We start from the raw sequence: 55543 nt of genomic DNA on the forward strand, positions 1-55543 counted from the left end.
TGGATCCACTCGAATTCCGCTTCATCAACGCCTATCGCGACGGCGACATGAAGGCGCATCGCCAGCCGACCGAGGGCGCGGCGCTCATCGAATGCATGCAGGAAGCCTCGCGCGCCGCCAACTGGCCAGTGGCGGAGAAATACATGGCGATGTCCTCCTACAAGAACGGAGCTTGAGATGGCGATCAGGCGTGGACGCGGCGTGGCCGCGATTAACTATCCCACCGGCATGAACCTTGGTGGCGACCCGACCCAGGCGCTGGTGCATTCGACACCGACCGGCAATTTCATGGTCACGCTTTCCAGCGTCGATCTCGGCCAGGGGATGAAGCAGATCATGGCTCAGATCTGCGCCGAGACGATCGGCGTGCCGACCGACCGCGTCGTCGTCGACACCGCCGACACCGACACCGGCCCGCACTGCATGGGCACCTTCGCCTCGCGCGGCACACACCGCGCCGGAAACGCGGTCATCCAGGCCGCCAGGGAAGCCCGTCAGGTGATGCTTGAAGTGGCGGCCGAGGAACTGGAAGTGAATGCCTCTGACCTCGAAACCGACGGACAGGGCAACATACTGGTCAAGGGCGCGCCGCAAAAGTCGATCTCGATCTTCGATGTCGCCCTGTCGGCGCATTTCAAGCGCGGCCGCTCGATTTCTGGCCGCGGCATGTTTTTGATCCCGCGCTCCTATCCGGAGAAGGAGACCGGCGCGATGAAGCCGTCGACCTGTTATGCGCATGCCTGCACGGTGGCAGAGGTGGAAGTCGACGACGAGACCGGCGAGGTCACGGTGCTGACGGTGAAGAACGTCTTCGAGATCGGCCGCGCGTTGAACCCCAAAATGGTCGAGCAGCAGCTGGTCGGCGGCTCCTGGATGGGCATCAGCCACGCGCTCTATGAGACGACCGAGCCCTACTACCCCAACCGCGACCATGGGGGCACCGACTTCAACCAGTATCTGATGCCCGGCCCCGGCGACCTCGCCGAAACCGAGATTATTGTGCTGGAGCGCCCTTCCGCCGACGGGCCGTATGGCGCCAAGGGGCCAGGTGAAATGTGCGCCAACCCGCAAATACCGGCGGTCGCCAACGCCGTCTTCGATGCCGTCGGTGTGCGCATCGACACGCTGCCGATCACGCCCGAACGCATTTTGCGCGCGCTCAAGGCGCAAGCCGCGAACTGAGGACCGACATGCCCGAGGTAAACGCCGAAACGGTCGCGACCTCGCCGGAGGCGGTGGCCGAGCGCCTCGCCGCCTCGCGCTATCTGGCCGACGACAGCCTCGCCACCGCCATATTCCTGGCGATCCGGCTCGGCAAGCCGCTGCTGCTCGAAGGCGCGCCGGGCGTCGGCAAGACGGAAGCCGCCAAGGCGATCGCAGAGCTGCTCGGCCGCGATCTGGTGCGCCTGCAATGTTACGAAGGCATCGACGCCGCGCACGCGCTTTATGAGTGGAACTACCAGCGCCAGTTGCTCGCCATCCGCCATGCGGGCGAGCAGGAGATCGACATCTATGACGACCGTTTCCTGATTGCCCGGCCGCTGCTGCAAGTGCTGAAGGCGCCACAGCAGCGCGTGCTGCTGGTCGACGAGATCGACCGTTCCGACCATGAGTTCGAGGCGCTGCTCCTGGAATTCCTGTCCGATTTCCAGATCAGCATTCCCGAGCGCGGCACCATCCGCGCCGCCGCACAGCCGATCGTCATCCTGACCTCGAACCGCACTCGGGAGCTTGCCGAGGCGCTGCGCCGCCGCTGCGTCTATCACTGGATCGGCTACCCCGACGCCGAACGCGAAGCCGCCATCATCATGCTGCGTGCTGGCGATGTCGCGGAGGCTACCGCGCGCGCGGTGGCGGCCGCGGTGCAGACCATTCGCGCCCGTCCGCTCGCCAAGCCGCCCGGCATCGCCGAAGCCGTCGAATGGGCCAATGCCGCGACGATCCTGGAAAAGGGCGGCAGCCCGTGGCCGGAAGCCTTCCGCCGCGCCATCGGCGTGTTGATCAAGGACGAGGAAGACCTCTCCTACATCGCGCCCGAGCTAGGCCGCATCGTCGAGGAGGCGCTGGCGTGAGCCGGGAGCTCGACAATCCCTTCGCTCCGTTCACGGGGAGAAGGTGCCCCGAAGGGGCGGATGAGGGGCGGCGCCATGAGGGGAAGAAGGTGGCGCCGCCCCTCACCTGCCTGCCGGCATCCTCTCTCCGTAAACGGGGCGAGGTGAGCGTACCTCCCGCCGCCGCGCCCTTGCTCGGCTTCGGCCGACTGCTGCGCCACTACGGCTTTATAATCGCCCCGGAGCAAATCTCCGGCTTCATGCAGGCGGTGACCTTGCTTGGCCCCCGCTCGATGGCCGATATCCGCGAGGCAGCGCTCGCCACCCTGGCGCCGCCACCTGACCGCCGCGACGAATTCGAGGCGCATTTCCAAAGCTATTTTTACGGCAACACATCAGCCGTGGCGGAAGGCGACAGCGACGAGGAAACCCGCGTCAAGGATGATGGGGGCGCCGACGACGAGCGGATCGAAGCCGAGCAGCGACAGGAAGGCGGCGAGCTATCCTCGACGATCGAACAGTTGAGCACCCGCGACTTCCAACGCGACGACGACAGGCTGACCGTCTTTCGTCGTCAGCTGTCGAGCGCCTTGCCCGCGCGCCGCTCCTTCCGCACGGTGCGCACCCATTCGCGCGGCAAGCTCGACCTGCGCCGATCGCTCCGGGAAATCGTCAGCGCCGATGGCGATGTCCCCTCGCCCTTGTTGCGCCGCCGTCAGGCTGTGCCGCGCAAACTGCTGATCCTGATCGACGTGTCCGGCTCGATGAAGCTCCACACGTCGGATTATTTGAAGCTCGCGCATGCCGCCGTGCAAGGCGCTGACCGGGCAGAAATCTTCACCTTCGGGACGCGTCTGACCCGCATCACGTCAGCGCTACGCATCCGCGACCGCGAGCAGGCGCTGGCGCGCGCGGCCGCCCAGGTTGACGACTGGGACGGCGGCACCCGCATGGGGCCAACACTGCTTGCCTTCCTCTCCGTGCCGCGTTTTTCCGCCTTCGCACGTGGTGCGGCAGTGATCATCCTGTCCGACGCGCTGGAGCGCGGCGACCATGCCGAACTGGAGACGGCGATGCGCCGGCTGAGCGCACGCGCTTTCCGGCTGTCGCTGGCGACACCTTTGGCCGGCGACCCGCGCTTCCAGCCGGCAACGGCGGCCCTTCGCGCCATTTTGCCTGACCTCGACGATCTCATCGACGGCTCGTCTGTGAACAGCCTCACCGATTTCATCCTGTCGCTCGCCCGCCCTGCCCCGCGGGCGGCGACAATCTGGAAAAGGGTACCGTGATGCAGAAAACCATCGACGCGCATTTCCACATCTGGCGCCAGCAGGACCAGCCCTGGCTGGTCGGGCCGATGGTGCCGCGCATCTTCGGCCCCTACGAGCCGATACGCCGCGACTACCCGATCGAGGAGTTTCTCGCCGACCAGCAGGGTTCCGGCGTCGAGAAAGCGGTCTACGTTCAGACCAACTGGGCGAAGGAGGATTTCGAGAAGGAAGTCGCCTTCCTGCAGAAAACGGCAGATGAAACCGGCTGGCCGCACGCCATCGTCGGCTACACCGACATGACGGTGGACGATATCAGACCCCAGATCGACCGCTTGAAAAAATATCCGCTGCTGCGCGGCGTCCGCATGCAGTTGCATTGGCACGAGACCCCGGCCTTCCGCTTCGCCACTGGCCCCGATCAGGTGATCGACCCCAGGGTACGGGCCAATGTGGCGCGGCTGAAGGATTATGGCCTGTCCTTCGACCTGCAGCTCTTTCCCGCCCAGATGACGGACGGGCTGACCCTGGTCGGCGAGAACCCCGAAACCAATTTCATCCTCACCCATGCCGGCATGCTGACCGGCATGGATCAGGAAACCACCGAAGCCTGGAAGGCCGGGCTGCGCACGCTGTCAGCGGCGCCGAACGGATACGCCAAGCTGTCTGGCCTTGGCACTTTCGTCCACCGCAACGACCCCGCGCTGATCGCCTACATCGTCGACAGCGCGATCGAGATATTGGGCGCGGATCACCTGATGTTCGGTTCCAACTTCCCCATCGAGAAGTTGTGGACGAGCCACGCCGAACTGATAAAGGCCCACCGCGCGGCTGTAGCGAAGCACGGTCCGGCGGCCGAGGCTGATATCTTCTGGAACACGGCGGAGCGAATCTACCGGCCGGCTTGACCGCAGGGAGTTCGCCGCGCCGTTGGCGCGGCGATGCCCTGGCAAGTCCTTACTGCGTCGGCAGCATGCCTTCGACGTCGCTTGCGGCGTCGCTGAGCGCTTCCTTGGGCGTGGCCGACTGGTCGACGATGCGCGACAGATTGTCGACGATCGACTGCGTCACCTTGACCCCATTGGTGCCCGGGAAGGCATACCACGGAACCATCAGCGGCATCTGGCTGAGCCCGGCCTGGAACAGCGGGTTCTTCTTGTAGAAGTCGCCGAGATAGTCGGAAGACTTTGCCGCGAGTTCATTGTTGGGAACATAGCCGGTGCCGGGCACGACGACAGATGCGCCATAAGGGCCGGCGGCGAATTTCGCGAATTTCCAGGCAGCGTCCTGCTTGGCGGCATCCTTGGTCAGGATGACCACGGCATTGCCGCCGGTTGGCAGATGGCCGTTGGCCGGATCGATCAGCGGGATCTTGGCCGTCCGCAGCGTGAACTTGTCGCCGACGTTCTTGATGGTGTTGACCAGCGCGCCGGTGGTCTGGAACTCGAAGCCAACCTTGCCGGCCGCGAAAGCCTGCTCGCCGGCCGGCTTGGTGAAGACCGGCATGCCGCCCTCCTTCACCATCCGCTGCAGGATCTCGACTGCCTTCCCGCCTTCCGGCCCGTTGAAAGCGACCTTGCTTTCGTCCTCGTCCAGCATCTTGCCGCCGGCGCCGAACAGCAGCGCCGAAAACATCCAGTCGTCACCCTGCCAGCGGAAGTCGATGCCGTCGACGCCATTGCCGAGCGCCTTGATCTTGCCGCCGAGCGCGATAACCTCGTCCCAGGTCTTGGGCGGATTGTCCGGATCACCGCCGGCGGCCTTCACCAGGTCGGCGTTGTAATACATGATCGGATTCGAGGTGGCGAAGGCGAGGCCGACCTGCTTGCCGTTGACCTGCGCCAGCTTCAGGATCGTGTCGGAGAAGCCGAGCTCAGCCATGTTGCCTTCCTTCTTGACCAGCGGGCCAAGATCGACGGCAACGTCGCGTTCGTTGAGCATGCGCAGACGGTTCAGCCCTATGAAGGTGATGTCGGGCATTTCGTCGGTGCCGGCCTGGCGAAGGATGGTCTGGATGCCTTCCTCATAGGTGGCGGACGGGCTGGCGAACTGGATCTTGATGTCGGGATTTTCTTCCATGAACTTCTTCGAGATCGTGTCCATCACGTTCTTGAAGAAGCCCGGCATCGGATAATGAACCGTCAGCGTCGTGTCGGCATAGGCCGGAAGGGCTGTCGTCAGCGAGATCGCCGCCGCTGCAAGAATCCTGGGAAGTTGCTTCATGTGCTCGTGCTCCTGGTTCGACCCGGTCAGCCTTTGAGACCGGTCATGGTGATGCCTTCGACGAAGCGCTTCTGTGCGAACAGGAAGGCAACGACGAGTGGAAGGGTGATGATCAACGTTGCGGCCATCAGCGCGCCGTAGTCGTCGCCCGCCTCGGCGGCGCGGAAATACATCAGGCCGAGCGGCGGCGTGGCGGAGGCCTGCTTGCTGACGACGATCAGCGGCCAGTAGAGATCGTTCCAGTGGGCGACCACCGAGAAGATCGCGAAGGCAGTAACCGCCGGCCAGGCGTTGGGGACGATGACGCGCGCGACGATCCCGAGCTCGGACATGCCGTCGAGCCTTGCTGCGTGGATGAGGTCGTCGGGCATGGCGCGGAAGAACTGCAGGAACATGAAGATCGCGAACACCGAGATGGTGAACGGCGCAACCAGCGAGGTGTAGCTGTTGATGAGCGACATCCGGTCGAAGGCGACATAGAGCGGCAGCGCCGTGGCATGGATCGGTACCAGCAGGCCGAGCATCACCAGCACCATCATCAGCCGCGCGGCACGGAACTTCAGCTTGGCCATGGCGTAGGCGCAGGGAATCGCGACCAGCACCTGGAAGAAGAAGATCAGGCCGCACACGACGACGCCGTTCCACAGCAGTGTTGCCATCGGCACCTTGCTCAGCGCCTTGGCGAAATTCTCGGCGAAATAGAAATGCTGGGGGATGAGCGACAGCGACGAGGTGAAGATGTCGCTCTGCGTCTTGCCCGCGGTCGAGATCATGAAAACGTAGGGCGCGAGGATCATCAGCGCGCCGAGCGAAAGCAGCGCGAAACGGATGATGCGGCCGGCGGGCAGGCTGGTCATGTGTAATGCACCCGCCGGTCGAGTACGCGGTATTGGAGAAGCATCAGCACGACCAGGATCGCAAGGAAGACCACGGTCATTGCCGAGGCATAGCCGACGCGCAAGTAGACGAAGCCTTCCTGGTAGATGGTGAACAGCAGCACTTCGGAGGCCTTGTTGGGTCCGCCATCGGTGAGCATCTTCACGGTTTCGAAGACCTTCACCGCATTGGTGATGCTGATGGTGACGACGAACAGCGTCGTCGGCCCGAGCATCGGCCAGGTGACCAGGAAAAACCGGTCGACCGCGGATTTCGCGCCATCGACGTGAGCAGCGGCGTAGAGCTCGCGCGGGATCGCCGTCAGACCCGCCAGGAACAGCACCATGTTGAAGCCGACCGACTGCCAGACGCCTATGATCGACAGGCTGTAGAGCACGGTGTTCGAGGCGCCGAGCCAGTTTGGGCCAGGAATGCCGACCAGAGCAAGCAGCGCGTTGAGTGGCCCGATGGTCGGGTGAAAGAGATATTGCCAGACTGTCGCCATGGCGACGATCAGCGATGCGACCGGCAGGAAATAGACGGTGCGGAAGAAACCGCGCGCACGAGGTTCGCCTTCGATCAGCAAGGCGACGCCAAGGCCAAGCACGATCGAGACCGGTGCGACGATCGCCGTATAGACCGACGTGTTCCACAATGATTTGCGGAAGGTGCGGTCGGTCAGGAGATGTGCGTAGTTCTCTAAGCCGACCAGGCGAAATTTACCATAGCCGAGCTCGAAATCGGTGAAGCCGAGAAAGATGACGGCGACCACCGGCAGCAGCACAAACAGCAGCAACAGCACGATCGCCGGGGCCGCCAGCAGCCAGGCGGTGCGGTCCTCGCTGCGCCTGTGGAGGGCCGCGGCGCTCGCGACATTGCCCGCCAGCGCGACGCTAGACATAGGCGGGCTCCTGGCGTGCGGGCGCGGCGCTCGCCATGCGCAGCCGCTTTCCCTCCGGCCCGAAGACCATGGCCTGCTCGGGTGGAAGGAGGATACCCACCGGCATTCCCGCGATCAGGTCCCTCGCCTCGTGCGGCGCCAGCTTGGCGATGACGGTGTCGCCGGTCGCGTCCAGCCGGCAATGGGCAACGACTTCCGAGCCGAGGAATTCCAGACGCTCGATCCTCCCGGCAAAGCCGCCCCGCCCGCTGCGAGACAGTTTGACGAATTCGGGCCGGATGCCGAGGCTCACCGGGCCGTTCGCCACTTTCTCCAGCAGCGCCAGCCCGATGCCCAGGAAATCGACGCGGCCGCTTTCGGCGAGCGCCGGGAGGATGTTTATCCTCGGCTGGCCGACGAAACGGGCGACCTCGATATGGGCGGGATCGTTGTAGATCGCCTCGGGGGCCGCAAGCTGCAGCAGGCTGCCGCCGATCATCACGGCCACGCGGTCGGCCATCGAAAGCGCCTCGGCCTGGTCATGCGTCACATAGAGCGTCGGCACGCCGGCGCGGCGGTGCAGTTCGACGATCTCGCCACGGGCGAGCACCCGCAGATTGGCGTCGAGGTTGGAAAGCGGCTCGTCCATAAGGAAGATCGAGGGGCGCCGCACCATGGCGCGCGCCAGGGCGACACGCTGCCGCTGGCCGCCCGACATCTGACCAGGCTTGCGGTCGAGCAGATGATCGATCTTGAGTACCGTCGCCATCTCGCGGACATCGCGCGAAATGCCAGCGCGGATTTCTTTCTGGCCCGGCAGTGCGGAGCCGACCAGCGGCAGCCGCTGCGTCCGGCTCAGCCGCTTCATGGCAAGCGGGACCGCAATGTTCTGGCCGGCCGTCAGATGCGGGTAGAGCGCGTAGGACTGGAACACCATGGCGATGTTGCGATCGGCCGCGGCGACCGCCGACATGTCCTTGCCAGCAACGAAGATCTCGCCGCTGTCGGCATGATCAAGCCCGGCAAGAATGCGCAGCAAGGTGCTCTTGCCGCAGCCCGAGGGGCCGACCAGGGCGATGAACTCGCCCGCTTCGACATCGAGGCTGACGCCGTTCAGAACGGCATTGCCGCCAAAGGATTTGTTCAAGCCGCGAAGGGAGAGCGCGCTCATGACGCGACCTTCCCGCGGACCTTGTGCGCCTCGTGCGGGTAGACTTCCTCGACCACGTCATCGAGGACATGGACGGTCATGCGGGGGATCGCGACGATCTCGCTGGTGACTGTATCGTCGAATTCATGCACGACCGCGCCGAGCAGCCGCTCGCCCGGCATGTCGCGCTCCATCTCGCCGACGACGAAGGCGGCTGACGGACCCCAGACCAGCGCGGTGTTTTCGTATTTGCCTTGCCATGCCCGGTGCAGGTGACCGCTGGCGAAAAGCGCCACATCATGGGCACCGATGAGATCGTAGAGACGCTGCCGTTGTGCCGGTCGGACGCTCCAGTAGCCGGTGTCACCTTCGCCGGGCTTGTCGATGAACAGCGGCTTGTGGGCGAAGACCGCGACGCGCCGGCCGCCACGGCTTTCCAGCGCCGCACGCAGCCATTCGAACTGGGCCTTTTCCTCGGCATCATCAAAACCCATCAGCAGGCTGTCGAGGCCGATAAATCGCCAGTTTCCGGCGTTCTCCATCCAATAATCGGGGCCAACCAGCCGGCGCCAGCGCTCGAGGCGTTCCGCGTTGACCGGCTGCAAGGAGCCGGGCAGATGACCGACATCGTGATTGCCGGGCACCAGCAGCATCGGGACCGAGATTTCCCGCATCAGCTCCATGCAGAAGCCGATGTCGGCATCCTTGTCGGCGCCGTCTACGCTGAGGTCACCGGTGTGAATGACAAGGTCGGCGCCGCTCTGTTCGATCCAGGCGGCGAGCGGCTGCCAATTGCCGTTGAAGTGCGGCTTTGTCGGGCTGAAATGGGTATCGGTGATCTGGACGATTTTCATGCCGGCTCCACTGCGAGAGCCGGCTGCCGGAAACCCACCGGCGCGACTTCGCGTGGGTCTCCTTAGTGCCGTTACATGTCACTTCCTTAACAGGTTGGGGACAAATGTTCCCTCCCCTGCCGATAGGCTGGCTGACGGCTAGCTTTTCACCTCGAATTGCGGATCGACCGGGATCTGCATGGCCGTGACCAGATGATTGGTCTGCCCGGCGAGCCCGATGATCGACACGAGTTCGCCATGCTGCGCGTCTGTCATGCCCTTGGCCCGCGCCGCCGCCGTGTGCGAATGGACGCAGTAGGAACAGCCATTGGCGGTCGACACCGCGATGTAGATCATCTCCTTGGTGAGCGGATCGATGGCGCTGTCGGCGACCATCACCACCTTCAACTGTTCCCAGATCCGCTTCAGCGCCGGCGGATCATTGGCCAGCCCGCGCCAGAAATTATTGACGAAATCCGATTTGCGCGTGGCCCTGATGTCGTCGAACACGGCCTTCGCCTTCGGGATTTTTTCCACCTCGGCATCGCTGAGGAGTTTTGTGGTGGCCATGGCGTTTTTCCTTCATTGGATCGTCGGGTGAATTGAATCAGGCGTTGAGCAAAGGGAAATAATCGGTTTGTCCGATTCATTTTTTTGGCGCGAGAAAACCGAGGAGTTGGCCGAAGCACCTCTCCTTCGTCATCCTAGGGCGAAGCAGGAGCGAAGCTCCGTCGCGGAGACCCTGGGATCCATTCCGTGACCTTGGCCATAGAGTGCAGCGCAGCAGAATTCTGCGCCGTGGCGGCGCTTCCGAGTCCCTGCATGGATCCTCGGGTCCGCCCCGCGTCGCTGCGCTCCTTGCTCCGCCCGTGGATGACGAAGGACTGAGGCTTTCGCCAATTGCCAACGCATGTGCGCCGAGCACCAGCCAACCCCCTAATGCACCGCCGCGTACATGATCTTCTCCTCCGTGGCCTCCGCCGGAGAAAACTCCTCGACGATGCGGCCTTGCCGGCAGACCAGTATCCGATCCGACAGGTTCATGATCTCCGGCAAATAGGACGAGATCACCACCACGGCCAATCCCTCGTCGGCCAGCCTGTTGATGATCTGGTGGATCTCCGCGATGGCGCCGACATCGACGCCGCGCGTCGGTTCGTCGAAAATGACGATGCGTGGCTGCTGCACCAGCCCCTTGCCGATCACCACCTTCTGTTGGTTGCCACCTGAGAGTTCGACCACGCGAGCATTGTCGTTGATCGCCTTGATGTTGAGCGTCTTCGTCCACTCGGCCGATAGCGCGTACATCTCCTGCTGGTTGATCACCCAGGCCTTTTCACGGCCGGCCGCCAGCAGGCCACCAAACAGGTTCTCGGCGATGCTCATCGTCTCGAAGATGCCTTCGCTCTTGCGGTCCTCGGTGACATAGACGATGCCGTCCGCCACCGCCTCGCTCGGCACGAGATAGCGCACCGGCCTGTCGTCGAGTTCGATTGTACCGCCGCGCAAAAAATCGCGCTTGTAGATGCCCGACACGATCTTGAAGGTCTCGGTGCGGCCGGAGCCGATCAGGCCGAACACGCCGGTGATCTGGCCCTCGAAGATCGAAAAGGAGTTGTTGCGCACGACATTGCTCATCGAGATGTCCTGCACCGACAGCACCTTCTTGCCCGCCTTGCGCAGTTTGGCTTCGTCGCGCTGGCGGTAGATCTGGCCCGACAGCGTACGCCCGACCATGGCGGCGACAATTCTGTCGCGATCGAAGGCAGCCGTGTGGTCGGTGATGACCAGTTCGCCATCGCGCAGGATGGTGATGCGGTCGGCAATCATCAATGCCTCTTCCAGCGCGTGGCTGATAAAGACGATCGAGACACCCCTCGCCTTCAGCCGCCGGATCAGCGCGAAGAAGTGGCGCTTTTCTTCCGGCGTCAGCGTCGCCGTCGGTTCGTCGAAGATGATGATCTCGGCATTGTGGTGCACGGCGCGCGCGATCTCGACCATCTGCCGCTTGGCCGCGCCCAGCGTCGCCACCATGGCGTTCGGATCGACGGGAAAATTCAGCGACTGCAGGAACTGCTGTGCTGAAATATACGTGCCGCGCAGCCGGTTGAGGAATTTTTCAGTACCGAGATAGAGGTTCTGCGCCACCGTCATCGACGGCACTAGGCTGGTCTCCTGGAACACCATGGCAATGCCGGCCTCAAGTGCGGCATGCGGCGAGGCGTAGGCGATCTCCCGGCCCTTGTGGAACGTCTTGCCGGATGTGGCATCGACTACACCGGCGATGATCTTGGTCAGTGTCGATTTACCCGCGCCGTTCTCGCCGAGCAGCGCGTGGATTTCGCCTTTGCGCAGTTCGAAGCTGACGTTCTTGACTGCCGGAACGCCGCGATAATTCTTGGTGACGTTTTCGAGACGAATAATCGGTTCCATCAGAAACCTCCCGAGGCGAGGTCGACGGCCAGCACGCAATCGCCACCCCTGGAAGCAATGAACAGCTGGCCATCCTTTTCCACCACGCTGCAAATGCCGTGGCGTGTGCCGTTGGCGCGGCTGTGCAGGCTGAATTGCGGCTGCATGTTTTGATCGAGCTTGACCACCAGCCCGTAGGAACGGGTCGGCGACCACGGCTTGTGGATCCCCATGGTTCTGATGCCGCCACATTGCAGCGGTTCGAGGAAGCTGCGGCTGGAGGCCAGCGCCGGCGCGATCCAGTAAGCCGGCGGCACCTGATCGATCATGTCCTGCCGGTAATGCCTCTCCTGCAGCACGAATTCGATCAATCGGTTGCGCGGCGCGAACAGGCTCAACCATGCCCCGCCATCACCGGAAGGCGAAAGCCGCGCGGGATAGCCAGGCAGATGCGTCAGCACTGTCGAGCGGTCTCCCCTCGCGCCGTCGAAGCGAACGAGTTGATGGCGCCAGCTTTCACTGACCAGCACATCCCCGCCAAGGGGATGGAGCCCATAGGGAAAGGCAATGTCGCCGGCCATCTTGCGGAACTCGCCACCCGCCGCGTCCCGTTTCCAAAGCGAACCGGACGCGCCCTTCTTCATCAGATCGGCGGCCCATTGCGACGGCGTATGCTCGGCCGACCCGTTGGCCAGCCACAGCGCACCGTCCTCGGCGTAGGCGAGAGCGGTGATGCAGCTGACACCGGCCGGCAGCGAAACATTCCTGCCGCCCACCAGCAGCTTGCCGCTTTCCAACCCGACCGTCAGTTCGCCCAATGGCGAGAGCGCCAGCGCGGTAATTGGGGACGCAAAGTTCTCGACCACCTTGGGTGCGGTTCCGGCGGCAAGCGAATAGATGGCGTTGCCGCTGGAGGCCAGCAGCCCGCCATCGGCAACCAGCAGATTGTCCGCTTCGGTCAATCCGACAAAAGCCGGCGCATCGTCGAGCAGCGTGTTGGGACGGAAGGCGCCGTCGAGCGGCGGGATGGTCACCGCTTTGCCGCGAAACATATCCAGGATTGGGTCGAGGATCATGGCTGCGCTCCCCAATACGAGGCGGGGCTGGTCCAGTTCGGGTCGGCGCCGGAAACCTTGTAGCGGCCGATCCGATTGTTGAGGATGCCGCCGACGAACAGATATCCCTTGTGCTCGCGCATCGAGGTGACCATCGGGTGCGCACCGCCCGTCAAATCGCCCATCGCCTCGACGATGCCGCCCTTCTCGTCGAATTTCACCACGCCGCCGGTGTTGATGTTGGGGAACAGCCATTCGTCCTGCGGCAGCCGGCGCGTCATGCGCTTGCGCATGTCGGGGTGGCGCAGCGACAGGTCGAAGCTCGGCGTGCGCATGCCCAGCCACGCCATCCAGTAATTGCCGTCCGACGCCCGGTTGATGTTGTCGGGATAGCCCGGCATGTCGCGAATGACGCATTCGGCGGTGCCCGCCTTCGGCCCTTCGAGCCAATAGCGATGCACCCGGCAGGCCCAGCTTTCGGCGAAGAACAGCGACTTGCCGTCATGCGCCATGCAGACACCATTGGTGTAGCGGTAGCCGTCGAGCAGCGTCTTTGTCGACCCATCCCTGGGATCGTAGACCAGCAGACGGCCGGTGGCGCGGTTCTCGATCGAGTCCAGCGCCCAGTCATGCGCGTCATAGCGCTTGGTCGAGTCCGTAAAATAGATGCGGCCGTCCGGCGCGATATCGCAATCATTGGGATCGCGCAGCCGCGCGTCGTCGACGATAGAGGTCCAGGAGCGCGACGTCTCCGCCGACAGCCTTTTGACCGCGCGATCCGGAGAGACGGAATAGAGTCCCATCGCGCCGACGCAGCTGATCAGATTGCCCCCTTTGTCAAAGGCCAAGCCCAGCGGAAAGCCGCCAATATGGGCAAACACCTCCGACCTGACATAATCCGGCGCGAAGAAGCGGACGATCTCGCCATGGCGCGTGCCGCAATAGAGATTGTCGTCGCGGTCGAGGATGACGTCTTCCGGCCCCTCCAGTTCGCCGAGCCCGATATGGTCGGCCGCCCACAGCCGGTTGTCGAGCGCGTAAGGCGTGCCCGAACCCGGCACCGCGGACTGGGTTTCGCCCATCCTGAGATAGACCGGCGCGACATAGACCTCGTTCAGCACCTTGTGGCGGTTCTTGAGCCAGCGAATGTCGATGGTCACCGCCACCGCTAGCATGATGCCAAGCACCATCTGGTTGGTACCGGTGCCATAGCCCAGCCGGATCAGCCCGTTGGTCATGGTCAGCACGATGATGGCGCCCATTAGGCCCTTGATCACCGAGCCGCGCCCGCCGCCGAGGCTGACGCCGCCGACCACCGCCGCCGTCAGCGCCATGATCTCGAGATTGAGGCCGGTGCCCGGCCCTGCCCCGCTCAGCCGGCAGGCGATGAGAAACCCGCCGATCGAGGCGCAGAAGCCGGAAAAGACATAGGTCATGAACACGGTACGGCGCACCCGGATGCCGGCATTGTGCGCCGAGCGCCGGGAGCCGCCGACCGCCAGCACGTGCCAGCCGGGCCGCGAGCGCGTCAACGCGATATGGGTCACGATGGCGAGGATGATCGCCAGCCACACCGAGACGGACAGGCCCCAGAAAGTGCTGTCGCCGATGAAGTCGAGCACATCGGACGTAGCGGTCGAAAGCTGCACATCGGCGGCATAGGTGGTGACCAAGATGTCGAACAGCGCCCGCCCGAAGATGAAGGTCACCAGCGTGGTGAGGAACGCACGCAGCCTGAGATAGCCGACGAGGTAGCCGTTGATCGCGCCGAACACGAGGCCGGTGGCGAGCGAGGCGGCCAGCGCCAGCCAGATTGACTGTTCGAGGATGAAGAAGACATAGACGGCGGAAAAGCAGGACAGCGCGAAGATCGAACCGACGGAGAGATCGATGCCGCCGCCCAGCATCACCACCGTCATGCCGGTGACGACCATCGAAAACTCGCCGAGCTGGCGCGTCGATTCCTGCAGGGAAGAGAGCTTGAAGAAGCCCGGAATGATCGAGCCGAAGGTCGCCAATGTCACCACCAGCGCCAGGAAGGGAATGGCGTTGTCGGTCCAACGCTTGGTCAGTATCTCGCCGACGAGATGGTCGGGCACGAGATTGTAGCGCCAGGACTGGAGGCGTTCGCGAAAGCTCATCAGGTCACTGCTGCCAGGTCTGGGGCCACAAGAGAAAGAGGTGGTCGGACAATCCGGCCACCTCGTCGATATCGGTTGCGGACGATCAGCTTACTTCGCCGCCGCTTCGGCCTGCAGCGCCTTCAGGTCCCAGCAGCTGTCGGGCTTGAGGTCGGCCTTGCTCGTCGCCTTCTCCAGCGTGTAAATGTAGGTGTGGGAGGTGCCGGCCGGCTGGCCGCTCTGCAGCAAGAATTTGATGATGGCGTTCATGTCGCCCGACTGGCGGGCAAGATCGGTCATCACCACGGCGCCATAGGTGCCATCGTTCAGCTTGTCGCAATCGGCCGCCTTTTCGCCGCCGCCGGTGGTGACCAAAAACACCTTGCCGTCGAGCTTGGCGTCGCGGATCGCGGCCGACGCGCCGGTGGCATCGCCATCCCAGAAATCAATGATCGAGCAGATGTCCGGGTTCTGCTGCAGCATGGTCGTGGTCACGTTGCGCGAGGTCGTCGCATCCCAGTTGGAATCAGGCTTGGCCACGACCTTGTAGTCGGGATGCTTATCCAGCACCTTCATGATGCCGGCATATTGGTAAAGGCTGGAGGAGTTGGCCTGGTCGCCCTGCACCAGCCCGATCTTCTTGGACGAGTTCTCGCCGCAGCCCTTGATCGCGGCTTCCGCCTCGAGCTGGCCGAGCCGGTCCCAGTCGCTGCCGACGAAAGCATCGGCGGGAAAATTCGCCGGATTGTCGACCAGGATCACATAGGTGCCGGCGGCCTGCGCCTTCTTCATAAGCTTGGAATAGGAGTTGAGGTCCGGCGCATGGATGATCAGCACATCAGGTCTGGTGTCGGACGAGATCGCGTCCGTGATCGCCTGCGCGCCGGCATCGACGACCCAGTTGGGATCGCGCGTTTCGAACGTGCCGCCCCAGGCTTCGACTTCCTTCTTCAGATAATGCGACCAGCCCTGCGCCAGGTCGAAGCCCATCGCCAGCGGCACCAGCATGACGCGCTTGCCTTTCAGCGCTTGTGCATAGGCAGCGGGGCCTGGATCGTCGGCGGCGAAGGTCGGCGCCACGAAGGCGGTGACGGCCAGCGCCGTGGCCGCCGCCATGAGTGTTCTGATCAGTTTCATGTCTCATCCTCTGGTTCGGTTTTCATTGCCGGCCGATCGTCGCGATCGCCCCGGGTACCCCTGAGCAAGATGGGCTAGCCCATCTGCTCTAAATGTCACCTTGTTGCGCGGTCTGTTCGTCGCGCGGGTTGATGATGCCGTCGACGATGATGGCGCCGAGCAGGATCGCCGCCTTGATCAGGTTCTGGTAGAGCAGCGGAATGTCGATGATGGTCATGGCGTTGAGCAGGATGCCGATCAGAGCGGCGCCGACCAGCACGTTGCGCACCCCGCCCCGCCCGCCCGACAGCCCGATGCCGCCGATCACCGCCACCAGCACAATGTCGTAAAGCAGCGTCGAATTGACGACACGCGTGTTGATCGAATGCAGGCTGGCTGCGGTCAACAGGCCGGCGATCAGGGCGACGAATGCCGAGAGCACGTAACGCAGGACCAGCATCGGCCGCACCGGAATGCCGATATTGCGCGCCGCGACCGGATTGTCGCCAGCGAAATAGATGTAGCGGCCCCATTTGGTGTAGCGCAGGAACAGGAAGAACAGGAACGCGAGCCCCGCAAAGACGAACACCTCGATCGGGACGTCGAGAAAGCGTAGACCGCCGAGCAGTTCCACCCAATGGCCCTGCGGCACTGGCACCGCGTCCTGCGTGATCAATTGCGAACGGACATAGCCGAAGACGAAGGAGCCGGTCGCCAACGTGACGAAGATCGCCGGCACATCGGCATAGGCGACGAGAAAGCCGTTGAGCAGGCCGATGGCGAACACGCCGGCCAGCACATAGGCGAAGGCGAGCCCGTCCGGCGTTCCGCTGTTGAGCAGTTGCAGGTACCAGGCGACCGACATGGCCATGATCGCAACCGCCGACAGGTCGATGCCGCGGCCGATGATGACGACAGCCATGCCCAGCGCCAGTATACCCAGCACCGAGACCGAGCGGATAATGGCAACCAGATTGTTCGCATCGATAAAACCTGGCAGACCGATTGCGGCCGCGACGAACAGCACCACTGCTATGGCAAAGACAATGCCTTCCTGATTCAGGCTTCCGAAGTTCAGCCAGCCGGCCATGTTCATTGTCTGCTTTCACCCCGGTGGCAGCGCTGCCACCCCTGGAGAGAAAGCTAATCGGCTCAATGCCGCCTCGTCAAATGAATCCGCGTTCAAAACGTGGGCTGGCGATGAGATTCGCAAAGTGGACGCATTGGTGGCCGAATCTGGCGCAATCCCCGGAAACTCCTGCACTTTTGGCAATTGCATGCACCGTCTCGGCGCTTGGCGAAAGCACAACACCTAGGCGAAAGGCGAAGACGGAATTTAACCCTGCGATCTGGCGGAAAATTCGATTTCAATTTCCGGCCGTGTGGCCGGAAACCTCGGCGCCGGCGGTCCTCGGCAACACCAGGAAGCGGAACGACGCCACCAGCCCGATGATGCCAATCAGCAGGAAGGCTGCTCGAAAATCGGCGAGGTCGAGCACCGACCCGTTCCTGGCGATCTGCGACAGGTTGAGGATCGCCGCCGCCACCGCGACGCCGAACAGCATCGCCACTTGCTGCAGCATCGAGGACAAGGTCGCCGCGGAGCTACGCTGCGCCGCGGCGATATCGGCGAAGGCCAGCGTGTTGAGAGCGGTGAACTGCATCGAGCGCGACAGGCCGGCGATCAGCATCAGCGCCACCACCAGCGACTGCGGGGTCTGCGGCGAGATCGCCGCGCAGGCCATGATCGACACCGAGGCGACGATGCCGTTGACGACCATCACCGAGCGGAAGCCAAAGCGACGCAGCGTCGGCGTGGTCACCGTCTTCATGCCGAGATTGCCGAGGAAATAGGCCAGGATCATCATGCCGGCATCGACGGGCGAGAGGCCGAAGCCGACCTGGAACAGCAGCGGCAATAGGAACGGCGTGGCGTTGATCGCCACGCGGAAGATCGTGCCAGCGGCAAGCGTCGAGATGGCGAAGGTCTGCACCTCGAACGAGGAGAGGTCGAGTAGCGGATGCGGCGCGCGGCGCAGATGGCGCACCGCTAGCCAGCCGACGACGATCCCCGCCGCGATCAGCAGCACCGTCGGCAAGGCCCCATCCTCCGGATGCGCGATGCGCTCGAGTCCATAGAGCAGGCAGGCGAGCCCCAGCGACGTCAGGAAGAAACCCGGCCAGTCGAGCGGCTTGGGATCGGCTTCACGGTCGCCCGGAATGAAGCGGGCGACCAACACCAGCCCGATCGCGCCGAGCGGGATGTTGATGAAGAAATTCCAGTGCCAGGACAGATAGGTGGTGATGAAACCGCCAAGCACCGGGCCGACCACGGGCGCAAAGAGCGCCGGCCAGGTGATCAGCGCCGTGGCGTTGAGCAATTCGGATTTCGACGCGTTGCGGAGGACCAGGATGCGGCCGACCGGCGTCATCAAGGCGCTGCCCAGGCCCTGCACGGCCCGGGCAATGACGAATTCGGTCAGATTCCCAGAGAAGCCGCAGGCGAGCGACGCCAGTGTGAACAGCGCGATGGCCGCGAGGAAAATGTTACGCGCGCCGAACCGGTCGGCGAGCCAGCCCGACAGCGGGACGAACACGGCCATGGTCAGCATGTAGACCGTGATGCCGATGCTCATCGCCACCGCCGGCACACCGAAGGAAGCGCCCATCTGCGGCAGCGACGTCGAGATGATCGTCGAATCCAGCAGTTGCATGAAGAAGGCGATGGCGACGATCAGCGCCACGCGCCGCGAATTCGTCGCTGTCTCGGGTAAGGTTTCACTTTCGGGAATGGCCGTCATGTCGGGTCGGTTTCAACAACATTTAGCCAACTGCGTCCAGCGATGGACCAACAAACTTTCGTGTCGCATCGCCGCCTGTTATGGAATGAATGGGGCTCGGTCTTAAACGACAGGAACCGTGGACGCATGAAGCCTATCTATATCGACTACCTCAACGCCCTCGACATCGAAGCGCTTGCCATGGCCGATGGCGAGATCATCGGCGCCGTCGAGGCCGGGCTCGTTGCGCAAGGCAAGGGCCAGACGGTGATCGAGCCGCGTGTCCACCTCGAACCTGACCCGTCCTTCCACGGCCACTTCAATGTCTTGCGCGGCTACGTCGCGCCGCTCGATACGGCCGGCGTGAAAATCGTCGGCGACTATGTCGACAACTATCTTCACGGCCTGCCCTCGGAATTCGGCATCCTCAATTTGTTCGATCCACGCACCGGCACGCCGCGCGCCATTCTCGACGCCACGGTCATCACCGACATGCGCACCGGCGCCGTCACCGCCATCGGCGCCAAGCACCTGGCGCGCACGAACTCGAAGGTGCTCGCCCATATCGGCGCGCGCGGCACGGCGTACTGGAATGTGCGCCTGCTCGACCATCTCTTCGATTTCGACGAGATCCGCGTCCATTCGCGCCGCCCCGAAAGCCGCGACGGCTTTGCCGCAAAACTCTCCGCCGACCTCGGCAAGCCCGTCACCGCGGTCGCCGACTGGGAGAGCTGCGTCAAGGGCGCCGACATCATCGTCGAAGCCTCGCGCCTGCCCGAGCCGCAGCCGCTGCTGAAGACAGAATGGATCAAGCCGGGCGCGCTTGTCGTTCCCTATGGCACGATGAGTGCGGTGGAGCTGTCGCTGACCGACATCATGCAGAAGATGGTCGTCGACGACTGGGGTCAGTGCAAGGGTGGCAAGTTCGGCTCGCTGCGTGCGCATGTCGAGGCCGGGCGGCTGAGCGAAAAGACGCTGCATGCCGAACTCGGCCAGATCGCCGCCGGCCTCAGGCCGGGACGGCAGAGTGACGACGAAACCATCCTCTTCTGGCATCGCGGCCTGTCGCTGTCCGACATTGCCCTCGGCAAGGCGATGCTTGCCAAGGCGCAGGCGCAAGGCATCGGCCAAAGGCTGCGCTTCGCATGAGCGCGCTCGTCCTCACCGGGGCCGGCATCAGTGTCGCCGATGTCGCCACTGTTGCCCGCGAGGCGCGCAAGGTGGAGATCGGAGCCAATGTCATCGGCAGGCTGGAGAAGGCGCGAAAGGTGCTCGACCAGGCGGCGGCCTCCGGCCAGCAGATCTACGGCCTGAACACCGGGCTCGGCGCCAATCTTCGCACATCGGTCGAGGGTGACGCCAGCGCCTTCCAGCGCCAGTTGCTCGAGGGCCGCAGCGGCGCGGTCGGCGAAGCGCTGCCCATCGAGGCCGTGCGCGCCACCATGCTTGCCCGTCTGACAATGTTGTCGGCCGGTGGCTCCGGCCTGTCGCCCGCCGTGTTCGTTGCCTTGGTCGAAGTCCTCAACGCGGGCGTCCATCCAGTGATGCCGTCGCTCGGCTCGATCGGCGCTGGCGACCTGGTGCTGATGACCGCGATCGCCCGCCTGCTGATCGGCGAAGGTGAAGCTGATTATCAGGGAAGGCGCATGCCAGCTGTCAAGGCACTGATGATGGCCCGCCTCGGCCCCATCGGCCTGGCGCCCAAGGATGGGCTGTCGCTGATCAACGCTTCCGCCGTCTCCGCCGGCGGCGGCGCGCTTGCGGTCACGGACGCGCTGTCGGCTCTTGCCCAGCAGCAGCAGGCTGGCGCGCTGACCATGGAAGGTTTCGGCGCCAACCGCACCATCCTCGATCCCCGCCTGCACATGGCGCGGCCCGCCGCCGGCCAGCAGGAAGCCGCCAAGGCGCTGCACGATCTTCTCGCCCGCGACGAAGCGCCGGCCCCCACCACCATACAGGACCCGCTCTCGATCCGCTGCATGCCCTCGATCCATGGCGCGCTGATCGAGGCGATCGGCCAGGCAAGACGCGCCGTCGAGACCGAACTCAATGCCGCCGCCGACAACCCGCTGGTTCTGAGCGACGACGAGCTGGTGCTGTCGACGGGCAACTTTCACACCGCTTCGCTGGCGCTCGCCTTCGAGGCGCTAAGCCTGGCAATCGCTCAATGTGCCGCCGCCAGTGCCGCCCGCTTTATCCAGCTCACCGGTTCGGGTCGGAACGGCCTGCCGAAATACCTGTCGCCGGTCGGTGGCGCCTCGGCCGGTTTCGTGCCGTTGCAGAAGACGGTGACATCGATCCTGGCTGCCATCCGCCACAAGGCCAATCCGGTGATGCTTGACTTCCTGCCGGTTTCGGAAGGCGTGGAGGATCACGCCACGCAGACGCCGCTGGTGGTTTCGAAATGCGCCGACATGATCACGCTGTGGCGGCGGCTGATCGCCTTCGAGTTAATGGCGGCGGCGCAAGCCGTCGACCTGCGTGAGGGATTGGCGCTGGCGCCACGCACATCAGCCGTCCACACGGCGACACGCGCGCTCGTCCCCGCGCTCAAGCATGACCGGCCGCTCGGCGTCGATGCGGAAGCACTCCACGCAGCGCTCGCCGGCGGCAAATGGCAAACGGTCCTAGCCCCGGCCGACCTTGTCGAGGAACAGGCGTAGCTCGTCCGGGTCCATGTGCACGATGTGCCGGTCCTCGGGATAGGCGCCGCTGTTGACGTCGGCGACATATTCGGAAAATGCCGCCACCCGCTCCGCCTGCAGCCGATCGTATTCGGCGGCGAAATTGCGGTAGATCTTCGAGTGGCGCGGCATGTGGCCACGGTTCTGGCCAAGAATGTCGTCGGCGAACAGATATTGCGCGTCGCAGCCGGTGCCCGCGCCCATCGACAGCATGATCAGCGAGGTGCGCTCCGAGATAGCCTTCGCCACCTCGACTGGTACAACTTCTATTTCGGCGCCGATCGCGCCGGCAGCCTCCAGTTGCTTGACGGCTTCGAACACCTGCATCGCCGTATCGGCGGACTTGCCGACCGCCTTGAAGCCGCCGGTCCAGGTCGCGCGGGAAGGAATGAGGCCGACATGGCCGATGACGGGAATCGCATCGTCGGCCATTCGCTTGATGGTGGCGTAGCCCGCGCTGCAATAGACCGCGTCGGCGCCGGCCTTGTAGAGCCGGAAGGCCCAGCGCACGAAATCATCCGCGGTGCCGATCTCGAAGAAATTGTCGCCCGGCATGGTGAACAGGCTGGGCGCGGCATCGCGGTACCGCGGGTTCAGCACCAGTTCGGGCGGCACCGAGACGATGTCGACCCCTGCCCGTTCGGCGGCTTCCGCCTCGTCCAGGGTGAGCACGCGCAGCATGGTCAGCTGACGCTTGCCCTTCATGGCGCGCAAATCGGCGACGGTCGGTCTCTTTCGGCTCATTAAAACGTCCCCTTTTGTTGCGGGTTGCGCGATGGTTGATCATGCAGCGCTTCATATCTGGATCATCACCTTGCCAGCTTCGATCTTCACCGGATAGGTCGCGAGATTGACGCAGACCGGCGCACCCTTGGCCTGGCCGGTCTTGTAGTTGAAGCGGCCATTGTGCTTGGGACACTCGATGATGTCGTCCATGACAAGCCCGTCGGCCAGATGCGCCTTCTCATGCGTGCAAAAGCCATCGGTGGCGAAGAACTCGTCATCCGGCGAGCGATAGATCGCGAAGGTCCGCCCACCATGGTCGAAGCGGATGACATCCTCTTCCTCGACATCGTCCACCGCGCACGCTTCAACCCAATCGGCCATCTCTATCTCCTGCGGACATTCGCGATCTCTACTCGGCCGCCGCCGACATATCGACCTCATGGAACTCACCGCGATAGGGCCTGGCCGTGGGCGGCAGTTCGCGCTTGAGGTAATGATCCTCGTATTTCAGCTGCCTGAGCAGGACCGGCCAGACCTCGCGGTAGGCATGCCACATCGACGGATTGGGCTTCGGCAGATCGTGCTTGATCAGTTCATGCAGCCTGGGCAACGCGTGATACGGCACCATCGGGAACATGTGGTGCTCCACATGGTAATTCATGTTCCAGTAGATGAACCGGCTGATCGGGTTCATGTAGACGGTGCGCGTGTTCAGCCGATGGTCGACGACATTGTCGGCGAGCCCTATGTGCTGCAGCAGGCCGGTCGTGACCATGTGCCAGGTGCCGTAGAGGCGCGGCAGGCCGATCAGCACCAGCGGTATCCATGACCTCAGCGCGATCGCGAGGGCGATCGTCGCGACATAGATCGCGACATGCCAGCGGGCCGCGACCACGGCCTTATGCTGTTCCATCTCGGGGATATAGCTCTTCTCTTCGTCGGATAGCGTGCCGAATGCCTGCCGCACCAGCGTCGGCAGCGAATAGCGAAAGTCGAGAATGCCGGTAAAGGCGAGCGCCGCCTTCAACAGGTCCGGCGGACGCATGACGGCGATCTCGGCGTCGCGGCCGACAATGATGGTGTCGGTGTGGTGGCGGGCATGGCTCCAGCGCCATTGCACGGGATTGCGCATCAGCATGAACGAAGCGATGTGGTAGACGACATCATTCATCCAGCGCGTGCGAAAAGCCGTGCCATGACCGCATTCGTGCCAGCGCGAGTCGCTCGACGAGCCGTAGAGCACGCCATAGACGAACAGGAACGGCACCACCCACCACGAACCCCAGAACCAGACGATACCCGCGGCCGAGCCCAGGATCGCGACAATCCAGATGACGGTGTCGCGGATCGCTGGCCCGTCGGAACGCTGCATCAGTTCCTTCATCGCCTTGCGCGGCACGTCGGTGTGGTACCATTCGGCCGAGGCAAGCCCGGTCTCGATCGCCGTTCTGGTGCTTTCGCCGACCAGGCTGTAGTCGCGCTTTTTCGCCATCGTCGTCAAATTGGCCTCCAACCTTCGCGCAGCGCTGGCAATCCGGTCCGCCGGCCGGAGGGCTTGCTTTGAATAGATGTCGCGCTCATGTCCTGCCGGCCAGTCTTGGAAAATTTTGAGAAGGCTGAGGATAATCCTGCTCGGGCTGTCGGGCGATAGCCGCGATCCTGGCTTCGGCGCCAGCGATTTGCTCCTTGCCGTCGAGGACGCGGAACACCGCTTCATAGGCCCGGCTTTTGCCATGCTCCAGCCAGATCATCTCACCGCGCTCGCGGGCAGCGAGATCGCCGAGCACATGGTGGGTCGATGGCTCTATGCCAAGCGCATACTGCCCGGCCTGGAAATTCTGCCATTGATAGGCGCAAGGCAGTTGGTCCTTGCGCGTCACCACTTCGAAGCCGAGGCCGAGCCGGTCGTTGACCACCGCCACCGGCACCTCGCCCTTCCCGTCGGCGCCCATTTCGTGCTGCCAGACCTGCTCGCTGAATTGCATTTGCGGTTCCGGCACGGTGCGATAGCCGACCTTCTGCGTCTCATAGCGCTCGCCCGCATGGCCGGCCCACACCACGTCCCGGATCGGCGCCAGATAGCGCGAGCCCTGATCGAGCAAGGGATGGCTGATATTGATGTGGTAGAAATACATATGCGGGGTGCGGTTGAAGCCGTGGTTGACGACATGGTCCGAAAGCCGGATCTCGTTACCGCCGACATCGGCTTCGATGCGCCGAGTGAGATGCAGATCCTCGCCAAACACCGCCGATTGCTGGACAACGCCTTCGGCCCACAGCACGCAGCGGTCGCCTTCCCAGCGCTCGCCATAGCCGGTCAGCCGCGCCGGGATGGTACCGACACGACCATGCAGCGAATGAAGCACCGTCTTCTTGCCCGGATAGTTGTAGCTCTCGGCCGGCACTTCTTCCCGCCCCAGAATATGGTCGAGCCCGCAGGTGACCAGCAGACCCGAGAAGGACCGCGCCCAGGCGAGCCCCCCTTCCCCCTCATAATCGTGCAGGCCAGGATGGCGAAAGCCGCTCGGCGAATGCCAGCCGATCGCCTGGCCCTTGAAGTCGCAATCGGCAATGTCGAGCGCCCGGTCGACCAGCGCGGTGAAGCGCAGGCCCGAGCCGGTGCGGAACTCCAGCATGCGGATGCCACGCTCGACGCCGTCGCCAAGCGTCATCAGCCGCACGCCGGCGAATTGCGACAGCTGGCCTGACCGCTCGGCCACTTGCAGACGCGACAGCGTCTTGCCGTAAAGCTCTACCATGCGACGCCCTTCACTTTGCCCTCGCCTCCTTGAGCAAGGCCGACATGTCGGCGCCGGTGATGATGCTTTCCACGGTCAGGAGGTCGGTGTCGGCGACCGTCTGTTCGGCGACGATCTCACCGCGCCGCATGACGACGATGCGGTCGGCGACCTGGAACACGTGGTGGATGTTGTGGGTGATGAGCAGCACCGAATGACCGGCGTCGCGCACCTCCTTGACGAAGCGCAGCACACCGTGGGTTTCCTCGACGCCGAGATTGTTGGTCGGCTCGTCGAGGATGATCACCTTGGCGGCGAACTGCATGGCGCGTGAAATGGCGATCGACTGGCGTTCGCCGCCCGACAGCGTCGAGACCAGCGCATCGGCGTCGAGCTTCTTCGAGATGCCGACACGCTTGAGCAGTTCGGAAGCGGCTTTGCGCAGTTTGGCAAGGTCGAGCGGCGCGAACACGCCGAGCCAGCCGAAATTGACCGGCTCGCGGCCGAGGAAAAGATTGCGCGCGATGCTGAGATCGGGCGCCAGTGAGGTATCCTGATGGATGGTCTCGATGCCGAGGTCCATCGCATCCCGGGTCGAGCGGATCGAAACCTTTTCGCCGCGTACAAAGATGTCGCCACGATCGACCGGGAAAACACCCGAGATCGCCTTGATCAGCGTCGATTTTCCGGCGCCATTGTCGCCCAGCAGCGCCACCACCTCGCCTTCCCGCAGTGTCAGCGAGGCGTTCTTCAGCGCGCGCACGCTGCCGAAGGACTTTTGCAGGCTCTGCAGCCGAAGTAATTCTTGCATCATTCTCAGCCCCTTGCGGCGTTCTTCTGCAGCAAAGCGTGCAGGATGAGCATGGCGAGGATGATGAGGCCGACAAAGATGTTGTAGGCGAGCCCCGGTACGCCGATCAGTACGATGCCGTTGCGGATGGCGCGCAGCATGAGCGCGCCGACGATGGTGCCGAGGATGGTGCCGCGTCCGCCGGTCAGCGCCGTGCCGCCAACCACCACCATGGCGATCACTTCCAGCTCGTAGCCGGTGCCGGCCACCGGTGAGGCGGCCGAGATGCGGAAGGCACTGATCATGCCAGCAAGGCCAGCCAGCACCGAAGTCGCGATGAACAGCCAGATCTTGACCCTATCGGCCGGCACGCCGCGCGCCACCGCCGCGTTGCGATTGGAGCCGATGGCACTGATCCAGTTGCCGAGCTTGGCGTAACGCAGGATGTAGATGGCAAACAGCGAGAGGCCGATGAACCACCACAGCGAGGTGTAGAAGCGAAACGAGCCGATGTTGAAGCTGCCGGCGAGCAGCGTCACGAAGAAGCCCGGCTGGTCCCAGGATTTCAGCGGAAAGCCTTGCGTGATGTAGAGCGCTGCCCCGCGCACGACGAGCAACATCGACAGCGTCACCAGGAAGGAGGAGATGCCGATCTTGGTGACGATCAGCCCGTTGATCGCGCCGATCACGATGCACAGCAGCAGCCCGGCCAGAAGCGCGACACCTATATCCACCCCGCCATTTTGCACCAGCAGCATCACCACCACTGGCGCCAGCCCAAACACCGCGCCGACGGAAAGATCGAATTCACCTGCCGTCAAAAGCAGCGTCATGCCGAGCGCGATGATGCCGAGCTCGGGCAGGAAGGCCATCATGTTGGAGATGTTGAGCGGGGACAGGAAATTGGCGTCGGCGACCGCGAATACCGCCAGCAAAACGAGGAGGATGACGAAAGAGGAGAATTGCGGCGAGCGCAGCAGACGCGATCTGCCTTTCACCCCCGGCGCTTCGTCTTCTGCGGCAATTGTCATGACTGCTTGAACCATGCTTGAAAAGACGCCCGCTGCTTTTCCGGCGGGCGCTGTTTTTCTCATTTCTTGTCGTAGAGCTTCAGGATCGGGTCGACGCTGGAGGCGTCGTAGAGACCGAAAGTGTGGATGTCGTAGCCGATCGGCTCGCCCGACGCGGCAAGCCCGAGCAGCGCCACCGGCATGAAGCCTTGCGCGGAGGGATATTGCCAGGCGGCGGCATTGACGAAGCCGTCCTTGACAGCTTGCGCCGTCTCCTTGGAATTGCCCCAGCCGACGACCGGGACCTTGCCCGCCGGCACGCCGGCGCCGTCGAAGACGCGCTTGACGCTGGCGGCCACGGAATCGCCGAGCGCGATGATCGCCGGCGGATTGTTGGCGACCATGTAGTCGGTCATCTTGGCGATGATGCCCGCCGGATCGGTGCCGCAATCGACCACGTCATATTTGATCCCCAACGGATCGAAGACGCTGGCGATGCCCTCGGTCTCGAGCTGCTGGTAACTGGCGCCAGGAACCTCGACCGGCAGGAAAACCTTGTCGCCCTGCTTCACCATCTTGTGGTCGACCAGATATTTGGCCCAGATGACACCCGCTTCTTTCAGGTCCGCGCCGACATAGGCCTGCCGCCCTGTCGCCGGATCGTCGGTGTTGAAGAACACGATCGGGATGCCAGCCGCCTTGGCTGCCTTCACCTCCTCCGTCCACAGGCCCGGCTGTGCCGACGTGGTGGCGATACCGTCGGGCTTTGCGGCAAGCGCCGAGTTGAAGGCCTCCTTCTGCGCCGCCATGTCGCCGCCGCTGAAGGAAATCTTGCACGTTACCTTGAGCTGGTCGCAGGCCTTGGTCGCGCCGGCGTTCCAGTCGATCCAGAACGCATCCGACGGACCGCCATGCGACAAAAGATAGAAGGTCTTCTGGCCGTCCTGCGCCTGCGCCGCCGTGCCAAGGGCGACGCCGGCGAGCACTGTCGCGGCGGCCGCCAATTTCGATACGAATTTCAACATTTCTTTCCTCCCTTGTTTGAAGCCGCGCTGCCGTGCACCGGTGGCGCGGCTAGCCGTTACAGGCCGTTGGCGCGGAATTTCCCGTCGAGGAATGTCTTGGCGCGCGGCACGTCGTCTTCCGACAGATGCTCGATGATCACCGGGATATTCGGATGCTTTTCGGCCAGCCGCTGGAGATAGAGGTCGTAGTTCAGCGAACCGAGGCCCGGCGCCGGCAGTTCGATTTCGCCAACCCCGCGGAACGTATGGCTTTCCATCGCGTCGGCATCGCCGATGTCGGCGTGCTTCTCCGACTTGTCCTCGCCCGAGCGCTTGACGTCCTTGGCATGCGCTATCCTGATCTTATCGGTCAGCGTGTCGAACACCTGGTTCAGGATCTGATCCATCCGGTCGATGTTGTGCGTCTCGAAATAATTGGTCGGGTCCATCAGCAGGCCCAGGCCTGGATGGTCGACCTGCGCGAACATCCTCACCGTTTCCTCGACCGAGCCGACGACGTTGTTGACATAGGTTTCGAGCAGAAAGACCGCGCCATGGTCGTAGGCCGTCTGGGCAAGATCGGCGATGACCTTGCGGCATTCCTCAAAACCTTCCTCGGTCTTGTTCTTGGGGTGATGCACCCAGTCGGATTCGGTGTTGTAAGTGCCGGTCTCCGAGATCACGTAAGGGCTGCCGAAATCGCGCGCGTTGCGGATGATCTCCTTGAGATAACCGACGCGCGTGTCGCGCTCGGCCTTGTCGGGATGGATGATGTTGGTGTAGCCCGACACGCAGCAGACCGGCAGGTTGTGGTCGCGGAAGACGTCGCGCACCTTCCTGGCCTTGTCCTTGGTGATCTGGCCGGCCGAGAGATCAACGTCCCTGAAATGCAGGTCCAGCTGCACCGTGTTGAAACCAAGGCCGCGGATCTTCTTCGCCGTCTCTTCGAGGCCGTATGGGAAATAGCCCGTGAAAATACCTGCCTGCATCATGATCTTGAATTCCTCCCTGTAAGCGATTCAGTTGTCCGCGATTTTCAGTTAGTTGCGTTTGTGGAGATTTCGGAAAGCTTGACCGTGCGGCCCGAGGCCATCGAACGGTAGCCCGCTTCGACCAGCGCCATGGTCTTGACGTTATCGGCGACGGTGAGCGCCGGCGCCGTACCGGTCTTCACGGCATGCTGCAGCTGCTCCATGACGCCGATGAAGGCATGCGGGAACCACATCGTCTCCCAGCTTGGAGTTACCCACTCGCCGCCGGTCGTTTCAGCCGAAGCATAAGTCAGCGTCGAAGCAGCACCGGTCGGCCAGCCGATCGTGCCCTTGGCGACGCCCTTGGTGCCGTCGACGCGCCAGTTGATGTGCTGATCGTCCTTGTAGCCGTCCTGGCGCGGACCGGACCACACATCCTCCAGCGAAACGGCAAGCACACCCGTGGGGAAACGCAGGGTCGAGACAGTGATGCCGTCGGAATGGTCGAATGTCGTGCGCGGATCCTTGCGCGTCAGCGTCGTGATCTCATCGGGATCGCCAAACAGGAAGCGCAGCACGTCAAGGTGATGCACGCTCATATTGGCGAGCGTCAGCCGGTCGTAGCCCTGAAGGAAGGTCTGCCAGTGCGGAATGGCGTGCATGTCGATCTGCGCGAAGACGATGTCGCCGAGCGCGCCGCTGTCGATGATCTGCTTCAACACGCGCATCGACTGGTCGTAGCGCATGTTCTGGTTGACCGAGAGGATCTTGCCGGCCTTCGCCGCTTCGTCGCGCAACTTGACGGCTTCCTCGACGGAGAGCGCCAAGGGCTTTTGCGCCAGGATCCCCTTGATGTGGTTCTGCTTCAGCGCATGGCGGATCAGCGCCGGCTGCTGGTCCGGCGGAAACGCGAGGTCGATGATCTCGACATTTGCATCCTCGATCAGCTGTTCCGGGGTGTCGTGGACAGTCGGGATGCCCCAACGGTCGGCGACCTTTTGCGCATTCGCCTTGGTCCGTGAGGCGATCGCCACGACTGGAAAGCCGACCTCCTTATAGGCGGCCAGATGGCACTCGGCCATGATCATGCCGGCGCCGACGCAGCCGATCCGATATTCCTTCGTGCGGACCTTCACATCCGGCTCGAAGCCCTTGCCTGTCATGCCTTCCTCCCGAAATCCTGTTCTTGCGGCCGCATTCATCTTGCCAACGCGCCTCCGCCCTGTCCGAAATAATGCACGCGCGTCGGCTCGCAGGATATCGCCACCATCGCGTCGGGCCTGATGTCAGGCTGGCCGCGCAGCAAAGCCTTCAGCCGCGCTTGCCCGGCGGCGAGCGTCACCACGGTATAGCCGCCAAGCGGCTCGACCTCGAACACCCGCACCGGGCGGGAGCTCGTCTTCTCGGTGTCGCTCCAGGGTCTGACCTTGATGTCCTCCGGCCTCAGCCCGATCTCGACAGCATCGGCCGGAGCCGTGCGATCGGCGATGCTGATCGCGCCTTCGGCGGCTTCGATGCCGCCCTCGCCTTGAACGGATTTGAGGATGTTCATGACAGGCGAACCCAGCAGCCGCGCCACGTAGGTGCTGGCCGGGCGATCATAGATCTCGCCCGGCGCGCCGATCTGCCGGATCCTTCCGCTTTCCAGGATGGCGATGCGATCGGCGATCGACATCGCCTCTTCCTGGTCGTGCGTGACATAGATCAGCGTCTTGCCGAGCTCGCGCTGGATGCGCTTCAGCTCGACCCGCGTTTCCTCGCGCAACCGCGCATCGAGTGCCGAGATCGGATCGTCCATCAGATAGGCATTGGGGTCGCGCACCAGCGCACGCGCGATCGCCACCCGCTGCCGCTCGCCGCCTGAAAGCTGCGCCGGTGGCTTGTGCAGTATATGGCCGATATGCAGCTTGGCCGCGACATCGGCGACCCGCTTTTTGATCTGGAGCTCGGCGACCCCGCGTTCGACCAGGGGGAAACGGACATTGTCGAGCGCGCTCATATGCGGGAACAGTGCCAGGTTCTGGAACACCATGGCGACGTTGCGCTCGGCTGGCGACACCGTATTGACCGGCTTGCCGCCGATGAGGATTTCGCCGGCGTCCGGCGCCTCCAGCCCGAGCACCAGGCGCAGGATCGTCGACTTGCCCGACAGCGGCGGCCCGAAGAAGCAGAAGAACTCGTTGTCGTTGACGGCGAAGGAGGCGTCGTCGACGGCAAGCGTCGTGCCGTAGCGTTTCGTGACATTGCGGAAGACAATGTCGGCCATGGCTCAACCCGCCCTCATCGCAAGGCCGCTAACGGCGTCGAAGACCCGCACTGACGACGCTGCGGGTGCGACGACCGCGGTTTGCCCTATCGACAGTCCGACATCATTGTCGAAGACCGCTTTCACGGCGCCGTCGCCCTTGCCGAGGTGAACGATGGTGCGCGCGCCGATGCGCTCGACGAAAGTGACCGGCATGGCCAGCCCGCGTCCATTCTCCGCCAGGGCCACCTGTTCCGGCCGAAAGCCGTAGAGCACCTCGCCGCGTGCGCCACGCAAGACGGCGGCCAGCGCATCCGGTAATGGCGGCGTAATGCCAAGCGCCCCGAGATCGACGACCAGACCCCGGTCACTCTCCGCAGGTCGGCCCTTGAGCAGGTTCATGCCCGGCGCGCCGATAAAGCGGGCAACGAAGACATTGGCCGGATTGTTGTAGACCTCGAGCGGCGTGCCCACTTGCTGCAGCACGCCGTGATCCATGACGGCGATACGGTCGGACATGGTCATGGCTTCGAGCTGGTCGTGCGTGACGTAAACCATGGTCTGCTTGAATTGGCGCTGCAGCTGTTTCAGCTCGGTGCGCATCACCGCGCGGAAGGCCGCGTCGACATTGGATAGCGGCTCGTCGAGGAGGAAGATCGCCGGCTCCATGATTGCCGAGCGGCCGATCGCCACGCGCTGCAGGATGTTGACCGACAGCCGGTCGGCCTTGCGGTCGAGCAGCGGCGTCAGTTGCAGCAGCTCGGCGATCGTGCCGACGCGACGATCGATCTCGGCCGTGGCGGCGCCACGCATCCTTGGCCCGTAGGCTAGGTTCTGGCGCACCGTCAAATGGGTGAAGATCGCGTAGTTCTGGAACACGAAGCCAACGCCACGCCGGCCCATCGGCACACCGGCCATGTCGCGCTCGCCAAACAGGATCTTGCCGCTGGTCGGCTCTTCCATTCCGGCAATCATGTTCATCGTCGTCGACTTGCCGCAGCCTGAAGGCCCGAGCAAAGCCATGAACTCGCCATCGGCGATATCGAGGTCCATGGTCTTCAGCGCCGTGAAGTCGCCGAATGTCTTGGTGAGGTGCTTGAGCTGGATCGTGCTCATTCCGCCACCTGCCTTGCCCGTGCCATACGCTTCATGGCGAACACGGCGACGATGGAGAGCACGACCAGAATGGCCAGCGCGATAGCCGCCACATAGCCCCAGATCAGATCCTGCGTGGTGACCTTGTAGATATAGACGGAGATCGTCTCGGTGGCGACGCCGGGGCCGCCGCCGGTCATGATGTACAGCGTGTCGAAGATCTTGAAGTTTTCGATCACCCTTATCGCCAGCGCGATGATGATGATCGTCTTCATCTTCGGCAGCACGATGGTGGTAAAGCGCTGCCAGGGATTGGCGCCGAGCAGCGTTGCCGCCTTGATCTGGTCCTCCGGCACACCGACCAGGCCGGCGAGCAGGATCAGGAACATCAACGGCGTCCATTGCCAGATGTCGGCGATCATCACCGCGATCAGCGCCAGCGTCGGGTCCGAAAGCCAGGCAATGGTGACTTGCGTGCCCGTGATTGCCGACAGAATGTCGTTCACCGGGCCGCCCGACTGGAACAGCATGAAGAACATGTAGCCGGCCACCGCCGGCACCACCATCATCGGCATCAGCAGGACCGAATAGAAGATGCGCTTGCCGGGAAAGTCGTCGGCGAACAGCGTCGCCAGCGCCAAGCCTAACAAGAATTCGGCCGGCACGCAGACGACCATGACGATAACCGTGCGCTTCAGCGCACTCCAGAAGCGCGCGTCGGCGGCAAGGTCGGCGTAGTTGGCGAAACTGTTCCACATCTCCCAGGCATTCCACCAGCCGAGGCCCGAGAGTGGCGACCAGTCGGTGACGCTGATGTAGAGCTGCATCAAGAGCGGAAAGGCCGAGATGAACAGCACCAGGATTTGCGCCGGCAAGGTCAGGCGAAAGCCAAGCCGCATGCCTTCGTCGCGCAGCGCCGGCTTTGCGCGGGCCGCGTCCATCTCACCCTCCGAAGTCGTCGCAACCACAGCGCTCATTGCTTGAGCGCCCCAAAGGTGAGCCCGCGCACCAGATGGCGCTGGATGGCGATGCCCATGACGACCGGCGGCACGGCGGCAATGAGCCCGAGCGCTGCCTTGGCGCCATAGAGCTGCCCGGTCATCGAGGACGACAGCGAGGCCATGTAGACGGGGATCGTCACCCATTCGCGTGTCGTGAGCAGCAACGCGATCAGATAGTCCGACCAGTTGAGGATGAAGACGAACAGCGCAGCACTTGCCAGCGGCGCGCGCATCATAGGCAAGGTGATGCGGGTGAAGACGCGCAGCCGCGAGCAACCCTCGACCAAGGCGGCTTCCTCGATCTCGCGCGGCATGTCGTCGAAGAAGGTCTTCATCAGCCAGAAGGCAAACGGCAGCGTGACGATGCCGTAGATCAGCGCCAGCCCCCACCAGCTGTCGGTGAAGTTGAGGAAGGCCCACATGATCATCACAGGGATCATGACCGCCATCGGTGGAAACAGCCTGAGCTGGATCAGCGCCAGCGGCAGGTTCTGGCCGGAGCCGAAGCGCGACAGGCCATAGGCGGCGGCTGTGCCGGCCGACATGGCGATCGCGGTGCCGAACACCGCCGACAGAAGCGACGACAGGATCGGCTTCAGCGCGGTGCGGTCGAGCGCCACGATCAGGCTGTTGGTGGATTCGCCGAACACGAAGCGGAAGTTGCTGAGCGTCGGGTTCTTCGGCCACCATGTCAGGTCCGCACCCGTCGCCGACCATTCGGCGATCGGCTTGAAGGCCATCGACACCATCCACAGGATCGGCACCAGCGTAACAGCCATCGCCGCGAGGATCGCGGCGTAGCGGAATATCTCGAAGGGGACGGAACGCTTCATCTGGCTGCTTTTGCTGGTGGCGTCGGTTGCGGAGGGGAAGAGCAGATGCTCCTCCCCTCCGGCTTTGATCCAGGGAGATGGATCAGCTGATCGGATCAAGAACCGTCGGCCATGCCTCCTTGTTGGTCCTGATGGCTTCGAGAAATTTGTCCTCGCCAATGCGCCGGGCGATCTTCTTCCACTCGGCTTCCGTGTCGGCCATCGCCTGCTCCGATGTCTTGGCCTTGGTCAGCGAGGCCATCAGGTTTTCGTCCAGCGCGTTGTGGAAGGCGGTGGCGCCGGGATAGTTGATGGTCGGCACCGTGCGGGCGACCGTCTCGCGCACCACGTCCATGTGGTAGGCGTGATAGGTCTGGCGCACCAGCGGATCGGAAAAATCCGAAAGCCGGAACGGATCGAGATAGCCGCCGGGGTTGGCGCTCATCCAGGCGTAGATACGAGCCGAGCCTAGCCACTGCAGCAGGAGATAGGCGACCTCCTGGTTTTTCGACTGCGACGAGACCATGCCGGTCAGTGAGAACCACAACACCGAGCGGCTGATCAGTTTGCCGTCGATCTCGCGGCCGGGCGGCAGCATCGTGCCGATCTTGCCGGTGACCTTGGAATCCTTGTTGCCGGCATTGTCGAGGAATTTCGGCAGGTTGGAGAACGCACAGGTCATCGCCGCGCCGCCCTTGGCGAAATTGCCGTACTGCTCCGGCCAGCCCCACGAGATCGCGTCGGGCGAATGATGGACCAGCGATCCGACATATTCGTTTGTGGCGGCAATGCCGTGCTCGGAATTGATCAGCGGCTTGCCGTCGTCGCCGAACAGGAACTGGTTGGGCGAGGCCATCGACACGTAGCGCTGATACCAGTTGGTGTAGCCCCAGCCCTGGTTGCGCAGGTCGGTGGAGCCGAACAGGCCTTTGTCCGGACGCTGGAAGAAGGCGGCGATATCGCCGTGTTGCTTCCAGGTTTTCGGCGGCGCCAGATCGTAGCCGTATTTGTCCTTGAACGCCTTCTTCTCGGCTTCGTCACCGAACAGGTCGGTACGGTAGACCCAGGTCTGGAAGTCGCCGTCCAACGACACGCCATAGTTAGAGCCGCGATATTTGTTGAGCAGCGATACGCCCTTGGCGCCGTCGACATAGCCGGTCTTGGGATCGTCCCATTCGGGTTTGTACTGGGCGACGAAGTCGTCGAGCTTGGCGATACCGCCGGTCTCGGCGAGATCGCCAAGGCGATTCCACTCGGTCGAATAGATGTCGTAGGCCCCACCCTTGGTGGAGATGTCCTGCATGGTTTTGGTGAATTCCTGGCCGTTCGGCAGACCGACGATCTCGATCGGGATCCCTGTTTCCTTTTCCCACAGCTCCTTGATCGACGGCGCGCCGGCCGGAAAAGGCTGGGTGAGCTGGCCGATCGAGCCGTCCGATAGGCCAAGCACGATCTTGGCCGGCGCCTTGCCGGCGCCCTTCAAAGCCTTGGCGCCCTCGACCGCGCGGCCCTCCGGTGTGTCGGGACCGTATTGATAACGTTCGGCTCCATCGAAGCCCGTCGGGCCGCCGATCATGCCAGGCGCGAGCGCATCGGCCGCGAAGGCGCGGCCGGGACGAATGAATTGCGGAGCGATACCTGCAGCGGCCACGAACACCGCCGCCTTTCCTCCGGACGCCAGCAACCGGCGTCGCGAGATGCGGATCAGATCAGACATTGGAATTCCTCCCTCAGGCTCCATGTTTCCTCCACGAGCCCATGAGGGATATTGACGGCAGGATAGGAAGGCTGTCAACATCATTAATAATCAAAACACATCACAACAACTCATAGAGGCGAGGAAATGCGTCGTGCCAAGGTTCATAGACCGCTTCACATGCGCCGATTTGATGGGAAATGTGATCTCCCTTTCCGACACGATCGCGGCGGACAAGTTGATTTACCCTGGCGGCTTGCGCATCGGCCAAGGCCGGATACATCATTTCCCATCAGAATCGCGGATAGCGGGGCGTTGGCGCCAGCAGGTCGCCAGCCGGGACCGCGTCATCCCTGATCATTGAGGAGATGAGACGGTGCGTTCCACCCTGACGGACATAGCCCGGGAAGCCGGCGTCTCCGCGGCTACAGTCGACCGCGTGCTCAACAATCGCCCCGGCGTGCGGGCGCGCACGCGCGAGATCGTGCTCGATATGGCGCAGCGGCTCGGCTACATCGCCGAAGGTCCGAACGGGGCGCGGCCCAGGCCCGTGCCCGGCGAGGTCATCCGGCTCGACTTCGCGCTGCCGGCCGGCACCAATTCCTTTATCAAGATGTTGCACCGCCACATCGAGGCACAAGCCCTGGCGCGCCCCGATCTCGACGTCCATATCGCCACCATAGAGGGCTTCAATCCCGACCGGCTCGCCCGCCTGCTGCAGGATTTGCGCGGCCAGACGCAAGGCGTTGGTGTCATCGCGCTCGACCATCCGACGGTGCGCGAGGCGATCCGCTCGCTATCGGCCAACGACGTCAAGGTGGTGACCATCGCCTCCGACATCCTGCATGTGCCAAGGGTTGCCTATATCGGCATCGACAACCGCGCCGCCGGGCGGCTGGCCGGGTATCTGCTCAACCGTTTCATGGGCTCAGGCAGCCCCGGCAAGGTGGCGCTGTTTGCAGGCTCGCTGTCCTATCGCGGCCACGAGGAACGCGAGATGGGCTTCCGGCACATATTGACCGAGGAATCGCCCAATCTGGAGATCGTCGAGATGCGCGAAATGCTCGACGACCGCGAAAAGGCCTATTCGGAGGCGTCAGCCCTTCTGGAACGCCACCCCGACCTTGCCGCGATCTACAATGTCGGCGCCGGTAACACCGGCATCGCGCGCGCGCTGAAGGAACGCGGCCGTGCGCAATCCATGGTTTTCCTCGGCCACGAGGCGACGGACGGCACCAAGGAACTGCTGCTCGACGGCACGCTCGACGCCGTCATCGACCAGAACCCGCGCGTCGAAGCCCGCGAGGCGCTCAACATCCTGACCCACGCCGTCCGGGGCCTCCCCTATGAATTGCACCAGCCGAGGCTGCAGGTGATCTTCAAGGAGAACATCCCGGAGATTTGAGGCGCGCGCAGCACTTGGCTCGGCACCCACAAAAACAAGGATTTAGGCGTGTCCGTTGAATCATCTGGTAATGACACGCCTGATCGGCCGGTAGGTTGGCGCGACCTCGAGGCGCGCTCACCTATCAGCGCGTGCTCATTTCTTGACCTTGCGGACAACCGCCCCGACGGCACCACCAACATCGATCGCAATCCGCTCGCCGGAAGCAATGCCCCCAATCTCGCAGACCACCAGGGGCATGCTGATCCCGTAGAGGAACTCGGCGACGATGGCGCCAACGGCAAGGATCGGGTCCGGCCGTTCCAGAAGAATGGCGGTGGGCGCGGTGCCCCTGCGGATTGCCTCGGCCAAGACAGAGGAAGAAGACGAGGACCCTCGCCCGCTCGGCATGATCAGTATCTTGCCGGCGACATTCTTACCGAGGCCAGGATGTGAGTGATCGATGATATCTCCCGTCTCGGCATCGATGCCGCCCCAGAAACTGAGCGATTGCGAAAACACCAGCGCCTCTCCCTCGGCGGCACCGGCCAATTGGAATGTGCCGGATCGAACGATGATTTCTGTCTCCACCGCTTCGCTCATGCTGCGCCCCGCACGACATGCCCGACCGCCGCTGAACGGATGCAATCGCGCATCTCGGCGAAGGCCACCGTCACGCCAATATTGCCCGGAGCATAGTGCGCCCATTTGCCGGAATTGGTCATCACCACGCCGTCGAGCCGCTCCAGAATGGTAGTGACATAGGTACAGGTGTCGGCAACGGGGATCAGGCCGAACGCCTGCGTGCCATCAAGCGCGCCCTCCTCCTGCAATCGCGTCAGCGTCGCGCGACCCGTATTGACATAGATCGGGATGCCCCTGCCCGGCGCGACCGCGCGCAGCAACGGCAGCAGGCGCATCCATTCCGCATGCGAGAAATGCGGAGTGCCCAGCGAAACCGCCGCCAGCGGCGTCCCGTCAGGCACGCGCGACAGCCTGGCCAGCGCTTGATCGACATCGGCACGACTGATGCGGATCGTCTCTTCCGGCGCTTGACCACGGAACGCCTCGTCGAGCGTTCCCGCCTCCGGCGTGATGCCAACCGCGTGGAACAGCGCCACCGCGCCCGTCGTCGCTGCTGCCGCGCCAAGCGCCTTCAGCTGGTCCTCGTCGCGTGGCTGCGGCAGGCCCGATATGACCGGAACGAGATCGCCGCTCGCTTGCCCGATGATCAGCCCGACGCCGACGAACAGGCTGTCGCTCGGCTCCCCGTCGGCAACATCCAGTTCGAACAGGATGCGGCCGCGCCGGTTCTCGCTGAGATGCAGGCCCCAGGCCGGTGCGCGCCCGGTCATGGCACAGCACAGATCGATGAAATCGCCGTAGCGGTTGGTGCGCGCACCGATCACCGAATTGGCGAAAACGATGGCATTGGATTCGCCCCAGGCGATCTGCTGCCCGAATTCAGGCCGAAACCGCGTCTGATAGGGTGCACAGGTGAAGGTCGCCTGGCAGCCAAGCTCCAGATGCGCCTTCATCAACCGCCGCGCCGGCATTTCTTCAGCCGCGGGCATCTTGACCATGCCGGGATGGATGAGGTCGAACGAGCCGACATTGAGCGTCGTCGGCACCCGGACACGTCCGCTTCCCTCGACCAGCCGTTCGACGAAATCGAGCCCTGCCTTGCCGTGATAGAGGCAGCCGTCGATATGGGCGCCGGTGACATCAAGCAGGCCACCGGCGCCAATCGCGTTGGAAAAGGCAAGCAGTATCTTCATAGCGGCGGCAGCGGACGGCCCCTGCTCGCCGTCGAGCATGGATCGGTCGCGGGCCGTCAGGTCAAGCGTCATCAAGATGCTCCGGGCTTAACTTGCGCCCGGCTATGCGTTCCTCATTGTCAGCGGTCTGGCAAGAGCCGAAACGAGGATCAGCCCGCCGCCGCAATCAGCACTGTGCTCTCCGGCGACCAGCGCAGCTCGACATCCTGACCTTCCACCAGCCTGTCGGCGCCAGTATTCTGGACGATGACCTTCAGCGTCTGACCCGCGCGCTCGACAAAATACGTGCTGTTGTTGCCGGCGAAGATGCGCTTGGAAACCTGACCCTTGAGCGTGTTCGCATCGCCGTCCGCGGCTCCGGCATCGGTGGCAATCCGGATGCGTTCCGGCCGCACGGCGCAGCTCGCCTTGGCGCCGGCGGCAAGCCTGTCGCCGACGCGGGCGGCAATCGCCGTGCCGTCCGGCAGGCGGATGCCGCTGCCGGTGGCATCGCCGCGAAAGATGTTAGCGTCGCCAAGAAAGGTGGCGGCGAATTCGCTCTTCGGCCGGTCGTAGATCTCTTCCGGCGGGCCTTCCTGCACCAGCCTGCCATCACGCAATATGCCGATGCGGTCGCTCATCGTCAGCGCTTCTTCCTGGTCGTGGGTGACGAAGATGGTGGTGATGCCGATCTCGCGCTGGATGCGCTTCAATTCGATCTGCATGTCGACGCGCAGCGCCTTGTCGAGCGCGCCGAGCGGCTCGTCCAGCAAAAGCACGCGCGGCTTGGTGACGATTGCGCGGGCGAGCGCGACGCGCTGGCGCTGGCCGCCGGAGAGCTGGTGCGGACGGCGAGCGCCGAGCTTACCAAGTTGCACGAGGTCCAGCGCGCGCTGCACTTCCGTGGCGATCACCACCTTCGCCTCGCCGCGCACCGACAGGCCGAAGGCGACATTGTCGGCAACGCTCATATTTGGAAACAGCGCGTAGTTCTGGAACACCATACCGATGCGCCGTTTTTCGACCGGCACCCGCTCGACGCTCTCGCCGCCGATGGCGATGCTGCCCGAATCGGGAAAGTCGAAGCCGGCGATCTGCCTCAGCAGCGTGGTCTTGCCGCTGCCCGATGGACCGAGCAGCGCGTAAAAACCGCCATCGGCGAAATCGATGGACACATCGTCCAGCGCCTTGTGGGCGCCGAAGCTGCGCGAGACGTTCGATACCTTGACGCCGGCCATTATTTCTCTCCGCCGAATTTGAAGAAACGCGCCGTGAGCAGCATCAGCGCCATCGACACGACAATGATGATCGTCGAGACCGCGTTGATCTCGGGCGTAAAGCCCTTGCGGATCGCGGCGTAGATTTCGACCGGCAGCGTCGTCTGGCCCGGCGTCGCCAGGAAATAAGACACGACAAACTGATCGAACGAGACGGCGAAGGCGAAGAGCCCGCCGGCAATGACACCCGGCATGATCCAGGGCAGCGTGACGCGCATCGTTACTTGCCATTGGTTGGCGCCGAGCGAGCGCGCCGCCTCTTCCAGCTCCGGCGCGAAGGTCTGCAGCCGCGCCGAGACAACGACGATGACATAGGGCAGCGCCAGCGCGACATGACCGAGCAGGATGGCGAACAGGCCGCGCCCGATGCCGACGCCGAAGAAGAAGATCAGCATCGCCGTACCGGTGATGAGCCACGGAATGGCGATCGGCGGGAACAGCAGCGCCTGCAGCAGTTTCTTGCCGCGGAATTCATAACGGTAAAGCGCCAGTGAAGCCGCCGAGCCGAGCACCAAGCTGATGATGGTGGTGATGACGGCGATCTCGAGACTGTTCCAGGTGGCCGCGATCAATTGGTCGTTCTGCCACAGCGACGCGTACCACTCGGTCGTCCACTCGAACGGCAGCTGGTAGAAGGGCGAGACGTTGAACGACATCAGCGCCATGATGATAATCGGCAGATAGAGGAAGGCGAGCAGAAACCCGATGTAAATCCGGCCGAGCCATTCGAGAATGCGCGTCGTCATCATCACGCGGCCCTCCGCAGCACCGGTGCCGCCAGCGCCAGAATGACCAGCACGACGGCCAGCAGGATGAAGGACAGTGCCGCGCCTAGCGGCCAGTTGAAGACAGCGACGAACTGGTCCTCGATGACAGTGCCGTAGAAGGTGCCGGTGCGCCCGCCGAGAATGCGTGGCTCCATGAACGAACCGACCACCGGCACGAAGATGAGCGCCGCGCCCGCCACCAAACCCGGTAGCGACAGCGGGATGATGACCCGCTTCAAGACCTGCAGCCGCGAGGCGCCGAGCGAGCGCCCGGCTTCGATCAGCGAGTCGTCGATGGCCTGCAGCGTGAGGTAGCAGGTCAGCACCATATAGGGCACGTAGGAGTGCACCAGCCCGATGATGACAGCTGGATAGGAATACATCAGATCGATGTTGATCTTGAACGGCAGCACGGCGTTGAGGGCCGTGTCGAGAATGCCGCCCTCGCGCAGCACCATCGCCCAGGAGAAGATGCGCACCAGCCCGTTCGACCAGAACGGCAGGATAACCAGCAGGAAGATCGCCTCGCGGCTGCGGCCCTTCAGCACCTTGGCCAACACATAGGCGGCAGGATAGCCGATGACGACGCACCACAACGTCACTTCGAGGCCGAGGCGGAGCGAAGCCAGCAGCAGCGTCAAATAGAGGCTCTGGGAGAAGAAGGCGGCGTAATTGCCCAGCGTGAACGCCCACGGCTTTGCCGTCAGCGGCAGGTCGGTCATGAAGGAGAAAAAGACCATGGCCGAGAGCGGCAGGAAGATCGCCACCGTCAGCCAGAGATAGGCCGGCGCCAAAAGCGGCAAAGCCGATCTCAGCCCGCCGCGCGCCGCGACCGCGCCCTGTGCCGCCATGCTACCCCACCTCCCCAGGATTGAGGACCAGCCGGCGCGAACCGCCGGCTGGTCTTGACGCGTGTCTCTACTTCACATCGACCTTGAGCTGTTGCCAAAGTGCCAGATAGGCTTCGCGCTGCGCGTCGGTGATCGGCGCCTGGAACTGGATACGCTTGGCCACCGCGGGATCGCCCATGACCTTGCGGTTGAAGGCATCCTCGGGAAGCGCTTCCACCGCCTTGATGTTGGCTGACACCGGCGCGCCGACCTTGGTGACCCACTCGACATAGAATTTCGGATCGATCATGTAGTTGATGAAGGCCTCGGCACCGGCAACATTCTTCGAGCCGGCCGGAATGGAGAAGGCGTCGAGCCAGGCGACGGCGCCCTCCTGCGGGATGACCAGCGAAACCGGCAGCTTGAAATGCGTCTTGGCGCGGTCGGCCGAGCCGCTCCAATAGGTGCCAATGTCGATCTGGTTGGAGGCGACCATCTGGTTCCAGTCGTTCTCCGAGCTCCAGAAGGTCTTGATCTGCGGCATTAGCGAGGTGAGCTTCGTCTTGACCGCATCCATATCCTTGATGTCGTTGATGTTCTGGCCGGTGGCGATGGCGCCGAATTGCACCGCCTCGACGGCGTCGTCGCGGATGACGACACGGCCCTTGTGCGCGGGGTCCCACATTTCGGCGATCGACGTCGGCGGCTTGTCGAAGGATTTTTCGTTGATGGCGAGCGCCGTCAAGCCCCACACCCACGGCACGCCGTAGACCTTGCCGTCATGGTCGAGCATCGGCGATCCCGCCTTGTCCTTGCTGATGTCGGCATAGTTCGGCAGCTTGGAGGTATCGATTGGCTGGATCAGCTTCTCGGCCATTGCCTGATCGTTGAAGGCGGCATTGATCATGACGACGTCATAGAGGCCAGGATTGGTCCGGATCTTGGTCAGCATTTCCTGTTCGGAATTGAAGAAGTCGTTGACGACCTTGTTGCCGGTCGCCTTCTCGAAAGCGGCAATGGCCCACGGCTCGTCAGCGCCATAGCCTTTCCAGTTGAGCACATGCACCTCGTCGGCCTTAGCGGCAAAAGCGAGTGCGGAGGTGAAGACGGCGGTCGCCGTCAAGAGAGCAGTCAAGTCAGGCATGCGCATGGTTCGTTCCTCTCTGGGTTTGCCCGCTTCCCGGGCTTGTCAGGCTGTCTGATGGGCCTTCTGTGTCTGGCCTGGCACGCCGGTAGAAACGGCCTGGCTCAGGAAAGTCTGGATTTCCGCGTCGGTCGGTGCCGATGAGCCGCCGTGGCGCGTCACCGAAATGGCGGCCGCCGCGTTGGCATAGGCCGCCGCCTCGAAGGGAGGCACGCCACGCGCCAACGCGCTGACGAAGGCGCCGATGTGCGTGTCCCCAGCGCCATTGGTATCGATCGCGACAACCTTGAAACCGGCGATGGTTTGCGCCGAACCGTCGGCCAGCCCGACATGGCAGCCCTTGGCGGCGGAGCGGATCACGACACCGGCAGCCTGCGGGCAATGCTCGGCAAGAAGTCGCGCCGCGAGCGCCTCGACATCGCCCTGGCCGGCAATCTCGGCCGCCTCTGTCGTGTTGCAGCTCAGCCAAGTCGTGCGGGCAAGCACACGGTCGAGAATGGCACGTGGAATGTCCGCTATGACCGGCGTCGGATCGAAGACGAAGGGAATGTCCGCCGGCAGCGCCTCGATCCAACCGGTCAGCGCATCGTGGCTGCCGGGATAACTGAGCGTGTAGCCTGACGTGAACACCCAGTCATCCGGCCCGATCACCACCGGCGCCATCAGGTCGAGGCTGAGAACGCTCTCCGCGCCTGGCCACGAGACGAAGGTGCGTTCGGCGTCGCTCGATATCATGGCGACGCAATTGCCGCTGTCCATCAGAGGCGAAGGCAGCGTCAGCGTCTGGATGCCCTCGGCGGCGAAGGCGGCGCGCAGGAAGTCGCCATTCGGACCGCTGCCGAGCTGGCCGCCAAACACCACCTTCATACCAGTACGGGTCGCGGCAACCATCATGTTGAAGCCGCCGCCAGCGACCTGCGCATAGTCCGACGCCGTCTTCTCGGTGCCGGGCGCTGGCAGGACGTCGATGCGGTAGACATAGTCGACCACCGCGCTGCCGACATGGACGAGACGCGCGCTCATGCCGCATCCTTGCCGGAACCGGCCTTGCCGACGCGACCGCCCGACATTCGCGCCGCGACAAGATCGGCGGCCAGCGCCCGTACTTGCGCCATGTCGATGCCCCCGAGGCTCGTGACACGATGCTGCGGCAGGCGCGAAAAGCCGGCACAGGCGCCAGCAATGCCGGCGGCGATGGCGCCGATCGTGTCGGTGTCGCCGCCAAGATTGGCGCTTATGACAGCCGCTTGCCATGGGTCGCCGCCGGCGACTTCCAGCACGGCAAACGCGGCTGGAACCGATTCCTGACTGGCGACGCCGGTGCCGACCAGATCGGTAATCAGCCGGATCGCGTCCCTCTTCGCCTTGCCGCGTACCAGCGCCTGCGCCCAGACGATGCGCGCGGCGATGTCTCCGCCGGTCACCCAATTTCCAAGTGTTGCCCCTCGCTGCGCCGCCGCGACCGCGCTGTCGGACGCCGCGTACCAGTCACCACCGGCAACGCCACGGCTGACGGCGGCTGCGACCGCTGCGGCGGAGGCGATCGCGATCGACGTGTTGTGCGTTGCCTGGCAGGTCTCGGCCACCTTGGAGACGAACGCGTCCAGCGGCTCCAGCGGCATCATGATGCCGACCGGCGCGATACGCATGGCGGCGCCGTTGGTGTCGCCGCTACGCCCCGCCTCTTCCGCCGGCACGCCGTTGTTGATGGCGTCGATCGCGCGCTTGGTCGACGGCCCCAGGAGGTCGTAGCTGCCACGCGCCTTGACCTCACGCTCCCAGTCGAGCAGCGCGTTCACCCAGCGCGCATGGTCGAAGCGCTCGCCCGATTCCACGAGAATGCGGCCAAGCAGCAATGCCTGTTCGGTATCGTCGGTGACGGTGCCGGCCAGCAGCCCCTTCGATACCGGATGACCGGCGAAGGGGGCGATGAAATCCTCGACACGGCCGTAGAGTTCGGCGATGCGGGCCGGTGACAGAAGCTGCGTCGGCATGCCGAGCGCGTCGCCAAGCGCTCCGCCGACAAGCGCGCCCATGGCGCGATCCATCTCAAACTCGTAGTCCGGCATCGCTCAGAACCTCATATGCAGCGCGAAATGCGCGGGATTGAGGAGACTGGTGACATATTCGATCGGCCGCTCGTCGGCCGCGCGCGTCAGCCGACGCCCGCGCAGGAAGGGCGTGCCCTGCGGGCAGCCGAGGATGGCAGCGTCATCTGCGTTCAGCATCTCGATGTCGACCCACTCCTCGCCATGGTCTGGTATCAGCCCCGCCCCGCGTAGCGTCTGGTGCAGCGAACCCTCGCGCAGGCCGCGCAGTGGCACGTCCTCCAGTTCGGGTGACAGCGGCAGGCGGCTGCGTTCGACCGAGATCGCATGACCGTCGCTGGCATTGGTGCGCACCCGGTCGACGGCGATGAAGAACGGGCTTTCAACATCCAGCAAGATCGCCAGTTCGGCGTCCTCTATGACCTCCAGCCGCAACGTCCGGGTCTCTGCATTGGCACCCGCATTGGCCAGCGCCCGCGACCAGCCGACGGCATCATCGACCGGCATGCCGTCAAAGGTGACGAAAGAGCCGATGCCGACCTTGGTGGTGATCAGGCCGCGGCTGGAGAGTTCCTCGAGACCTTTGCGGATGGTGTTGCGGCTGACGGAGAAGCGCTGGACGAGCTCGTTTTCGCTTTGCAGCCTGTCACCGAAACCAAGAACGCCGGAACGAATCTCACGCTCCAGAACGGTCGCGATCTGCTCGGGCTTTCCCGTGCCGGGAGACAATTGAACCGCGCGCCGCTTCATATGCGTACCTGTTCAGTGAACCTGTATAATCCTGTTCAATATATTTGTGCGTGAGCTCTGTCAACGACCAATGGTGACGGGTGCTTCGCTGCAAGCCGCCGGCACCGGCGGAGCACTTCGAGGCAATCTCTTTGCAGAAGAACGAAAGCCCGCTCCGGGAACCGGGGCGGGCCTTGCAGGAGGATGAAGGGGTGGGACCCTCTCCTCTTGTTTCCACGGGGGGGTGTGGACCGTGAAACTATACGGCCGTCCTGCGGGGCGCATGATCACAAGCCGGCCTGCTTCCCTCACATTCCAGTGCACGCCGCCGCGGGTTCGCTCACGGGACCGCGACGCCGGCGACACAAGAGGAGCCGGCTAGATGCGTCCCAGGACGACAAGGATGATGACGATGATCAACACAAGTCCGAGACCGCCACCGCCATAATAACCGGTTCCGTAGAACGGGCCACCGCCGAGACCGCTGAAGCCGCCGAGCAGCGCGAGGATTAGAATAATGATAAGTATCGTTCCGAGACCCATGGCCTTCCCTGCTCCTGAAATGCGCGCTTTCGCGCTGGTTCAACATCGCGCCATTTCGGATGTTGCAAGGTATGAACGTTTTAGAGCGGCTGGCGTTCCGCTGGACTATCGCGGCTCCGGAACACACAGCCCGCAACGCAGAAAGCCCGCCTGGACGACGGGCTTCCCCACCGGCCGGAGGCCAGGAGAGTGCGGCCAGGCCTACGGCTGGGTCCGCAACTCCCTCAGCCTCAGCGGCGTGCGATCAGCAGGCAGAGTTGCCGCAAGTCGCGGTCATAGGTCGCTTCGCTGCTGAGGACATCGACGCAGCGCTTCTTCATGCGCGTCACCTGCGAGCTTGACATCTGGGCCACGATACCCGGGACGTTGGGGTGATTGGGATTGGATGGGTTGCTCGCGTTCGACGGATTGCTGGGATTGGTTCCGTTGCCAATGCCCACCCCGACACCAATGCCGCCGGCACCGCCAACACTGCCGGCAAGCCCCGCATTGATGCCACCGGTTCCGCCAACATTGGCACCGAGCCCGGCGTTGATGCCGCCCGAACCACCGATATTGGCGCCGGCTCCTGCGTTGGCGCCATTGCTGCCGCCGACCGACGCGCCGAGCCTAGCTGCTGGACGGCCGATGATTTGCTGCCAGGCTGCTTGCTACCTGACAGCCAAAATACAGCACCTCACCTGCGGAGCAGTTCCGGACCACTGGACGCTAAGGATCCTTGTTGGCTAACCCTGGATCAAACAGGACTGGCCACTCTCGCGTGACAGTCTGGCCTTCAGAATATCCCGTAAAACAGTCTATAGCGCACGCGCTCCATATAAGAGCGGTACTCCGGCTCCGCGGCAAGCAAGGCCTCCTCGCGCAGAATGCGGTACACCTGCAGATAGGTGACAACCGCATAGACGGCGAGATTGTAGAAGGAAAAGGCCGACAGCAGGTAGAGGATATGGCCGGTAAGGTAACCGGCATAGATCGGATGCCGCACCAGGCGATAGGCACCGCCGGTCATCACGCCGCGATTGGCGGGCAGGATGGCAAAGGAACGACCCAGCGACAGCTTTCCCCAGATGACGAACCAAAGCGCCATGAATTGAAGCGGCGCGGCGACATAGATGGGGATGATGGGGATGCCTCGTTCCATGGTGATGAAGGCGACACCAAAACTGGCGGTCACCGAAGCGACTACCGCAAGCGGGCTCCAGTCACGCGTCACCGGCCGCCGCGACAGCAGCAGCCAGGTGAAGCTGAGCGTCTCGGAAACCGCCACCAAAGCGATATTGAGCCGGGTGGGGTCCTGCACGAAGTGGTACACGCCCCGGTACACAAACAGCCCCGCGCATGCGAGCGCACAAATGCGAAAGAAGCCTTCCCGCAAGTCGGCCAGGATCTCGCGCTTGCGCGCTTCGGACATCATCCCGCCCTGGTTGGCGCGCTGAAGCGTTTCGCTTTTTGGTGTAAGCAAGGCAAGAACCCCAATGATCCCTCGGGGGGACCTTTGCACGCAACCATTGCTGGGTGGTTAACCGACAAGATCTATCGGCATCAGAACGGCAACTGCGCCGCCGAAAGGCATGCGAGACGCAAAGCACGGCCGTGCGGATTGTCTCCGCTTCGAGGATCGCCAGGAAGGGGTTCCGCCCGAGTCGATCCTCTCCTTAGGGATTGGCCAGCTACCCCAGAAATGTGTTGCTGAAATACCCAGTGAAATCCGAGATCTGGGGCAGAACCTTACCGTCGGCGTCGCGCAGAATGCCGGCGGCGAAGAGGTAGTTGCCGATCGCTTCCATCTTGGCAGTGTCCAACGTCCCGATGGCACCGCTTTGCCCGCGCAGATAATAGCCCTCGATCAGTGCCTTCAGCGAGGCGTGGATCAAGGCCGGATTGGTCAGGGCATCCTTGTTGGCGGCTATCAGCAGCGTGGCGGCCTCCCCTGGATGATCGACGGCGAATTGGTAGCCGCGCCGCGTTGCCTTGATGAAGGACGACGCCAGTTCGGGGTTCGCCTGGAGATACGCTTCGCTCGAAGAGATAAGCGTCGTGTGCTCGTCGGGGACGCCATGGTCGGCATAGACGAAACTGCGCTGCTTGACGCCCCTGAGTTCGGCTTCGACGCCCTCCCAGGTCGACACTTCGAGCGTGAAGTCGACCGAACCGTTGGCCAGCGCCTCGTAGGCGGAAGTGCCCAGCGTCACCGTCTCAAAATCGCCCTTGCCCCCGTCGTGACGGATGATGGTCGAGATCAGCGCCGTCTCCCAGGCGCTGCCGAAACCGCCATAGGTCAGGCCATCTAGATCTTTCGGGCTTTTGATCTCGCTGCGCACGGCATTGAACACCAGCCGGCCTGTCTCGGACTGCACGACGGCATAGACGCCCTTTAAATCGGCCCCCGCGGTCTTCTGGGTGAACAGGCTGATGGTGCCGTTGATCCCGAAATCGGCGACATGGTTGGCGACAAGCGCGCCGGCACCGGTATTGCTGTAGGGCAGGATGTCGACCTCGAGGCCGGCTTCCCGATAAAATCCCTTATCGCGGGCGACGAACAGGCCGATGTGGTTGGTGTTGACCGTCCAGTCGAGGGCGACTGTGACCGTCCGCGTTGCCGCGAAGGAGCGGCTCGATCCGGTGATCAGCGGTACGCTGCCGGCAAGGGTGAGCAGCAGGGCTTGCCTGCGCGTCAAGTCAGTCATGGTCATGTCCTTTGGATGGCTGGGGGTTGAGCAAAATGTCGAGAATCTCGACCTCGAGTGCCTCGGCCTGCCGCGTGGCCGCGCTGGCGGGATCGCGCGGGCGCGGCAGCGGCACCTTGATCTCGCGCACGACCCGGGCAGGCCGCGCGGACAGCACATAGATGCGGTCGGACAGGAACAGGGCTTCGCGCACGTCATGGGTGATCAGCAACGCCGTCCAGTGGTGGTGCCGCCACATCTGTTCGAGCCAGCGCTGCATGGCCGCGCGGGTCAGGGCGTCGAGCGCGCCGAACGGCTCGTCGAGCAGCAACATATCGCGTTCCTGCACTACGGTGCGTAAAAGCGCCGTGCGCTGGCGCATGCCGCCCGAGAGCTGCGCTGGAAAGTGCCACTCGAAGCCGGCAAGCCCGAACTCCGCAAACAGCGGAGCCACACGCCTCCGTGCCGCCTTGCGGCTGACGCCTTGCACCTCGAGCCCGAGCGTGGTGTTGTCGAGAATGCGCCGCCACGGCATCAGCGCGTCGCGCTGCGGCATGAAGGCAAAATGCCTGCCATGATCGTCGAGCGGCACGCCGTTGAAGAACATCTCACCCTCGCCATGCTCGGCGCCGGTCAGAAGCTGAAACAGCGTCGACTTGCCGGCTCCCGAAGGTCCAAGGATCGAGACGAATTCGCCGGCATCGACACGAAGCGAAATGTCGGCGAGCACATCGAGCTCGCCAAACACCTTGCGAACATGCCGCAGTTCGAGCCGGCTCATGCTTCTGGACCTTTTCCAGCGCCTTGCCTGCCAACGGCTCCTTCCCAGGGCACGGCAAGACGCTGCAGCAGCATCGTCAGCCCGAACAGGATAAGGGTGAGCGCTGCGCTGACGCAGACGGCGGCTAGCACCAGGTCGGGACGGAAATTGTTCTTGGCGTTGAGCATGTAGATGCCCAGCCCTTTGGCCGCGCCCGCATATTCGGCGAAGATGGCGCCGACGACGGCATAGGTAATGGAGATCCTGAGGCCAGCGAAGAAATAAGGCAGCGCCGAAGGCAATCGTGCCAGCATGAAAACACGCCAACGCCCTGCTCCCATGGCACGCAGCATCTGACCGATCTCCACCTCGGTAGCCTCGTAGCCTTGTACCAGCGCGACCAGCATCGGGAAGAAGGTGACCAGCGCCACCAGCACGATCTTGGGCGTCAGCCCGAAGCCGAACCACAGCACCACCAATGGCGCGATGGCGACCAGCGGCAAGGTCTGGCTGACTATGAAGATGGGAAACAGCGCGCGCCGCAAAGGCTGGAAGAAGTCGACCAGCATCGACAGCGCGAAGGCGGCGCTGAGCGAACAGGCAAAACCGATCAGCGTGGCGCGGACCGTGGGAACGGCGTTGTCGACCAATGCTTCACGATTGAGCATCGCCTGTTCGAAGACGCGCGAGGGCGCCGGCAGAACCGTCGGCTTGATGCCGGAAATGTTTGCGTACAGTTCCCAGGCCACTAGCACCAAACTGATCGATATCACGGCCGGCGCTGTTTTGGCGAAGAAGCCCGCGACGTTACGCGGGTTGAATGACGATGAGACCACGAGCGTTCAGACGGCAGTGGGACTGTTGGCCGAGACCGTGACATCGAGGGTTACATGGCCGGCGCCGGGCCCGAAGCGGCAGAAGGCTTCATCGAGGGCCGAGAAGATCGCGCCGGCATCGCCGCGCAGCTTGGTGCAGAAATTCTTGGAGCGATCGTAGACGCCGGACTGCTTCAGGAAATCTATGCAGCCATAGATTTCGTCCATGTGGTCGTCAGTACCCATCACATAGAGCGAGAACTGCGCCGCCGCCCGCTGGCCAGTGGCCGGCGCGCCGCGCACCGCGGTGATGGCGGCTTGCTTGCGCGGGCCGAGTGGCCCGGCAGGTCCGCCGAACGTGTCGGAGCGGCAGATCGGATCGTCCGGCTCGCCTGGGCAGCCACGCGAAATGGTGGCCGACAGCACGCAATGCCTGCCGCTGCCAGACGCGGCCACGAAAAGGTCGCGCAGCGCAGGGAATAACACCTCGGGGGCCCCGACCAGCAAGGTCGAGATGTCGTCGGTCTCGATCCTGAGCTTGTCGCGGAACGGATCGAGCGCGCCGAGCGCGCCCAGAATGACGCCGACGAAATCGTCGGCCATTGGATATAGGGAAACCTGTGCGCCTGAAAACATCGCCCGCCTCGCTCCGCTGGTATTACCCAGATCAGCTTCTAGGGTCTGTGGGCTTGCCGCCCCCGTCTCAGCCCCGACCGTACGGAGCACCCCTGTGGATGGGCGCGTTAGAGCATCATTCGGCCGGTTGGGGAAGCTGTTTCTTGGCAAGCCGCGCCAAAGCATTGCTCGAGCGCCAGGGCAATTGGACATCGCCGGCGCGGAAATTTGTCTGGAACCTTCGCCATTTCGAGGGGTTGTCCCACCAGTCGCTGGACGCGATTCCAGGATCAATTTTCCGTTCGGGATTGTGTCAGAACAAGCGATAGAGCGGTTCATGATTTCCGCGAAACCGTGCACCGCTCCCGGCGACGAGTTCACAGAAATGGAGACAAATCATGTTCATGAAAATCCTCGCGGCTTCGGCCTTCACCATTGCCCTTGCAACATCCGCCATGGCGCAAAGCAATAGCGCAGCCGGCGCGGATGGGTCCGGCGGCAGCGGCGAGTCCGTCACTGTGGACCCAAGCACCCCGGCTTCGCCCAGTACGATCGATCCGGGCTCGACCAACAGCACGACCACCACGCCGGGCGACATGAATTCCAATGCGGACAAGAATTGCCCCACCAACCCGCAGGGTGCACAGACGGACGCCAACGGCAACGCCACCGCGCCGACCGTGAACGACAACAACTGCGGAAAGTAGTTTGCCATCGCGATAATGGGAACCGCGGAAGCAGTTTCCGCGGTTCCCATTATTGGGATTCAGTGTCCGCGACTACCCGCCGCCGGCTCTGGTGCCGCTTCACTACCCACCCCGCCAAAGACCCTTAATTCAGCGTACGGTTTGCCGGCCCGCAGGCGTGCGAACGAGGCATATATTTTCATCAGCCGTTTGAGCAGGCGCCCGTAGGTGAGGTGCCGGACCCGGCCATTGGCAAGATCGAACTCCACCGTCCCCCATCGCCTTACCGGACCCTTTCCGGTTGGCGGACCCAGTCGCCTGACCTGGAAGGCCAGCCTGATCTGGCGGTCGGCGACATCCAGATAGATACCGGGTTTAGCGCCCAATACGTGCCACATCCGGGCAACGTGCCCGATCGACATGTCAGACGAAATCGCCATGTGGGCCCGCCCAAGTCGAGCCCAGACGAAATCACCGGCTGGCTGCCGCATCCCCGACACCGAATTCTTGCAATAGGCTGGCGCCACCTCACACACCAACCGGCGCATCGCGCTCGCCACGCTGTCCTCCAAATCCCGCCGCGATGCCCAGTCTGCTTCGGTGAACGGCACTTGTCCGAGGATGTCGCCGTCGTCGAAATTGGCCGACATCTTATGCAGTGTCACGCCGCCATGGACGGCATGCTGGCCATCCGCGACAAGACGATGGAGAGGATGCGGCCCCCGATAGTTGGGCAGCAGTGCCGGATGAAAATTAAGCCCGCCCCTGGGAAAGAGGTCGAGCAACTGCTGTGGGATCAAGGTCGGGAAAGCGAAGCAGATCAGCACATCCGCGGCGATGTCAGGCAGTTGCCGGCCAAGCTCGTTCCAGTCGTAAGGCCGGCGGAATTCGATCAGCTTTACCGGCGTGTTGCCGAGATAGCGTCTGAGCAAAAGCCGGCGCCTCAGCCTGCGCCGAAAATTGCCAATGCTGAAGCCTCTGGACGGGCTTTGAAAACCAGGCACGATGATCGCACCAACACGGTTTCCCGCCTCGATCCATCCGGAAAGCAGCGGCCCGGTATAAGCAGAAACATCCAGGATGAAAATTGCATTGAGTTGCCCGGCGAGTGCCGCAGGTTCGGAAGAAATCATCTTCTCAAGCCCAGCGGGGCAAGACATAGCGTCCCCGCGCCAGCAATTCGATCACCGTTACAACTCGGCCAGCCAGGCCCGAAAGCCAGCCAGGCCGGTCAGGCTGCCTTGGAAGAAAGCGGTCCCGCCGCAACACTTGAGAGTCTTTCCCGCTTCACCAACACCGGCTTTTCGTAAATCTTCCTCATGCTAATCCCCAATGATCAATCAACCTACACAGTTGGCCAGCAACGCAGCCAACTGTCAACCGCCGGACGGCGGCCAACAGCCTCTTTATGCGTATGATCCTGGCAATCGACGAGCGTTTACACCCCACCTGCGGCCAAAACGGCTGGTGAACCTTATGAAACCGCCTTTTCACGAACCGGCAGCTTCCAGCCTGGTCTGACGAAATGGCACGTGTAGCCGTTGGGGTATTTCTCAAGATAGTCCTGGTGCTCGGGTTCGGCCTCCCAGAACGCACCGGCCGGCGCGAGTTCGGTGACGACCCTGCCGGGCCACAGGCCGGAGGCGTCGACATCGGCGATAGTGTCCTCCGCCACACGCTTCTGCTCCTCATCGGTGTAGTAGATTGCGGAGCGATAGCTCATGCCGACATCGTTGCCCTGGCGATTGCGCGTCGTCGGATCATGGATCTGGAAGAAGAATTCCAGAAGCTGACGAAAGCTGATTTTCGCCGGGTCGAAGGTGATCTCGATGGCTTCGGCATGCGTGCCATGATTGCGATAGGTAGCGTTCGGCACGTCGCCGCCGCTGTAGCCGACCCGCGTGGCAAGGACTCCCGGGAAGCGCCGGATCAAATCCTGCATGCCCCAGAAGCAACCGCCGGCAAGCACTGCACGTTCGCTCGAAGTCGCCATGTCACGTCTCCTTGAAAGGCAATTCCGGAAGTGTAGCGGCTCTCCGTCGGGAATTGCGCGGCAACAAACTTGGATAGCGCCATAAATGGGCACTGTTGCCTGGTTCGTCCAGTCAGACGAGCGGCCGTCCGGTTGTATTATAGGGAATAGGATAGCACGAAGCCGTTCGCCCTAGCTGCGCGGATGCCGGGTCCGGCTGCTGGCGGCAGCCGGCAGATGTCGCGTGCCCGGAACCACGGCAAAACTGATCGCCACCGGCGGTGCCTCGCGCGACCAGTTGAAAAGAACGGTCTTGACCGGGATTTTGTCCACCCATGCCAGCAGCCTTGACGGCACGTGACGACCCGACCAGACCATCAGCATGCCGTGATCCCGCAACCGCTGCCTTGTGATCCAGGGTGCGAACCGCATATCGAGATCGGTGAAGATCGACGGCTTGTCATAGGCGTTGAGGCCAGCCAGCATGGCAAGATTGGTGTCGCCACCGACGATGTCGAGCCGGCCCGGCGCCGCCGCGTGCCAGATTGCCTCGGCCTCGTCCGAGATCGGCCGCGCCGGCCAGCAGACTGCGTCCATGCGCCCGCGCACATTGCAGTCCGTCCATCGGATCGCCCCATAGGCGCCCGACATGGCCACGATGCAGATGAAGGCGCAGATCGCCAGCCTTCTCATCTCGGCGGCACCGAGCCGGTGGCCGAGAAAGGCGAGCGCGACGACGCCGACAAGATTGTACATCGGTGCGCCCCAGGCTTCGCCGGTGCCGGTGAACAACGAGACGACCATGATCAGCACCGCCGGTCCAAGCCCCATCCAGCAGAGATAGACGAGCGTGTGGCGCTCGACCGGCACTTGCGGGGCTGGTGAGCGCCGCAACAGCCCTGATAGCGCCAACACCAGGAGAAAGCCGGAAAGGCCGGCCACCTGGACGCCGATATAATAGAGCCGCGCCCGGTGCTCGCTCACCCATGCATCGCGGCCGGCGAAATAGGTCAAAGGCAGGAAATCGATGCGGTAGAGCGCGATGGCAAGCGGCGCGACGACGGCGAGAAACACAGCCAGGCCAAGCCATGGCCAGGGTGTCGCCAGCCGGCTGCGCGCGCGTGGGTCGCACAGCAGCCAGAGGCCGCCGAAGGCAAGCAGCAAGCAGGTGGAGAACTTGGCGTAGAGCCCGATGCCGGATACCACTCCAAGCGCCAGCCACCATCCCGCCCCGCCGCCACGGCCGGCGCGCCACAAAAGCCAGCAGATCGCCGCCCAGAACGGCATCTGCGCATAATCGTGATTGAATTGCGGCGTCGGCCAGCCGAAGAAATAGATCGACGGCATCAAAAGCACGGCGGCCAGCGCTTTGTCGCGCCCGAGCGTGTCGCGAGCCAGCAGGTAGACCAGGATGAAAGTGGCCGAGATCGTCAGCTGGGCCACCAAATATTGCGGCCAGCGGAACGATCCGGTCAGGAGATGGCTGGTCTCGAGCAGCCAGCCGGGGAGTTGCGGATGCTTGTAGGTCAAAAGCACCCATTCGCGGCCCCACATGAAGCCTTCCACGACATCGCCGGGCGGTGCGGGATCGATGAGTGTTGGCACCATGGTCCAGCACAGGATCTGCACCAGGCACAAAAGTGACAGCAAACCCCAAGGGTGCCGAAGCAGGGCGGACCAGACCAAGGACGAGTCCAGGCCCACGGCAGGCAGTGCTGCCGGCACCCAACGATCCATGGAGTCGTCAATTCCCGCCATGCCGCGCTTAAATCACATCGCCCGGTTTGCCGAATAGCCCCAAGGTCAAAGCTTACAAAAAAGTATACTTGCGTGCCATTGCAACACCAAGATTGAGCGGGAATCTCGGAGTTCTATTGCCCTCCCCCGGGCAGAACGGGCCGCACACCCGATCCCACTTCAGCATCCCGGACATTCGATGCGTCACCAGCATGCCGTCATCCACCACCGCGCGCTCGACTTCTGGCTGGCGCGCGCGGCGGTCCTTGTCATCATC

Annotated in this window: 54 protein-coding genes and 1 riboswitch (2 of these 55 cut by a window edge); of the genes, 10 read left to right on the forward strand and 44 right to left on the reverse strand. The window is 63.3% G+C overall.

Annotated elements, in window-relative coordinates; all coding sequences use genetic code 11:
- The 5 genes from AC3CB8_RS23910 to AC3CB8_RS23930 form a co-directional block, all read left to right on the forward strand.
- A protein-coding gene (locus AC3CB8_RS23910) for a xanthine dehydrogenase family protein molybdopterin-binding subunit (protein ID WP_023769559.1) crosses the window boundary here: on the forward strand, positions 1-176 show its 3' portion. 1192 nt of this gene lie to the left of the window's left edge; 176 of the gene's 1368 nt are visible here — the last part of the coding sequence; its start codon lies beyond the left edge, outside the window; it ends in the stop codon at positions 174-176.
- Between the two features lies 1 nt (position 177).
- On the forward strand, positions 178-1182 hold the full coding sequence (locus AC3CB8_RS23915; RefSeq protein WP_023756899.1) for a xanthine dehydrogenase family protein molybdopterin-binding subunit: 1005 nt from the start codon (positions 178-180) through the stop codon (positions 1180-1182).
- 8 nt (positions 1183-1190) lie between these two features.
- Positions 1191-2072: an AAA family ATPase gene (locus AC3CB8_RS23920; RefSeq protein WP_023769558.1), complete on the forward strand. Its 882-nt coding sequence runs from the start codon at positions 1191-1193 to the stop codon at positions 2070-2072.
- Between the two features lie 143 nt (positions 2073-2215).
- Complete coding sequence (locus AC3CB8_RS23925; protein ID WP_488377373.1) at positions 2216-3340, forward strand: vWA domain-containing protein; 1125 nt, start codon at positions 2216-2218, stop codon at positions 3338-3340.
- The gene (locus AC3CB8_RS23930; protein WP_023769556.1) at positions 3340-4227 is read left to right on the forward strand and encodes an amidohydrolase family protein; all 888 of its coding nucleotides are present in this window, start codon (positions 3340-3342) and stop codon (positions 4225-4227) included. The genes AC3CB8_RS23925 and AC3CB8_RS23930 overlap by 1 nt, the downstream gene beginning before the upstream one ends.
- Positions 4228-4276: 49 nt before the next feature.
- Here AC3CB8_RS23930 and AC3CB8_RS23935 read toward each other — a convergent pair whose 3' ends face one another.
- The 12 genes from AC3CB8_RS23935 to AC3CB8_RS23990 all read right to left on the reverse strand — a co-directional run bounded on the left by AC3CB8_RS23935 (position 4277) and on the right by AC3CB8_RS23990 (position 18785).
- Positions 4277-5542, reverse strand: coding sequence for an ABC transporter substrate-binding protein (locus AC3CB8_RS23935; RefSeq protein WP_023769555.1), 1266 nt, complete (start codon positions 5540-5542; stop codon positions 4277-4279).
- A gap of 26 nt (positions 5543-5568) precedes the next feature.
- Complete coding sequence (locus AC3CB8_RS23940; RefSeq protein ID WP_352563825.1) at positions 5569-6399, reverse strand: carbohydrate ABC transporter permease; 831 nt, start codon at positions 6397-6399, stop codon at positions 5569-5571.
- Positions 6396-7319, reverse strand: coding sequence for a carbohydrate ABC transporter permease (locus AC3CB8_RS23945; protein WP_352563824.1), 924 nt, complete (start codon positions 7317-7319; stop codon positions 6396-6398). Before AC3CB8_RS23945 ends, AC3CB8_RS23940 begins: the two co-directional genes overlap by 4 nt.
- Positions 7312-8469: an ABC transporter ATP-binding protein gene (locus tag AC3CB8_RS23950; RefSeq protein ID WP_352595283.1), complete on the reverse strand. Its 1158-nt coding sequence runs from the start codon at positions 8467-8469 to the stop codon at positions 7312-7314. Before AC3CB8_RS23950 ends, AC3CB8_RS23945 begins: the two co-directional genes overlap by 8 nt.
- The gene (locus AC3CB8_RS23955) at positions 8466-9302 is read right to left on the reverse strand and encodes a metallophosphoesterase family protein (protein WP_352563822.1); all 837 of its coding nucleotides are present in this window, start codon (positions 9300-9302) and stop codon (positions 8466-8468) included. The genes AC3CB8_RS23950 and AC3CB8_RS23955 overlap by 4 nt, the downstream gene beginning before the upstream one ends.
- Positions 9303-9440: 138 nt before the next feature.
- Positions 9441-9851 carry a carboxymuconolactone decarboxylase family protein gene (locus AC3CB8_RS23960; protein WP_023769550.1) on the reverse strand — a complete coding sequence of 137 codons (411 nt, stop codon included), beginning with the start codon at positions 9849-9851 and terminating at the stop codon, positions 9441-9443.
- A 366-nt stretch (positions 9852-10217) separates the two neighbouring features.
- Positions 10218-11714, reverse strand: coding sequence for a sugar ABC transporter ATP-binding protein (locus AC3CB8_RS23965; RefSeq protein ID WP_352563821.1), 1497 nt, complete (start codon positions 11712-11714; stop codon positions 10218-10220).
- Complete coding sequence (locus AC3CB8_RS23970) at positions 11714-12769, reverse strand: hypothetical protein (RefSeq protein ID WP_352563820.1); 1056 nt, start codon at positions 12767-12769, stop codon at positions 11714-11716. The genes AC3CB8_RS23965 and AC3CB8_RS23970 overlap by 1 nt, the downstream gene beginning before the upstream one ends.
- Complete coding sequence (locus tag AC3CB8_RS23975; protein WP_352595285.1) at positions 12766-14889, reverse strand: ABC transporter permease; 2124 nt, start codon at positions 14887-14889, stop codon at positions 12766-12768. Before AC3CB8_RS23975 ends, AC3CB8_RS23970 begins: the two co-directional genes overlap by 4 nt.
- Positions 14890-14979: 90 nt before the next feature.
- Positions 14980-16005: a sugar ABC transporter substrate-binding protein gene (locus AC3CB8_RS23980; RefSeq protein WP_352563818.1), complete on the reverse strand. Its 1026-nt coding sequence runs from the start codon at positions 16003-16005 to the stop codon at positions 14980-14982.
- An 88-nt stretch (positions 16006-16093) separates the two neighbouring features.
- Complete coding sequence (locus AC3CB8_RS23985) at positions 16094-17080, reverse strand: ABC transporter permease (protein ID WP_023792398.1); 987 nt, start codon at positions 17078-17080, stop codon at positions 16094-16096.
- 271 nt (positions 17081-17351) lie between these two features.
- Entirely contained in the window at positions 17352-18785 is a 1434-nt protein-coding gene (locus AC3CB8_RS23990; protein ID WP_023792405.1) for a DHA2 family efflux MFS transporter permease subunit, read from the reverse strand.
- Positions 18786-18911: 126 nt separating this feature from the next.
- Between AC3CB8_RS23990 and AC3CB8_RS23995 the strand changes: the two genes are divergently transcribed.
- Both AC3CB8_RS23995 and AC3CB8_RS24000 read left to right on the forward strand, forming a co-directional pair.
- A complete protein-coding gene (locus AC3CB8_RS23995; RefSeq protein ID WP_023792413.1) occupies positions 18912-19913 on the forward strand; it encodes an ornithine cyclodeaminase family protein in 1002 nt (333 codons plus the stop codon).
- The gene (locus AC3CB8_RS24000) at positions 19910-21427 is read left to right on the forward strand and encodes an HAL/PAL/TAL family ammonia-lyase (RefSeq protein WP_023769543.1); all 1518 of its coding nucleotides are present in this window, start codon (positions 19910-19912) and stop codon (positions 21425-21427) included. Before AC3CB8_RS23995 ends, AC3CB8_RS24000 begins: the two co-directional genes overlap by 4 nt.
- Here the strand turns inward: AC3CB8_RS24000 and AC3CB8_RS24005 are convergent.
- From AC3CB8_RS24005 to AC3CB8_RS24070, 14 genes are all read right to left on the reverse strand, one after another.
- Positions 21392-22192 carry a 3-methyl-2-oxobutanoate hydroxymethyltransferase gene (locus AC3CB8_RS24005; RefSeq protein WP_352563817.1) on the reverse strand — a complete coding sequence of 267 codons (801 nt, stop codon included), beginning with the start codon at positions 22190-22192 and terminating at the stop codon, positions 21392-21394. The genes AC3CB8_RS24000 and AC3CB8_RS24005 overlap by 36 nt on opposite strands.
- A 51-nt stretch (positions 22193-22243) precedes the next feature.
- Positions 22244-22555: a MocE family 2Fe-2S type ferredoxin gene (locus AC3CB8_RS24010; protein WP_023769541.1), complete on the reverse strand. Its 312-nt coding sequence runs from the start codon at positions 22553-22555 to the stop codon at positions 22244-22246.
- Between the two features lie 28 nt (positions 22556-22583).
- Positions 22584-23666, reverse strand: coding sequence for a fatty acid desaturase family protein (locus AC3CB8_RS24015; RefSeq protein ID WP_031251928.1), 1083 nt, complete (start codon positions 23664-23666; stop codon positions 22584-22586).
- A gap of 85 nt (positions 23667-23751) precedes the next feature.
- The gene (locus tag AC3CB8_RS24020; protein WP_352563816.1) at positions 23752-24933 is read right to left on the reverse strand and encodes an aldose 1-epimerase family protein; all 1182 of its coding nucleotides are present in this window, start codon (positions 24931-24933) and stop codon (positions 23752-23754) included.
- Positions 24934-24943: 10 nt separating this feature from the next.
- Positions 24944-25726: an ATP-binding cassette domain-containing protein gene (locus AC3CB8_RS24025; protein ID WP_352563815.1), complete on the reverse strand. Its 783-nt coding sequence runs from the start codon at positions 25724-25726 to the stop codon at positions 24944-24946.
- Positions 25727-25728: 2 nt separating this feature from the next.
- Complete coding sequence (locus AC3CB8_RS24030) at positions 25729-26748, reverse strand: ABC transporter permease (RefSeq protein WP_352563814.1); 1020 nt, start codon at positions 26746-26748, stop codon at positions 25729-25731.
- A 44-nt stretch (positions 26749-26792) separates the two neighbouring features.
- Complete coding sequence (locus AC3CB8_RS24035) at positions 26793-27737, reverse strand: sugar ABC transporter substrate-binding protein (protein WP_023769536.1); 945 nt, start codon at positions 27735-27737, stop codon at positions 26793-26795.
- Positions 27738-27793: 56 nt separating this feature from the next.
- Entirely contained in the window at positions 27794-28708 is a 915-nt protein-coding gene (locus tag AC3CB8_RS24040) for a sugar phosphate isomerase/epimerase family protein (protein ID WP_023782785.1), read from the reverse strand.
- Between the two features lie 44 nt (positions 28709-28752).
- A complete protein-coding gene (locus AC3CB8_RS24045) occupies positions 28753-29850 on the reverse strand; it encodes a Gfo/Idh/MocA family protein (protein ID WP_352563813.1) in 1098 nt (365 codons plus the stop codon).
- 35 nt (positions 29851-29885) lie between these two features.
- Positions 29886-30953, reverse strand: a complete 1068-nt coding sequence (locus AC3CB8_RS24050) for an ABC transporter ATP-binding protein (protein WP_352563812.1) — start codon at positions 30951-30953, stop codon at positions 29886-29888.
- A gap of 3 nt (positions 30954-30956) precedes the next feature.
- On the reverse strand, positions 30957-32048 hold the full coding sequence (locus AC3CB8_RS24055) for an ABC transporter ATP-binding protein (protein WP_352563811.1): 1092 nt from the start codon (positions 32046-32048) through the stop codon (positions 30957-30959).
- Positions 32045-33004, reverse strand: a complete 960-nt coding sequence (locus AC3CB8_RS24060; protein ID WP_023782789.1) for a carbohydrate ABC transporter permease — start codon at positions 33002-33004, stop codon at positions 32045-32047. The genes AC3CB8_RS24055 and AC3CB8_RS24060 overlap by 4 nt, the downstream gene beginning before the upstream one ends.
- Positions 33001-33861, reverse strand: a complete 861-nt coding sequence (locus tag AC3CB8_RS24065) for a carbohydrate ABC transporter permease (RefSeq protein WP_352563810.1) — start codon at positions 33859-33861, stop codon at positions 33001-33003. Before AC3CB8_RS24065 ends, AC3CB8_RS24060 begins: the two co-directional genes overlap by 4 nt.
- 82 nt (positions 33862-33943) lie before the next feature.
- Positions 33944-35557 (reverse strand): extracellular solute-binding protein, encoded by a 1614-nt coding sequence (locus tag AC3CB8_RS24070; protein WP_352563809.1) that lies wholly within the window; start codon positions 35555-35557, stop codon positions 33944-33946.
- A 355-nt stretch (positions 35558-35912) separates the two neighbouring features.
- On the opposite strand from AC3CB8_RS24070, the gene AC3CB8_RS24075 reads away from it, so the two are divergent.
- Positions 35913-36941 (forward strand): LacI family DNA-binding transcriptional regulator, encoded by a 1029-nt coding sequence (locus AC3CB8_RS24075; protein WP_023769528.1) that lies wholly within the window; start codon positions 35913-35915, stop codon positions 36939-36941.
- Positions 36942-37076: 135 nt separating this feature from the next.
- Here the strand turns inward: AC3CB8_RS24075 and AC3CB8_RS24080 are convergent, their stop codons facing one another.
- The 15 genes from AC3CB8_RS24080 to AC3CB8_RS24150 all read right to left on the reverse strand — a co-directional run bounded on the left by AC3CB8_RS24080 (position 37077) and on the right by AC3CB8_RS24150 (position 50892).
- Positions 37077-37523 carry an aconitase X swivel domain-containing protein gene (locus tag AC3CB8_RS24080; RefSeq protein WP_023782793.1) on the reverse strand — a complete coding sequence of 149 codons (447 nt, stop codon included), beginning with the start codon at positions 37521-37523 and terminating at the stop codon, positions 37077-37079.
- On the reverse strand, positions 37520-38770 hold the full coding sequence (locus tag AC3CB8_RS24085) for an aconitase X (RefSeq protein ID WP_023769526.1): 1251 nt from the start codon (positions 38768-38770) through the stop codon (positions 37520-37522). The genes AC3CB8_RS24080 and AC3CB8_RS24085 overlap by 4 nt, the downstream gene beginning before the upstream one ends.
- A gap of 77 nt (positions 38771-38847) precedes the next feature.
- A complete protein-coding gene (locus AC3CB8_RS24090; protein ID WP_352563808.1) occupies positions 38848-39915 on the reverse strand; it encodes an ABC transporter ATP-binding protein in 1068 nt (355 codons plus the stop codon).
- On the reverse strand, positions 39915-40703 hold the full coding sequence (locus AC3CB8_RS24095; RefSeq protein WP_031240750.1) for an ABC transporter permease: 789 nt from the start codon (positions 40701-40703) through the stop codon (positions 39915-39917). Before AC3CB8_RS24095 ends, AC3CB8_RS24090 begins: the two co-directional genes overlap by 1 nt.
- Positions 40703-41572: an ABC transporter permease gene (locus AC3CB8_RS24100; RefSeq protein ID WP_023769523.1), complete on the reverse strand. Its 870-nt coding sequence runs from the start codon at positions 41570-41572 to the stop codon at positions 40703-40705. Before AC3CB8_RS24100 ends, AC3CB8_RS24095 begins: the two co-directional genes overlap by 1 nt.
- A 67-nt stretch (positions 41573-41639) precedes the next feature.
- Positions 41640-42701 carry an ABC transporter substrate-binding protein gene (locus AC3CB8_RS24105; RefSeq protein ID WP_023782796.1) on the reverse strand — a complete coding sequence of 354 codons (1062 nt, stop codon included), beginning with the start codon at positions 42699-42701 and terminating at the stop codon, positions 41640-41642.
- A gap of 39 nt (positions 42702-42740) precedes the next feature.
- The gene (locus AC3CB8_RS24110; protein ID WP_352563807.1) at positions 42741-43718 is read right to left on the reverse strand and encodes a PfkB family carbohydrate kinase; all 978 of its coding nucleotides are present in this window, start codon (positions 43716-43718) and stop codon (positions 42741-42743) included.
- Positions 43715-44764, reverse strand: a complete 1050-nt coding sequence (locus tag AC3CB8_RS24115; RefSeq protein ID WP_352563806.1) for an ADP-ribosylglycohydrolase family protein — start codon at positions 44762-44764, stop codon at positions 43715-43717. The genes AC3CB8_RS24110 and AC3CB8_RS24115 overlap by 4 nt, the downstream gene beginning before the upstream one ends.
- 3 nt (positions 44765-44767) lie before the next feature.
- A complete protein-coding gene (locus AC3CB8_RS24120; RefSeq protein ID WP_023782799.1) occupies positions 44768-45493 on the reverse strand; it encodes a GntR family transcriptional regulator in 726 nt (241 codons plus the stop codon).
- Between the two features lie 357 nt (positions 45494-45850).
- Complete coding sequence (locus AC3CB8_RS24125) at positions 45851-46015, reverse strand: DUF3309 family protein (protein ID WP_023769518.1); 165 nt, start codon at positions 46013-46015, stop codon at positions 45851-45853.
- A gap of 775 nt (positions 46016-46790) precedes the next feature.
- The gene (locus tag AC3CB8_RS24130) at positions 46791-47429 is read right to left on the reverse strand and encodes a methyltransferase family protein (RefSeq protein ID WP_084056069.1); all 639 of its coding nucleotides are present in this window, start codon (positions 47427-47429) and stop codon (positions 46791-46793) included.
- Positions 47430-47685: 256 nt separating this feature from the next.
- The gene (locus AC3CB8_RS24135) at positions 47686-48702 is read right to left on the reverse strand and encodes an ABC transporter substrate-binding protein (protein WP_352550433.1); all 1017 of its coding nucleotides are present in this window, start codon (positions 48700-48702) and stop codon (positions 47686-47688) included.
- Entirely contained in the window at positions 48695-49462 is a 768-nt protein-coding gene (locus tag AC3CB8_RS24140) for an ABC transporter ATP-binding protein (protein WP_352726236.1), read from the reverse strand. Before AC3CB8_RS24140 ends, AC3CB8_RS24135 begins: the two co-directional genes overlap by 8 nt.
- Positions 49459-50214 carry an ABC transporter permease gene (locus tag AC3CB8_RS24145; RefSeq protein WP_435053091.1) on the reverse strand — a complete coding sequence of 252 codons (756 nt, stop codon included), beginning with the start codon at positions 50212-50214 and terminating at the stop codon, positions 49459-49461. The genes AC3CB8_RS24140 and AC3CB8_RS24145 overlap by 4 nt, the downstream gene beginning before the upstream one ends.
- 69 nt (positions 50215-50283) lie before the next feature.
- Positions 50284-50892: a YkoF family thiamine/hydroxymethylpyrimidine-binding protein gene (locus tag AC3CB8_RS24150; RefSeq protein ID WP_352563804.1), complete on the reverse strand. Its 609-nt coding sequence runs from the start codon at positions 50890-50892 to the stop codon at positions 50284-50286.
- A riboswitch (TPP riboswitch) is annotated at positions 50883-50996 on the reverse strand. Its footprint overlaps the gene before it by 10 nt.
- A gap of 273 nt (positions 50997-51269) precedes the next feature.
- Between AC3CB8_RS24150 and AC3CB8_RS24155 the strand changes: the two genes are divergently transcribed.
- Positions 51270-51578: a hypothetical protein gene (locus tag AC3CB8_RS24155; protein WP_023769511.1), complete on the forward strand. Its 309-nt coding sequence runs from the start codon at positions 51270-51272 to the stop codon at positions 51576-51578.
- A gap of 59 nt (positions 51579-51637) precedes the next feature.
- Here the strand turns inward: AC3CB8_RS24155 and AC3CB8_RS24160 are convergent, their stop codons facing one another.
- From AC3CB8_RS24160 to AC3CB8_RS24170, 3 genes are all read right to left on the reverse strand, one after another.
- Positions 51638-52690, reverse strand: coding sequence for a formyltransferase family protein (locus AC3CB8_RS24160; RefSeq protein WP_352563803.1), 1053 nt, complete (start codon positions 52688-52690; stop codon positions 51638-51640).
- A gap of 341 nt (positions 52691-53031) precedes the next feature.
- Complete coding sequence (gene msrA / locus AC3CB8_RS24165; RefSeq protein ID WP_023769509.1) at positions 53032-53550, reverse strand: peptide-methionine (S)-S-oxide reductase MsrA; 519 nt, start codon at positions 53548-53550, stop codon at positions 53032-53034.
- A 171-nt stretch (positions 53551-53721) separates the two neighbouring features.
- On the reverse strand, positions 53722-55266 hold the full coding sequence (locus AC3CB8_RS24170) for a glycosyltransferase family 39 protein (RefSeq protein WP_352563802.1): 1545 nt from the start codon (positions 55264-55266) through the stop codon (positions 53722-53724).
- Positions 55267-55465: 199 nt separating this feature from the next.
- Here AC3CB8_RS24170 and AC3CB8_RS24175 point away from each other — a divergent pair, with 199 nt between their 5' ends.
- Positions 55466-55543, forward strand: partial view of a hypothetical protein gene (locus tag AC3CB8_RS24175; protein WP_352726232.1) — the beginning only. 630 nt of this gene lie beyond the right edge of the window; the window shows 78 of its 708 coding nt (coding positions 1-78); the start codon lies at positions 55466-55468; its stop codon lies off the right edge, out of view.

The organism is Mesorhizobium sp. P160927 (assembly GCF_057766385.1).

Excerpts from the sequence above, each read along its gene's own strand:
- AC3CB8_RS23915 (WP_023756899.1), top strand. The coding sequence starts at position 178 with ATGGCGATCAGGCGTGGACGCGGCGTGGCCGCGATTAACTATCCCACC.
- AC3CB8_RS23920 (WP_023769558.1), top strand. The coding sequence starts at position 1,191 with ATGCCCGAGGTAAACGCCGAAACGGTCGCGACCTCGCCGGAGGCGGTG.
- AC3CB8_RS23930 (WP_023769556.1), top strand. The coding sequence starts at position 3,340 with ATGCAGAAAACCATCGACGCGCATTTCCACATCTGGCGCCAGCAGGAC.
- AC3CB8_RS23935 (WP_023769555.1), bottom strand. The coding sequence starts at position 5,542 with ATGAAGCAACTTCCCAGGATTCTTGCAGCGGCGGCGATCTCGCTGACG.
- AC3CB8_RS23940 (WP_352563825.1), bottom strand. The coding sequence starts at position 6,399 with ATGACCAGCCTGCCCGCCGGCCGCATCATCCGTTTCGCGCTGCTTTCG.
- AC3CB8_RS23945 (WP_352563824.1), bottom strand. The coding sequence starts at position 7,319 with ATGTCTAGCGTCGCGCTGGCGGGCAATGTCGCGAGCGCCGCGGCCCTC.
- AC3CB8_RS23950 (WP_352595283.1), bottom strand. The coding sequence starts at position 8,469 with ATGAGCGCGCTCTCCCTTCGCGGCTTGAACAAATCCTTTGGCGGCAAT.
- AC3CB8_RS23955 (WP_352563822.1), bottom strand. The coding sequence starts at position 9,302 with ATGAAAATCGTCCAGATCACCGATACCCATTTCAGCCCGACAAAGCCG.
- AC3CB8_RS23960 (WP_023769550.1), bottom strand. The coding sequence starts at position 9,851 with ATGGCCACCACAAAACTCCTCAGCGATGCCGAGGTGGAAAAAATCCCG.
- AC3CB8_RS23965 (WP_352563821.1), bottom strand. The coding sequence starts at position 11,714 with ATGGAACCGATTATTCGTCTCGAAAACGTCACCAAGAATTATCGCGGC.
- AC3CB8_RS23970 (WP_352563820.1), bottom strand. The coding sequence starts at position 12,769 with ATGATCCTCGACCCAATCCTGGATATGTTTCGCGGCAAAGCGGTGACC.
- AC3CB8_RS23975 (WP_352595285.1), bottom strand. The coding sequence starts at position 14,889 with ATGAGCTTTCGCGAACGCCTCCAGTCCTGGCGCTACAATCTCGTGCCC.
- AC3CB8_RS23980 (WP_352563818.1), bottom strand. The coding sequence starts at position 16,005 with ATGAAACTGATCAGAACACTCATGGCGGCGGCCACGGCGCTGGCCGTC.
- AC3CB8_RS23985 (WP_023792398.1), bottom strand. The coding sequence starts at position 17,080 with ATGAACATGGCCGGCTGGCTGAACTTCGGAAGCCTGAATCAGGAAGGC.
- AC3CB8_RS23990 (WP_023792405.1), bottom strand. The coding sequence starts at position 18,785 with ATGACGGCCATTCCCGAAAGTGAAACCTTACCCGAGACAGCGACGAAT.
- AC3CB8_RS23995 (WP_023792413.1), top strand. The coding sequence starts at position 18,912 with ATGAAGCCTATCTATATCGACTACCTCAACGCCCTCGACATCGAAGCG.
- AC3CB8_RS24000 (WP_023769543.1), top strand. The coding sequence starts at position 19,910 with ATGAGCGCGCTCGTCCTCACCGGGGCCGGCATCAGTGTCGCCGATGTC.
- AC3CB8_RS24005 (WP_352563817.1), bottom strand. The coding sequence starts at position 22,192 with ATGAGCCGAAAGAGACCGACCGTCGCCGATTTGCGCGCCATGAAGGGC.
- AC3CB8_RS24010 (WP_023769541.1), bottom strand. The coding sequence starts at position 22,555 with ATGGCCGATTGGGTTGAAGCGTGCGCGGTGGACGATGTCGAGGAAGAG.
- AC3CB8_RS24015 (WP_031251928.1), bottom strand. The coding sequence starts at position 23,666 with ATGGCGAAAAAGCGCGACTACAGCCTGGTCGGCGAAAGCACCAGAACG.
- AC3CB8_RS24020 (WP_352563816.1), bottom strand. The coding sequence starts at position 24,933 with ATGGTAGAGCTTTACGGCAAGACGCTGTCGCGTCTGCAAGTGGCCGAG.
- AC3CB8_RS24025 (WP_352563815.1), bottom strand. The coding sequence starts at position 25,726 with ATGATGCAAGAATTACTTCGGCTGCAGAGCCTGCAAAAGTCCTTCGGC.
- AC3CB8_RS24030 (WP_352563814.1), bottom strand. The coding sequence starts at position 26,748 with ATGGTTCAAGCAGTCATGACAATTGCCGCAGAAGACGAAGCGCCGGGG.
- AC3CB8_RS24035 (WP_023769536.1), bottom strand. The coding sequence starts at position 27,737 with ATGTTGAAATTCGTATCGAAATTGGCGGCCGCCGCGACAGTGCTCGCC.
- AC3CB8_RS24040 (WP_023782785.1), bottom strand. The coding sequence starts at position 28,708 with ATGATGCAGGCAGGTATTTTCACGGGCTATTTCCCATACGGCCTCGAA.
- AC3CB8_RS24045 (WP_352563813.1), bottom strand. The coding sequence starts at position 29,850 with ATGACAGGCAAGGGCTTCGAGCCGGATGTGAAGGTCCGCACGAAGGAA.
- AC3CB8_RS24050 (WP_352563812.1), bottom strand. The coding sequence starts at position 30,953 with ATGGCCGACATTGTCTTCCGCAATGTCACGAAACGCTACGGCACGACG.
- AC3CB8_RS24055 (WP_352563811.1), bottom strand. The coding sequence starts at position 32,048 with ATGAGCACGATCCAGCTCAAGCACCTCACCAAGACATTCGGCGACTTC.
- AC3CB8_RS24060 (WP_023782789.1), bottom strand. The coding sequence starts at position 33,004 with ATGAGCGCTGTGGTTGCGACGACTTCGGAGGGTGAGATGGACGCGGCC.
- AC3CB8_RS24065 (WP_352563810.1), bottom strand. The coding sequence starts at position 33,861 with ATGAAGCGTTCCGTCCCCTTCGAGATATTCCGCTACGCCGCGATCCTC.
- AC3CB8_RS24070 (WP_352563809.1), bottom strand. The coding sequence starts at position 35,557 with ATGTCTGATCTGATCCGCATCTCGCGACGCCGGTTGCTGGCGTCCGGA.
- AC3CB8_RS24080 (WP_023782793.1), bottom strand. The coding sequence starts at position 37,523 with ATGAGCGAAGCGGTGGAGACAGAAATCATCGTTCGATCCGGCACATTC.
- AC3CB8_RS24085 (WP_023769526.1), bottom strand. The coding sequence starts at position 38,770 with ATGACGCTTGACCTGACGGCCCGCGACCGATCCATGCTCGACGGCGAG.
- AC3CB8_RS24090 (WP_352563808.1), bottom strand. The coding sequence starts at position 39,915 with ATGGCCGGCGTCAAGGTATCGAACGTCTCGCGCAGCTTCGGCGCCCAC.
- AC3CB8_RS24095 (WP_031240750.1), bottom strand. The coding sequence starts at position 40,703 with ATGATGACGACGCGCATTCTCGAATGGCTCGGCCGGATTTACATCGGG.
- AC3CB8_RS24100 (WP_023769523.1), bottom strand. The coding sequence starts at position 41,572 with ATGGCGGCACAGGGCGCGGTCGCGGCGCGCGGCGGGCTGAGATCGGCT.
- AC3CB8_RS24105 (WP_023782796.1), bottom strand. The coding sequence starts at position 42,701 with ATGCGCATGCCTGACTTGACTGCTCTCTTGACGGCGACCGCCGTCTTC.
- AC3CB8_RS24110 (WP_352563807.1), bottom strand. The coding sequence starts at position 43,718 with ATGAGCGCGCGTCTCGTCCATGTCGGCAGCGCGGTGGTCGACTATGTC.
- AC3CB8_RS24115 (WP_352563806.1), bottom strand. The coding sequence starts at position 44,764 with ATGCCGGACTACGAGTTTGAGATGGATCGCGCCATGGGCGCGCTTGTC.
- AC3CB8_RS24120 (WP_023782799.1), bottom strand. The coding sequence starts at position 45,493 with ATGAAGCGGCGCGCGGTTCAATTGTCTCCCGGCACGGGAAAGCCCGAG.
- AC3CB8_RS24125 (WP_023769518.1), bottom strand. The coding sequence starts at position 46,015 with ATGGGTCTCGGAACGATACTTATCATTATTCTAATCCTCGCGCTGCTC.
- AC3CB8_RS24130 (WP_084056069.1), bottom strand. The coding sequence starts at position 47,429 with ATGATGTCCGAAGCGCGCAAGCGCGAGATCCTGGCCGACTTGCGGGAA.
- AC3CB8_RS24135 (WP_352550433.1), bottom strand. The coding sequence starts at position 48,702 with ATGACTGACTTGACGCGCAGGCAAGCCCTGCTGCTCACCCTTGCCGGC.
- AC3CB8_RS24140 (WP_352726236.1), bottom strand. The coding sequence starts at position 49,462 with ATGAGCCGGCTCGAACTGCGGCATGTTCGCAAGGTGTTTGGCGAGCTC.
- AC3CB8_RS24150 (WP_352563804.1), bottom strand. The coding sequence starts at position 50,892 with ATGTTTTCAGGCGCACAGGTTTCCCTATATCCAATGGCCGACGATTTC.
- AC3CB8_RS24155 (WP_023769511.1), top strand. The coding sequence starts at position 51,270 with ATGTTCATGAAAATCCTCGCGGCTTCGGCCTTCACCATTGCCCTTGCA.
- AC3CB8_RS24160 (WP_352563803.1), bottom strand. The coding sequence starts at position 52,690 with ATGATTTCTTCCGAACCTGCGGCACTCGCCGGGCAACTCAATGCAATT.
- msrA (WP_023769509.1), bottom strand. The coding sequence starts at position 53,550 with ATGGCGACTTCGAGCGAACGTGCAGTGCTTGCCGGCGGTTGCTTCTGG.
- AC3CB8_RS24170 (WP_352563802.1), bottom strand. The coding sequence starts at position 55,266 with ATGGATCGTTGGGTGCCGGCAGCACTGCCTGCCGTGGGCCTGGACTCG.